The following is a 57,671-nucleotide window of genomic DNA, read 5'->3' on the forward strand; positions in this document are numbered from 1 at the left end:
GACCGGGCCTGCTCGTGGGCCTGGTCCAGCACGTCGTCCGCGAGCCCGTGCGCCACCGTCACGTGCGGGTGGTACGGGAAGGCCAGCTCCCGGGCGCTCCGCCCGGCCCGCGGCCGCATGCCGAGGGAGGATCAGCAGGAGATGCCGGAGCCCGTCGGGACGCCGAGGATCTGCGTGAACGCCTTGTACCGGTTGATCCGGCTCTCCACCTGGCGCGGGTTCTTGCCGTCGCACTCCAGCGCGCCGTTGATCGAGCGGATCGACTGCCCGAAGCCCGCGCCGCTGATCATGGCGTCGTGCCCGGTGATCGGGCCCGGGCCGTCCTGGGTGTTCCAGTACCACAGGGCCGTCATCATGGCGACGGCCGGATCGGTCTCCACCAGCCAGGGGTTGTTCAGCAGGTCGATGCCGAGGAAGTCGCCCACCCGCTTGTAGTTGTAGTTCCAGCTCAGCTGGATCGGGCCGCGCCCGTAGTACGCCGACTGGCCGGCCGGGCAGCCGTAGGGCTGGTCGGCGTCGCAGTAGTGCGGGTAGTTCGCCTCGTTGACCTCCTTGATGTAGTACAGCCCGGCGGTCTCGTGGCTGATGTTCGCGAGGAAGGCCGCGGCCTCCTGCTTGCGCATCGTGCTGTCACCGGTGTGCGCGAACGCCGGGAAGGCGTCCATGGCGTCCACCAGGCCCTGGTACGTGTAGGCGGGATTCCGGTTCGGGAACATCACGTCGAACTGGGCCTCGCTCACCACGAAGCTGTTGGGGTACGGATTGCCGCCGGTGCCGCAGGTGTACGGCGCCCAGTAGTACGTGCTCACCGTGGGGTTGTAGCCGGGATTGTCGCGCTGGGCGACGTAGACCTGGCCGTCGGTGTACCTGACGATGTCGCGGGCCTGGTAGTTGGCGCCCTGCGACCAGCCGGGTGCGATCGCGCAATCGTCCGCCGCGGTGGGGGTGGCGGCGGAGGCCGTCGCGGGCATGAAGGCCGCGGCGGCCAGGGAGCCTGTCGCGAGCAGGCCGGCCAGCAGCGCCTTCATACGGGTTCTGAGCACGAGTTTCCCTTTCGTGCACCACGGCACGCCGGACGGACCCGGTGGGGGCCGGGTCGGCCGACAGGCGCCGTGAGGAAGGATGTTGGCGCACACTGAACCGTTCCGCGTTCATCCGAGTCAAGATCCGGCAAAGTACGTTTTGCAGGCTGCAACGACCTTTGAATTCAATTGAGTTGACGATGGCTCATCGGTAGCCTCGCCGGCCCGGCCCCGATGCCGCCGGATCGGTCGGAGGACGCGGGCGGAGGAGGCGTCGGAGGAACCCGGGGCGAGCGGCGGCGGGATCCACTGCATCACCCCGCAGCAGCCCGCCGGGTGCGACGAGCCGTCCGCGCCGAGGCCCTTTACCCCCGCGGGGCCGCCGTACGCAACGGCCACTTCCTGACGATCACAGCCCTGGACCCCACCGGAGACGGCCAAGTACGGTGGGCGCGCCGCCGGAAGCCCTCCCCGGACGCCTTCGAGCCGACGTTCCCGGGTCGCCCGACCGTGCGCAGCAGCGACGACAGCAACCGACCAGCACTCGACACACGCCTGCGCCGGAGTACCCCACAGGGCTGATTCCGGTGTCATGGCGAGCTCAGGAAGGGGGACCGGCAGTGACGTCGGCGAGCACGTTCAGGACCGGCCAGGTGCACCACGCGATCGGGGAAAGGGCCGGACGGGCTCCGCACGACGTCGCCGTGGTGGCGGGGACGGTCCGGACCACCTACGCGGAACTCGACCGCCGGGCCGCCGCCGTGGCCCGCGAGCTGCGCCGCCGGGGGGCCGGGCGGGGTTCGCTGGTGGGCGTCTGCCTGGACCGCGACGAGTGGCTGATCCCCGCCCTGCTGGGGGTCTGGAAGGCCGGTGCGGCCTACGTGCCGCTGGATCCGGCCTACCCGGCGGACCGCCTGGAGTTCATCGCCACCGACGCCGGGATCTCCCACCTGGTCTCCTCGGCGGCCGTCCTCCGGCGCCGCGGCGACGTCCTCCGGGCCACCGGCGCCGACCCGCTGCTCGTCGACGCGGTGGGCCCGGACGCCGGCGAGGGCGCCGACCCCGGCACCGCCGGCGAGCCGACCGACGCCGCGTACGTGATGTACACCTCGGGCTCGACCGGCCGGCCCAAGGGCGTGGTGGTCGAGCACCGCAACGTGGCGGCCCTGCTGCGGTGGGAGTCCTCCGTGTACTCGGCCGCCGAACTGCGCGGGATGCTGGCCGCGACGTCGGTCTGCTTCGACCCGTCGGTGACCCAGCTGTTCCTCCCGCTGCTCTGCGGCGGGACGGTGATCCTGGCCGAGAACCTGCTCGCGCTGCCCGCCCTTCCCGCCCGCGACGAGGTCACGTTGGTCTACGGGACGCCGTCGGTGCTGGCCGCGCTGGTCCGTGAGCCGCTGCCACCGGGCGTGCGCACCGTCCGCGCGGGCGGCGAGCCGCTCACCCGGGCCCTGGCGGACCGGATCCACGCGAACGCCGGCGTCCGCCGGGTCGTCCAGAGCTACGGCCCGACCGAGTGCACCGTGAGCTGCGTGACGCACGAGGTGCCCGCCGAGGGGCGGGCGGAGCCGCCGATCGGGCTGCCGTACGCGCGGAGCGGGCTCTCGGTCCGCGACCGCGCCGGAAACCCGCTGGGCGACGGCGAGACCGGGGAACTCTGGGTGTCCGGTCCGCTGGTCGCCCGGGGCTATCTGGCCGGACCGGAGCTGACGGCCGAACGGTTCGTCACGGACGCCGCCGGAGTGCGGCACTACCGGACGGGCGACCTGGTGCGGCGGGTGGACGGGCTCCTCCACTTCGCCGGGCGGATCGACGACCAGGTGAAGGTCCGCGGCTTCCGGATCGAGCCGGGCGAGGTCGAGGCGGCGCTCGCGGGGCATCCGGCCGTCCGGCACGCCGTGGTGCTCGCGCCGGCCGACGAGGACGGCACCCGGCTCCTGGTGGGCTATGCGGAGTCGTCCGACCGGACGCTCACCGGCGCGCGGCTGCGGGCCTGGCTGCGGGACCGGCTGCCGGACCACCTGGTCCCCTCCCGGATCGCCGTCCTCGACCGCCTGCCCGTCGGACCGACCGGCAAGGCCGACCGCGCCGCGCTGGCCGGGGTGGAGTTCGGCCGCGCGGTCGACACCGAGTACGCCGCCCCGCGCACCGACACCGAGCGGCGGATCGCGCGGACCGTCGCCGGTGTCCTCGGCCTGGCCGAGGTCGGCGTCCACGACGACTTCGGGGCGCTCGGCGGGCATTCGCTGGCGGCCGCCCGCGTCTGCGCCGTCCTGGGCCGCGACTTCGGGACGGCCGTCCCGCTGACGGCCTTCCTCGCCGCGCCCACCGTCGCCGGACTCGCGTCGCTGCTGCGGGCCGGGGCGGAGAAGCGCCCGGGCGGCGCGCCGGAGCCCGCGCTGGTCCGTCATGCCGGGCGGGACAGCTACCCGCTGACGTCCGCGCAGCAGGGGATGCGGCTGCTGCGGCAGGTCGGTTCCGGCGAGCGCGCCACCACCATCGCCTTCCGGCTGCGCCTGCGCGGACGGCCGGGCACGGCGCGGCTGCGGGCCGCGTTGGACGCGGTGGCCGAGCGGCACGAGGTGCTGCGCAGCGTCGTGCGGGCCGCCGGCGTCGGGGTGGACGCCACCGGCCGGGCGGTCGACGAGGAACCGGTCGCGCTGGTCCGCCCGCCGGCCCCGGTGCCGTTCGAGGAGCACGATCTTCGCGGAGTGCCCGGGGCGGAGCGGGCGAGCCGGGCGGCCGAGCTGACCCGCGCGGCCGCGAGCCACGCCTTCGACCTGGCCACCGAGACACCGCTGCTCAGGGCCACGCTGCTCCGGCTCGACGAGGACGACGCGGAACTGGTCGTCGTGACCGACCATGTGGCGTTCGACGGCTGGTCGATCGGCGTCCTGATGGCGGAGCTGGTCGCCGGCCCGGGCGGCGGGCCGCAGCGCCCGGAGCATGCGGACCACGCCGACCGCCGGGCCGGCCACGGCCCGGACATCACGCCGCCGCCGGTCCAGGTCGGCGACCTCGCGCTGCACGAGCGCGCGCTGGCCGCCCGGCCCGACCGGGTGGCGCGGCTGAGGGCCTTCTGGGCCCGGGAGCTGGCGGACGCCGTCCCGCCGCAGGACGTCCTCGCCGCCGCGCCCGCGGGCCCCGGCCGGCTGGTCGGCGAACGGCTGTCCCGTCCCCTCGACGCCGGGACGGCCGCCCTGCTGCGCGAGCTCGCGGCCGACTGCGGATCCACTCCGTTCGCGGTGCTGCTGACCGCGCTCGGTCTGCTGGTCGCCGGCCTCACCGGCCGGTCCGACGTCGTGCTGGGCGCGGCCGTGGCGGACCGGGCGCACCCCGAGCTGGAGACGGTCGTCGGACCCCTGGTCGGCATCAGACCGATCAGGCTGGGACTGGCGCAGGGGGAGCCCTTCCGGAGCGCCGTCGGCCGCGCCGCCGCCACGACGGCCCGCGTGATGGACCATCCGGGCTTCACCGTGCAGGACGCCTTCGAGGCGGCCGGCATCGAACACCCCCGGGGCTCGCTGGGCACCCCGGTGGTGCTCTCGGTCCAGCCCGCCGGTCTCCCGGTCGCGGTGGAGCGGGACGGCGTCCGTCTGGAACTGCTCGGTGAGGTGACCAGCGGCGGGACGCAGGCGGCGCTGACCGTGTTCCTCAACGAGACGGTGCGGGGCCCCGATCTCCAGATCGAGTACGACGTGGACAGGTTCGGCCCGGCCGAGGCCGAGGCGTTCGCCGATCGGCTGCTCCGGATCCTGCGCGCCGCGGCGGCCGATCCGGACCTCCCGCTGTCGGCCTTCGCCCTGGTGAGCGGGGCGGAGAAGGCCGCGCTGCTCGCCGCCGGCACCGGGCTCCCGCTTCCGGCCGGCGGTCCGCGGACCGTGGTGGCGGCCGTTCTCGAACAGGCCGCCCGGCGGCCGAACGCGGTGGCCACCTCCGACGCGGCCGGCGAACTCGGCTACGCGGAACTGGCCGAACGCTCCCGGAGGGTGGCCGCGGCCCTGCTCGCGACGAGAGCGTCCGTGCCCGCGGCCGGACCGGCGGCGTTCACCGTCGGGGTCTGCCTGCCCCGCGACCGGTACCTGCCCGCGGCCCTGCTGGGCGTCCTGCGCGCCGGTGCGGCCTACGTTCCCCTGGAGCCGGACCAGCCCGTCGAACGGCTGCGCGGCCGGCTCGCCGACTCCGGGGCGAGCGTGGTCATCGCCGCCGGGGAGACCCTCGCGTTCGCCGGTGAGCTGGCCGGAGCGGTCGGCGCCGGGGTCCTCGACGTGGGCGGTCCGACCGACCCGGGACCCACGAGCCTGCCCGAGCCGGCGCCCGACGGGCTCGCCTACGTGCTGTACACCTCCGGTTCGACCGGCCTGCCCAAGGGCGTGGAGGTCACGCACGCGAACCTGGCGGCCTTCGTCGCCGCGATGCGGATCACGCCGGGCGTCCGGCCCGACGACGTGATGCTGGGTCTCACGTCACCGGCCTTCGACGTGTTCGGGTTCGAACTCTGGGTCAGCCTGGGCTGCGGGCTGCGGCTGGCGGTCCTGGACCGCGCGGCCGCGGTGGACGGGCATGCCGTCGCGCGGTTCGTCGAGCGGGCCGGGGTGACGCTGATGACCGCCACGCCGACCACGCTCCGGATGCTGGTCGCCGCCCGGTGGTCGGGACCGGGGGTGCGCGTCATCAGCGTCGGCGAGCCGCTGGACCCCGGGCTGGCGGGTGAACTCCTGGCGCGGACTGGCGAATTGTGGAACGCCTACGGGCCCACCGAGAGCACGGTCTACTCGACCATGGCGCGGGTGGAGGCTCCTGTCGGCGAGGCGGTGCCGATCGGCCGCCCGCTGGCCGGGGAGACGGCCTACGTGCTGGACGCCATGGGCCGGCTGGTGCCGCCGGGAGTGGCCGGGGAGCTGTGGATCGGCGGCGCGGGCGTCGCCCGGGGCTACCGGAACCGGCCCGACGCGACCGGGGCGGCGTTCACCGCGGATCCGTTCGCACCGGGCGCACGGCGCTACCGGACCGGTGATCTGGCCCGCTGGCGGCCATGGGGGTCCCTCCGGCCGGAGGCCGGGGGAGGAGGCACCCTCGACTTCCTGGGCCGCCGTGACCAGCAGGTGAAGCTGCGCGGCCACCGGATCGAGCTCGGCGAGATCGAGACCGCCCTGCGCGCGGAACCGGCGGTCCTGGACGCGGCCGTCGTGGTCCTCGGCGACGGCGCGGACGCCCACCTGGTCGGCTACCTCGCGGTGGGTCCCTCGGCGGTGACCGAGGACCTCCTCGACACGTCCGCGGTGGAGGAGCGCCTGCGCAGCCGCGTCCCCGACCACATGGTGCCCCGGCGGTGGGTCGTGCTCGACGCCCTGCCCCTGACGGCCTCGGGCAAGGTGGACCGGGGCGCCCTCCCGGCGCCCGGCCGAGAATCCGGCGGCGGCCGGATCGCCCCGCGCACCGAGGCCGAGCTGCTGGTGGCCGAGGTGTGGGAGGCCGTGCTCGGGGTCGCCGAGGTCGGCGCCCACGACGACTTCTTCGCGCTCGGCGGGCACTCGCTGGCGGCCACCCGGGTCACGGGCCGGCTGACGGCGGCACTGGAACTCGATCTGCCGGTGCGGCTGCTGTTCGAGCACCCGCGCCTGGCCGACTTCGCCGCCGGGCTGGAGGCTCTGCTGCTGGCCGAGCTCACCGAAGCCGGTGATCTCGCCGATCCCGCCGAAGCCGCCGAATCCGCCGACCAGGCCGGACTCGCCGCCCCGGCCGCCCACACCGCCGGCGGTGCCGCATGACCGAGGTGTCCGCCGGGCGACACGATCCCCGGCTCGCCGACGCGCTGCGCGCCCGGCTGGCCTCGGCCCGCCGCACCGCCGCCCGCGGCACCCCGGCGATACCCGCCCGGCCCGACGGGGACGCCCCGGCCCCGCTGTCGGCCGCGCAGGCACGGCTGTGGTTCCTCACCCAGCTGGATCCGGAGAGCACCGCCTACCACATCCCGGTCGCACTGCACCTGCACGGACCGCTGGACGCCGCGGCGCTGCTGGGTGCGGTGCGGGATCTCGCCGAGCGGCACCAGGTCCTCCGGAGCCTGGTCGCCGAGACCGACGGCGAGCCGCTGGCGGTGGCGGGCCCGGCGGAGGCGGTGCCGCTGGCCGAGGCCGATCTGACCGGTCCGGGCGGGCGGGAGTCGCTGGAGCGCCGCCTGCTGGAGGAACTGCGCAGGCCCTTCGACCTGGCCGTCGAACCGCCCCTGCGGGCGACGCTGCTGCGGCTCGGCCCCGATGAGCACGTCCTGGCGCTGACGGTCCATCACCTCGCCTTCGACGCCTGGTCGAGGGCCGTGGCGGTGCGGGAACTGGCGGCGCTCTACGCGGCGCGGCTCGGGCTGGCCGAGGCTCCCGCACCGCCACCGGTCCAGTACGCGGACTACGCGCACTGGACCGCCCGGCGGCCTGAGGAAGCGGGGCGCGCGGAGGCCGACCTGGCCTGGTGGGTCCGTACGCTGTCCGGCCTGGAGCCGGTCCTGGACCTGCCCACGGACCTGCCCCGCCCGGCGGTCGCGGACCGGACCGGCGCGGAACTGCCGGTGATCCTGCCGGCCGCCCTGACCGCCAAGGTGCGCGGGCGGGCCACCGAGGCCGGCTGCACGCCGTTCATGGTGCTGCTCGCGGTCTGGCAGGAGCTGCTGGCCCGGCTGTCGGGCGTCGACGACGTGCCGGTCGGCGTGCCCGAGGCGGGACGACGGCACCCCGACACCGAGCACACGATCGGCTTCTTCATCAACACCCTGACCATGCGCACCGACCTGTCGGGCGGGCCGAGCGGCCGCGAACTGCTGGCCCGGGTACGCGCCGTGGCGCTGGAGGCGTTCGCCCGCACCGACGTCCCGTTCGAGCGGATCGTGGACCGGCTGCGCCCGGCCCGCGACCTCTCGACCACGCCGGTCTTCCAGGTCCTCCTCAACGTGATCGACACCCCGGCGGTCGCGCCGCGCTTCCCGGGCCTGGCGGCGAGGGTCTTCGCACCGCCGGCGACGACGGCCAAGTTCGACCTGAACCTGGCGTTCACGGCCACCTCCTCGATCGGCACGTCGTCGAGCGGCACCTCCTCGATCGGCACCGGCGACACCTACGAGGGGTCGCTGATCTACCGCACCGACCTCTTCGAGCGGCACACCGCGCAGCGGATCACCGAGTGGTACGCGGCCCTGCTGGACGGCGTGCTGTCCGATCTCGACCGCCCCGTGCGCGAGGTGGCGCTGGAGCCGGTGGCCGGACCGCTGCTCGCCGGGCCGCGCCGGGAGTTCGACCTCACCCGGCCGCTGCACGCCCTGGTCGAGCGCTGGGCGGCCGAACGGCCCGGCGCGACGGCGGTCGTGGGCCCGGACGGTGAACTCACCTACGGACAGCTGGACCGGCGGGCGAACCGGCTCGCGCACCGGCTGCTCGCGGCCGGGGTCGGACCTCAGGACCCGGTCGCCGTCCTCGCCGACCGCCGGACACCCCTGGTGGTCGCCCTGCTCGCCACCCTCAAGGCCGGCGCGGTCTACCTGCCGCTCGACCCGGCGTACCCGGACGACCGGCTGGCCGACATCCTGTCGACGGCGGGCGCGCGAGTCGTCCTCACGGAGCGGGAGTTCGCGCAGCGCCTCCCGGCGTCCGGTCCGGACACCGCGGGCACCGGCCCGGAGCCGCTGGTCCTCGACGACCCGTCCGCTCCCGGTCCGGCACCGGAACAGCCCCGCGGAGCACCGGGCGTGGCCGCCGATCCGGCCGCACCGGCCTACCTGATCTTCACCTCGGGCTCGACCGGCCGCCCCAAGGGCGTCACCGTCGAACACCGGCAGATCGTCCACTACCTGCACGCGGTGACGGAGCGACTGGCCGACCGCGGTGTCGCGGGGGGCTCGTTCGCCCTGGTGTCGACCCATGCGGCGGACCTCGGCCTGACCAACCTGTTCGGGGCGCTGGCCACCGGCGGCACGGTCCACCTGGTGGACCGTGAGGTGGCGACCGACCCGGAGGCGTACGGGGAGTACCTGGAGGCGCACCCGGTCGACGCGGTCAAGATGGTGCCGAGCCACCTGGAACTGCTCGCCGCCCACGGGGATCTCCGCCGCGTGCTGCCCCGCAGGCTGCTCGTCCTCGCGGGAGAGGCGTGCTCCTGGGACCTGGTGGCCCGGATCCGGACCGCGCGGCCCGAGCTGGCCGTGCAGGTGCACTACGGCCCCACCGAGACCACGGTGTCCGTGCTCGGCTGCGCCGTGGAGGAGATCCCGCCGGCCCGGCGTGCGGGGACGGTGCCGATCGGCCGGCCACTGGCCGGCGTGGACTGCTACGTGGTCGACTCCGAGGGCCGGCCGCTGCCCGCAGGGGTGCCCGGCGAGCTGTGGATCGGCGGGCCGAGCGTGGCGCGCGGCTACTACGGCAGGCCCGACCTGACCGACGAGCGCTTCGTCCCCGATCCGGTGACCGGCACCGCGCGGTGCTACCGCTCCGGGGACCGGGTCCGGCTGACCGCGGACGGCCTGTTCGAGTTCCTCGGCCGGATCGACGACCAGGTCAAGATCCGCGGCTACCGGGTGGAGCCGGGCGAGGTGGCCGCCGCGCTGCGTGACCTGCCCGAGCTCGCCGAGGCGGTGGTGCTGCCGGTCGGCGAGGCCCACGCCCGGAGGCTCGCCGCCTGGGTGACTCCCGCGGCGCCCGCGTCCGCCGTCGACGTCGCCCGCGTGCGCACGGCCCTGCGCGGGCGGCTGCCCGACCACATGGTGCCCTCGGCGATCGTCGTGCTCCCCGCGCTGCCGCTCAACCCCAACGGCAAGGTGGACCGGTCGGCCCTGCCCGTACCCGAGCCGGCGGCGGGCCCCGGGCACGCCGCCCCGGGCACGCCGACCGAGCTGCGCGTCGCCCGGGCCTGGGCACAGGTCCTCGAACCGGGCGCGGCCGACGGCATCGGCATCGACGACGACTTCTTCGCCCTGGGCGGCGACTCCTTCCGGGCGGTGCGCGCGGTCCGGGCGATCGACCCGGCGCTCCGGGTGATCGACCTGTTCACCCGGCCGACCGTCCGCGAGCTGGCCGCGTTCCTCGACGCGGCCGGGGCGGCCGGGCCCGACGGCGAGCGCCGCCTGCTGCACCGGCTGGCGGGTCCCCCGCCCGGCCGGCTCCCGACCGTCACCGTGGTCTGCCTCCCCTACGGCGGCGGTTCCGCGGCCTCCTACGGCCCGCTCGCCACCGAACTGGCCACCGCGATCCCCGGCGCGGCCGTACTGGCCGTGGAACTGCCGGGACACGATCCGGCCCGGCCGGACGAGCCGCTGCTCCCGCTGACCGTGCTGATCGACCGGGTCGTCGCCGAACTGGCCGAGGTGGCCGCCGCGCTCCCCGGTCCGGGGGGCCGGCCAGGCCCGGTGGCGGTGTACGGCCACTGTGTCGGCTCCGCCGCCGCCACCGAACTGGCGCTGCGTCTGGAGGCCGGGGGCGTCCCGGTGACCGGCCTGCTGGTCGGCGGGAGCCTTCCCGGCGCGCGGCTGCCGGGGCGTCTGTCGACCTGGCTGCGCCGCAGGTTCCCGGCCACCCGCTGGACGTCGGACCGGGCCTACCGGGACTTCCTGCGCACCCTCGGCGGCATGGACGACGGCGAGGGCGACGGGGAAGCGGCCGAGGCGGCACGGCGGACCATGCTGCGCGCCCTGCGGCACGACGTGGACCAGGCGCAGGGCTGGTTCACCGGTGAACTGACCCGGCCGGACACCCGCCGGCTACGGGCCCCGGTGCTCTGCGTGATCGGCGAACGCGACCGGTCCACGGAGCTCTACGAGGAGCGGTTCGCGGAGTGGGGAGCCTTCGCCGACCGGGTGGAGCTGGCCACCCTCCCCAGAGCGGGCCACTACTTCCTCAAGCACCAGGCCGGCCAGCTCGCGGCGCTGGTCGGCGAGCGGCTCGGAGCCTGGGCCGGCGGCCGGCCGCCGGAGCCGCTTGCCGAGGTCACGGTGGTCGGCCGGGGGGCGCGGCGTGACCTCAGGGACTTCTACCTCCTCGCCGCGGGCCAGACGGTCTCCCTGATCGGCAGTGCGCTGACCTCCTTCGCCCTCGGCGTCTGGGCCTACCAGCGCAGCGGGCGGGTCTTCGACTACGCGCTGATCAGCATGCTCGCCATGCTCCCGGCGATCGTCGCGGGGCCGCTGGGCGGCGCCGTGGCGGACCGGATCGACCGCCGCCGGGTCATGCTCACCTGTGACGCCGTCTCCGCGGCCGCCACGGTGTCCCTGGTGGCCGCGCTGTGGAGCGGCGGCCTGGCGCTGCGGCAGGCCGGTCTGATCGTGGGCGTCATGTCGCTGGTGACCGCGTTCCGGCGACCGGCCTACCTGGCGGCCGTCGCCCAGCTGGTCCCCAAGCCCTACCTGGTGCAGGCCAACGGGCTGGCCAATCTCGGTGCCGGCCTGGGGACGCTGATCGCCCCGCTGGCCGGCGGCGCGCTGATCGGGCTGGTCGGCCTGCCCTGGGTGGTGGCGGCGGACGTCGCGTCGTTCCTCGTCGGCCTGGCCGCGCTGCTGTGGGTGCGCCTGCCCGACCGGCTCTTCCGCCGGCAGGAGGAGTCCTTCGCCCGGACCGTCGTCGGCGGCTGGCGGTTCCTGGCCCGGCGGCGCCCGCTGCTGGTCATGATCGTGTTCTTCATGGTGGAGAACTACCTGGGCACGCTCGCGGTGACGCTGACGGTCCCGGGCCTGCTCGCCTTCAGCGGCACCACGGCGGTGGGCGTGGTCACCGCGGTCGGTGGCGCGGGGGCGGTGGCGGGCAGCCTGATCGTGGCGCTCTGGGGCGGCACCGCGCGGCGGGCGACCGGCATGACCGGGTTCGTGAGCGGCGTCGGCCTGGGCGTCGTCCTGGTCGGCCTGCGTCCGTCGGTGACGCTGGCGGCCGTGGGCGCACTCGTCTGGTGGGCGTCCATGAGCATCCTCAACGCGCACTGGCTGGCCATCATCCAGCTCAAGGCCGGCCCGGACCTCCAGGGCCGGGTGCTCGCCACCAACCAGATGCTCGCCGTCGCGATGACCCCGCTGGCCTTCCTCAGCGCCCCACCCCTCGCCGAGTACTTCGCGGGCCTGCTGAACCCGGGAGGGGTGCTGGCGGGAACCGCGGGACGCGTGGTCGGCCTCGGGCCCGGCCGGGGCACCGGCCTGCTCCTCGTCACCTGCGGGGTGCTGCTGGTCGTCTGGGGCGTCCTGGGCCTGCGCTACCGCCCCCTGCGGTACATGGAGGACGAGCTGCCGGACGCCGTCGCCGGGGCCGAGATCCCCGAGGACCTCGACACCGTGCAGGCCGCGGCCGACCGCGCCCTGCCCGGCCGGGGGGTGAGGGCCGGAGCGGCCGCGACGCGGTCCTGACCGGCACGGGGCCGCGGACCGCGGTCCCGCCCCGTGTCCCGATCGACGCCCTGGGGTATTTTTCTGCCATGCATCGTGTGGCGGCTCTCGTCCACGCGCCGCAGTCGACCTTCGAACTCGCCTGCGCGGCTGAGGTGTTCGGGATCGAGCGGCGCGGTCTTCCGGTCCGGTACGAGTTCGGCGTGTGCGCCGAGCACCCGGGCCCGGTCGCCACCCGCGCCGGATACGCGATGCTCGTCACCGCGGGCCTGGAGGCTCTCGAACGGGCGGACACCGTGGTCGTCCCGGGGTGGCTGCCCGTCGGCGAGGCCCCTTCGCCCGCCGTCGCGGGCGCGCTGCGCCGTGCGCACCGGCGCGGAGCGCGCGTGATCAGCATCTGCTCCGGAGCCTTCGCCCTGGCCCACGCGGGCCTGCTGGACGGCCGCTCGGCGACCACGCACTGGGCGCTCGCGGGCGACTTCGCCGCGCGGTTCCCGGCCGTGCGCCTCGATCCGGACGTGCTGTACGTGGACCACGGCGACGTGGCCACCAGCGCGGGCGCCGGGGCCGGGATCGACCTGTGCCTGCACCTGGTGCGCGCCGACCAGGGGGCCGGGTACGCCGCGCACGTGGCCCGGAACATGGTCATGCCGCCGCACCGCGAGGGCGGGCAGCTCCAGTACTCCGCGCCGCCCCGCCCCGCGCAGATCGAGGGCTCGCTCGCACCGCTCCTGGAGTGGGCGGGCGGGCGGCTCGACGAACCCCTGGCCGTCGAGGACCTCGCCGCCCGCGCCGGCTGCTCCACCCGTACCCTGGCCCGCCGTTTCGCCGAACAGGTCGGCACCAGCCCGGGACGGTGGCTGCTCGCCCGGCGGATCACCGCCGCCCGGGAGCTGCTGGAGTCCTCGGACCTCCCGGTGGACGCCGTCGCCCGCCGGGTCGGCCTGTCCTCGGCCACCAATCTCCGCCGGCGCTTCCTGGACACCGTGGGCACCACACCGGGCGCCTACCGCCGGGCCTTCCGCTCCGAGCCGCGCTGACACCCCGCCGCCCGGCACCTCCTCTCGGTCATCGCGGTGGGGTGGTCGTCCGTCCCGCCGGGTGGGGGCCGGACCCGGCGGGACGGGCCGCGCGGTCAGCAGCAGCCGTGCCACTGGTAGTCGGTGGGCACTTCGAGCCCGGCGGAGCCGGGGTCGTCGGCGTTCGCACCGGTGGCGGAGTGGATGGTGGTTCCCTTCTTGATGGTCTCGGCGACCTTGATGTCCTTGATCTCCTCCGGCGGGACCGTCAGCGGGTTCGCGGAGAGGATCACCAGATCGGCGAGCTTGCCGACCTCGATGCTGCCCTTGCGGTCCTGCTCGAAGTACTGGTGGGCGGCGTGGATGGTGATGGACTTGACCGCGTCGAGGGCCGACACGCGCTGCTCGGGGCCGAGCACGACCCGGTCGGTGCGGGTGCGGCGGGTGACCTGGCTGGAGAGGATGGCGATCGAGTTGGGCAGGGCCACCGGGGCGTCGTGGTGGGAGGTGTAGATCATCTGCCGGTCGACGGCCCAGCGGGCGGGGGAGATGGTGGCGGCCCGCTCCTCGCCGAGGACGGTCTTGCGGTACCAGTCCCCCCAGTAGAAGGTGTGCATGGAGAAGAACGACGGGATGACGCCCAGGCGGGCGAAGGCGTCGATCTGGTCCTCGCGGGCGGTCTGGGCGTGGATCGCCACCGTCCGCCGGTCGACGGGGCCGGCCTCCTCATCCTCGGCGGCGGCGGCCTGGACCGCCTCGGTGAACTGGTCGATCGCGGCGTCCCCGTTGACGTGGGCGAGCACCTGCCAGCCCCTGGCGTACGCGGTGCGCACCTGGTCGAGCACGACCTTGGGGTCCTCGATGGCGGGGTAGCCGCGGTAGCCCTCGGGCGTGCCCTCCGGCCGCTCCTCGTAGGGCTTGGTGAGCCAGGCGGTCCGGCCCTGGGGGGAGCCGTCCAGGTACATCTTCACCCCGGCCGCCCGCACGCCCCGCTTGTACTCCCGGCTCGCGCCGACCGGGTCCGGCTCCGGTGAGGCGGTCGCCTCGTCGGCCCGGGCGTAGGCCACGACGTCGATCTTGAACGGCACGAGCGCGGCGGCGTCCCGCAGGGCCTTCAGGTTCTTCAGCGTGGCGCCGCCCTCCTGGACGGTCGTGAAGCCGAAGCTCGCGGCCGAGGCGACGCCCTTGCTGAAGAGGGCGGCCAGCGCGGTCAACGGCAGGCCCGCGGTGGCCTTCTCGGAGGCCGGACCGAAGGCCGTCTCCTCCAGCACGCCGTTCGGCTCGCCGAACGGCCGGGCCACGGGGCCGGGCTGGCGGCGGATGACACCGCCGTCCGGGTCCGCGATGGCCCTGGTGTAGCCCAGCTCCTTCAGGCCGCGGCTGTTCACCGCCCCGAGGTGGAAGGACTGGTGGATGGCCAGCACCGGGCGGGTGGTGGACACTTTGTCCAGGTCCTCGCGGGTGGGGTGGCGGCCCTCGGCGAGCATCGCGTCGTCGTAGCCGAAGCCGATGATCCACTGGGAGAACGCGCCGACCGGGCTCCTCGCCCACGCGCGCAGCTTCTCCTGGAGCGAGGCGATGTCGGTGACGTCGCCGTCGGGATCGGCCAGCAGATTGGCGAGGGTGGCCTGCAGCCCGATCCCGCCCAGGTGGCCGTGGGCGTCGATGAACCCGGGCAGCAGCGCGCGGCCGGCGAGGTCGCGCACCTGTGTCCGCGGCCCCTGCCAGCGCTCGACGGCCTCCCGGTGGTCACCGACGTGGACGATGACACCGTCCTTGACGGCCACCGCCTCGGGGCGCGGGTCGGACTCCTGGGAGTCGGCGGCCGCCGTCACGATCTCCCCGCCGTGGAAGATGACATCGGCCTCCTCGTACGGGGGCGCGGACTGCGCGCCGCCGTCGTCCGCCGTCCCTGCCGACCGACCGCTCATACCTGTTCCTCCTGCCACCGCCGACTACGCATGGTGCTCACCCGCCTACCCGCGGAAACCGGATCGTGAACCCGGATTCCGGACCGGATGCCCGGCCCCGGCCGTCCCGACAGCCTCATCACCCGGAACGGCCCGGCCCGCGGCTCCCGGCTCCGCCGCCCCGTGCGCCGCCCCAGCGCCGGGCCCGGAATGCCTGAACCGGCGACGCGGGCCGGGAGTTGGCTGATTTGATGGGAACAGACGGTCGGCGGTTCCTGGGGGGCGCGATGGTGCGGGCGGGTGTCGGGGAGAACGGGCAGGTTCGGCTACGGCCGTCGCGGCAGTACCGCCGCCGGCGGGCGGCGGCCGCGGTGTTCGCCGCCGCCGCGCTGGTCGGGTGCGTGCCGGCGCTGTTCGGCGAGTCGGCGACGCGACCGCTGACGGCGGTGGTCGACGGCGTGGCGGCCGTGGTGTGGGCGGTGGTCCTGGTTCGGCAGGCGGCTCTGGCCTGGGCACCCGCCACGGTGGTGGTCGATCCCGCCTACCTCGAACTCCGGGCCGGCCGGCGGAAGGTCCGGCTGCCGTGGGACGCGGTCGCCGGCCTGTGCGTGCTGCCGGCGCGGGGATCCGCCGCCTACGCGGCTCCGTACTACCGGGGTTCGCTGCTGGTGCGCACGTCGGAGGACGGCCCGTCGGCGTTGCCGAAGCACGGCTCGCCGCGCTGGTCGGCGCCGTGGCAGGGCGTCCTCGTCGACCTGGCCCCGCTGGCGGTGCCCCTGGAACGCCTCGACGAGGCGTTCGCACCACGGGCGGCGGAGCGGTGGGGCGGCACGTCCCGGCTGCCGGGCGGCCCCGGCGGGGCCCCGGTGTTCGCGTCCGGCGCGCTGCTGTCCTGGCCCGCCCGCGTGCTGGTGCGACTGCAGGGCGTCCTGCTGCTGGTGGCCGTGGTCGCCGCCTTCCTGGCCCTGCGCTCCTCCGGAGCGCCCGTCCTGGGGCAGCCGGCCCTGGCGGCCGTCGCGCTGGTCGTGCTCGGGTCGGTGGGTACCAGATGGCTGGTGCTCGGCCTGTCCCGGTCCTGCCAGCTGCGGGTGGAGACCCGGGGCGTCGTGGTGGGTGTCGGCGGCCGGGAGCGGACCGTGCCGTGGTCCGGGATCGCCGCCCTGGAGACGGCGGAGCGGAGCGTCTCCCACGCCGGTCAGACGGTTCGGGTGACCTCGGTACGCGCCCGGCTCAACGCGGGGACGGACCGCCCGGCGCCGCTGCCGCACTGGCCGCTGCGCGCCGACGGGCTGTCCGTCGACCTGCTGCCGCTGCACTCGCCCGTGCTCGGGTACCTGCACGGACTCACGGTGTTCCCCGCGCAGTTGGCGGACGCGCTGGCCCCGTACGAGGCCAACCCGCTGGCCGACCACACCGGGCGGGGCGGCGCCGTCACCGGCGAGGCCGTCACGGTCCGCGTCGGACCGGGCCGCGGGGCGGCCCACCGGACCCTGGCCTCGGCGCTGCGCTCCGCGCCGGGGGACCGGCCGCTGCGCCTGCTGATCGAACCGGGCCGCTACCGGGAGGCGGGCCCGCTGGTGCTGTCCGGCACCGTCGAACTGGCCGGGGTGCCGGGCCAGGAGCCGGTGGTCGTCGAGACGCCCGAGCAGTCCGCCCTGCAGTGCGAGGGTCACGTCACGCTCGACTCCCTCACCGTCCAGGGCCGCGGCGCGACCACCATCGCCACCACCGGCCGTCTCGAACTGCGCGGCTGCCGGATCGACGGGCCGGGCGAGTACGCGCTGCTCGCCTCCCAGGGCTCCGAACTGATCGTGCGGGACTGCGAGATCAACGCGGGCCGGACCGAACTCGTCGGCGCCACCGGCACCTTGGAGCGCACCCGGTTCAACTCGGCCCGGGACCACGCGCTGGTGCTGAAGGACCGCGCCAAGGCCGAGATCACCGACTGCACGGTGACCGACAGCCGGGGCCGCGGCATCGAGGTGACCGGTTCCACGGCGGAGATCCGCGGCTGCGAGTTCCGCGGCACCGGCGACACCGCCGTCGCCGCCGGTGACCACTCCGCCGTACAGGTCCTGGGTTCCCGGATCGACGAGGTCCACGCCTGCGGCATCACCTACGACCGCCAGGCGCACGGCACCGTCCAGGACACCACGGTCAGCGGTGCCACGACCGGCCTGTACGTCGCGCGGGGCGCCGACCCCAAGGTCCGGGACTGCCTGTTCGCCCACTGCCGGGCCGACGGGGTGCTGGTCGAGGACCAGGGGCGGGGAAGGCTGGAGAAGTGCCGGATCGAGAACGCCGGCCAGCACGGCATCCGGGTCGCGTCCGGCGGCGTCCCGGTCGTCGACGACTGCGCCGTGGCCTTCGGCGGCACCGGGGTCGCGGTGCACAAGGCGCGCGGCGACTTCACCCGGCTGCGGGTCCACGACCAGTCCGAGAGCGCGGTCGACGTCCAGGAGGGCTCGGTGGTGGAGCTGGCCGAACTGCGCCTGGAGCGCTGCCAGTACGGGGTGCGCGGGCGCGGCACCGGCGTGACGGTCCGGCTGGTCGGCGCCGTCATCGCCGACGTCACGTCCTCCGGGCTGGTGCTGCAGGACGCCGCACGCCTCACCGCCGAGCACGTCACGGTGGAGCGGGCCGGCCTGTACGGCCTGAACTGCCGGGACGACAGCCGGCTGACGGCCCTGGACTGCACGCTGTCGAAGCCGGGCGAGACCGGGCTGCTGGCCATCTCCAACACCAGCGTGGAGATCGACCGGCTGGAGGTCTCCGGCAGCCGGAGCAACGGCGTCTGGGCGCGCAACGCCAGCCGGGTGATCCTCACCGGGGTGCGGGTGCACGGCGCCGGCGGCGACGGCCTGCGCCTGGACGACGACGTGTACGGCAGCGTGACGGACTGCGAGGTCACCGGCTGCGCGGGCGAGGCGGTGGCGGTCAACACCCGGGTGCTGGTGGAGAACGTCCGCACCGGGGCCACCGCGGCGGACATCCTGGAGCCCGAGGCGGGACCGATCACCGAACTGCAGCGCATGATCGGGCTGGCGGAGGCCAAACGCCAGGTCACCGTCCAGGTCGACCTGCTCCGACTGGCCCGCTGGCGCTCCGACGCCGACCTCCCCCCGCCGCCCAGGGCCCACCACCTGGTCTTCTCCGGCCCGCCGGGCACGGGGAAGACCACGGTGGCCCGCCTGTACGGCCAGATCCTCGCCGCGCTCGGGGCCTTGAAGAAGGGCCACCTGGTGGAGGTCGCGCGCGGCGATCTCGTCGGCGAGTACCTCGGGCACACCGCGCAGAAGACCCGCCGGGCGTTCGAACGGGCGGACGGCGGCGTGCTGTTCATCGACGAGGCGTACAGCCTGGCGCGGCGGTTCGGCGCGAACAGTGACTTCGGCCAGGAGGCCATCGACGTCCTCACCAAGCTGATGGAGGACCACCGGGACGACGTCGTGGTCATCGCGGCGGGCTACACCGAGGAGATGCGGGCCTTCCTGGACTCCAATCCCGGTCTGCGCTCGCGCTTCTCCCGCATCCTGGAGTTCGATCCCTACGACCCCGCCGAGCTCACCGAGATCGTGGCCCGCGAGGCCGAGCGCCACGCCTATCGCCTCGCCCCGGGCGTCACGGACCGGCTCACCGAGCGCTTCACCCTCCGGGAGCTGCGGGGCGACCCCGCGAACGCCCGGGACGCGCGGACGCTGCTGGAGAAGATGGTCGAACGGCAGGCCACCCGCCTCGCCGGGCAGGGGACGCCGAGCCGGGAGGACCTGGTGGTGCTGCTGGCGGAGGACATCCCCGACGAGGGCGGCCGGCTGTGAACCCGGACGAGGCCTGCGACCTGCTCTCCGCCCGGCTCGGTTCGGCGACGGCCGACCCGGCGGCGGGGGCGTGGTTCGCGACGACTGAGGCACGCGCGGCGACGGCCGTGCTGCGGGCCGCCTGGGTGCCACCCACCGAGGACACCCCGATCGAGCACGTCTTCGTGCTCGGCTACAGCGACCTGTTCGCCTTCGAGGCCGGCGGCCGGGGCGACCCGGCGGTGCTGGGCGAGGGCCTGTGGTGCCTGCTCCTGGTCCGACGCCACCTGCCGGACCCGGACCTGATCCCGCCCGCGCTCGCGCCCCTGCTGGCCCTGGCCGACGGGGAGACCGAGGACGCCCGCGAGGTGGGTGTCGAGCACGCGCACGCCGCGGCGGCGGCCATGGTGACGGCGTTCCAGCGCTGGCGGCACCCCGGCGCGCCCGCCCAGGCGGCCGTGCTGCTCCGCCACGCGGCGGCCGCGTGCCCGCCGGACGGCCCGCTGCTCGGCTCGGTCCTGTCGGGCCTCGGCATCGCCCTGCTGCACGACCACTTCGACCGTGCCGACGCCGCGTCGCTCGCCGAAGCCGTGGACGCCAGCCGCGCCGCGGTCGCGGCGGCGCCGGGCACGGCCGGCGAACAGGCCCGCCGACACTCCAACCTGGGCACGGTGCTGCGGTTCTGGTCCCGCGTCACGACGGCCGACGGGGTGATCGGGGAAGCCGTGTCCGAGGTGCGCGCCGGGCTGGCCCTGTGCCCGCCGGACGACCCCAACCTGGCGGCGTTCCGCGTCGAGCTGGGGGTGTCGCTGGCCGATGCCGCGGTGCTGGCCGGCGAGCATGCCGTCCTGCCGGAGGCGGCGGCGCTGCTGCGCGAGGCCGTGCTCGCCGCGGACCGCCCCTCCTCCGCGGAGTTCACCGACCGCGCCGGGCACGCGGAGCGGCTCTCCTGCCTGGGCATGGTGCTGATCGCCCAGGGCGCGGTGGAGGAGCGGCCCGGGTTGCGGGCCGAAGGCGTCGCCCTGAGCCGGCAGGCCGTCCGGGCCGCGCCCGACGCGGCCCTGCGGCTCCAGTACCTCTGCAACCTGAGCCTCGTCCTGTCCAGGTTCCCCGACGCGGACGACGCCGCCGGATCCGCCGCCCTGGCAGTCGCCGCGGCCCGGGAGGCGGCCGAACTGGCCCCGGCCGGGACACCACGGTTCGCCGACACCCGGATGCTGCTCTCCGGCGCCCTGACCGGGCGCTACCTGGCCGGCCAGCGCCCGGAGGACCTGGCGGAGGCCGTCACCCGGGCCACCGAGGGTTTCGAGGCCACCCCCTCGGACCCGCCGTCGCTCCGCCAGGAACGGGGCACCGTCCTCGTGGAACTGCTGGGCCTGAGAGCCGGGGCCGAGAACGCCGCGGACCCGTCGGCCGAGCCGATCGCGCTGCTGCGCCGGCTCCTGCGGGAGCTGCCGCAGCCCTCGGCCGACCGCGCGCAGGCGCTGCGCCGGCTGGGCGACCGCCTCCTCGACTCCGCGGAGACGGACGGACGGAGCGACCGCGCGGCCGAGGCGCTGGACCACTACCGGGCGTGCCTCGGCCTGCCGTCCCCCGGGCGCGCGTTCGAGGCGCACGTGCGCTTCGCCGCGGGAAGAGCGCTCGTCGTCCGGGCCGGCCCGGACGACGAGGCGGCCCGGCAGCAGGGCGTCGGGTTCATGAACCACGCGCTCACGCTGCTGCCCCCGGAAGACCCCCAGCGGCTCGATCTCATGCTCCGGCTCGGCCTCCACTGGGTCGGGCGCGCGACCGACACCGGTGACCCGGCCGGCTACCGGGAGGGTGTGAAGGTGCTGAGCGCGGTCACCGCGGCCGACGGGGGCCTCGCCGCCGCCGACCGCGCGGACCACCGGTTCCAGCTCGGCGCCGCCCTGATGGGTCTCTTCGGCCTCGGCGGCGAGGAGGACGCGCTCGACCAGGCGGTGGACCGGCTCGGCCAGGCACTGGCCACGGCTCCCGCGGACCACCCCCGGCGACTGGCCATGGTCAGCAGTCTTGCGGACGCGCTCGACACGTCCGCCTGGCTGCGTTCGGACACCGCCGCACTCGACCGGGCCCAGGGCCTGCTGCGCGAGGCCCTGGCCGGATCCGGAGGGAGCCGGTCGGACCGGGCCGAGTGCCTGGTCAGCCTCGGCCACAACCTGCGCCTGCGCTTCCACCTCGTCGGGGACCCGGAACACCTGGAGCGCGCCGTCGACCGTCATCGCGAGGCCATCGCCCTGGTGGCCCCCGAACCCCACCCGCACGCCCTCATCGGGCTCTCCACCTGCCTCGGCAACCTGTACGGCTTCCGGCCGGACGGGCAGCTGCGCACCGAGGCGATCGACACCTGCCGTGCCGCGCTGGAGCACCTGCCCGAGCACCACCCGGAACGCGCCTCCGTCCAAGCCGGTCTGGGCTACCTCGAATGGACCCTGGCCGCGGATTCCGGCTCGGACGAGCAGATGGACGCCGCACTCGACACCCTCAAGACCGCGCTCGCCACCGCTCCGGCGGGATACGGGGACCGGGGCCTGGTCCTCACCAACCTCGGGGCCGCCCTCCTCGACCGGGCGGGGCGAACGGGCGATCGCAGCTGGGAGGTCCAGGCCGCGGCCGTGTTCCGCGCCGCCCTGGAGCACACCGGCCCGGCCTCGGCGCAGCGCCCGCTGGCGCTGAACAACCTCGGCATGGCGCTGTTCACCCTGTCGACGACCACCGGGGAGACCGCGCTGCGCGACCAGGCGCTCGCCCTGCTGAGCGAGGCCGCCGACCAGCGCCTGGGCATGTCGGCGGCCCGGGAACGCGCCGCGCTCAACCTGGCCATGATGCAGTTCCAGCAGGCCCGGGTGGCCTCGGACGCAGTGGCCTCGGCCGCGGCCTGCCGCCGGTTGGAGGAACTGGTCGGGGAACTCGCCTCCCCCCACCCGCTGCGGACCCTGGCGCTGGCACGCCTGGCCTACGCCGGCCTCGGCACCTCGGAACTGCTCCCCGAGAGCGACGCGCGGACGATGCTGCGCCGGGCCGCCGCAGCCGCCCGCGAGGCCCTCGCCGGCGACCAGCAGGACGCCGACCCGACCCGTGCCCTGGCCCGCCGCGTGCTCGCGACGGCGCAGCTGCGGCGCGCCGCGCTCGGGGAGCGGGTCGACCTGGCCGAAGCGGTCCGGCTGATCCGGCTCACCGCCGAGGACCCGGCCTTCCCGCCGCACACCCGCCTCCAGGCGGCACGTCTGTGGGGCGACATCGCCGCGCGCACCGGCCGGGAGGCGCAGGCCCTGGAGGGCTTCGCCTACGCGGTCGGCCTGCTGCCCCGCGTGGCCCCGCGCCACCTGGACCGGCTCGACCAGGAGGACCGGCTGAGTTCCGGCCGGGGGCTGGCCAGCTCCGCCGCGGCCCTCGCGATCCGGGCCGGCGATCCCGAACGGGCCCTCGCCCTGCTCGAACAGGGCCGGGGCGTGCTGCTCGCCCAGGGGCTGGAGAACCAGGGCGACCTGTCCCGCCTGCGGGCGCTCGACCCGGCCCGCGCCGAGGAGTTCGAGCGGATCCGGGACCGGCTGAGCCGGGACCACGCGGCCGAACTGCATCTCACGGGCACCGAGGCGCCCGACGCCTTCTTCGTCCAGGGGGCCGCCGGCGCGGCCGGAACCGCGGCCGCGCTGCGCGACATCGAGGAGCGCCACGCCCTGTCCCGTCGCTGGGACCACCTCCTGGAGGAGATCCGCGCCCTGCCCGATCTCGACGACTTCCTGCGTCCGCCGACCACCCGTCAGCTGCTCGCGGTGGCGGAGCGGGGCCCGGTGGTGGTGGTCAACGTCAGCGAGTACGGCTCGCACGCCCTCCTCCTGGCCGCGCCGGCCGGCGGCGGGCCGCGCATCGACGTCCTGCCGCTGCCGGACCTCACCCCGGCCGAAGTGGCGGCCGCCGCGCAGGCGTTCACCGAGCGGTGGATCGACGTCTCCTACGGGGACGAGGGCGTGGCGCGGGCCAAGGAGATGATGAACCTGCACAGCACCGTCCTGGAATGGCTGTGGGACAGCGTGGCCGGGCCCGTCCTGGAACGGCTCCGGCTGCGCGGGACCCCGCTCGACGGGGAGACCTGGCCGAGGCTGTGGTGGTGCCCGACGGGCCGGCTGGCGTTCCTGCCGCTGCACGCCGCCGGGAAGGGCCGGAGAATCCCCGGCACCTGGGTCATGGACCGCGTCGTGTCCTCCTACACGCCGACGGTGCGGTCCCTGCTGCGGGCCGGCCGCCGGGCCGCCGGCCCGCCCCGGCACCGCCCGGCCCCGCTGGTGGTCTCACTCGCGCGGACGCCCGGCGGCCCCCCGCTTCCCGGCGCCGAACCCGAGGCCGCCCTGGTGGCCGAGCTGTTCCCCGGCGGCCTGCGGCTGGACGGCGAGCACGCCTCGGTGGAGGCGGTGCACCGCGAGCTGTACCGCCACTCCTGGGTGCACTTCACCTGCCACGGCGTCAGCGCCCCGGACAGCCCGTCGAACAGCGGCCTGATCCTGCACGACGGCAGGCTCAGCGCCCTCGACATCTCCGCACGGCGCCCGGTCGACGCCGAACTCGCCTTCCTCTCGGCCTGCTCGACCTCCCAGGGCGGGCTCGCCCTGCCGGACGAGGCGGTGCACCTGGCGCCGTCCTTCCAGCTGGCCGGCTTCACCCACGTCATCGGCACGCTGTGGACCGTCTCCGACAAGATCGCACGTCAGCTCACCGGGGACTTCTACGCCGCGCTGCGCGAGGACACCGCGAGCGAGGGGCCGTTCGATCCGGCGGCCGCCCTGCACCACGCCATCCGGTCGCTGCGCGAACGCCTGCTGCCCGCACCGCACCTCTGGGCGGCGCACGTCCACGTCGGGCCCTGAGACCGTCCGAGCCGTGCGGGGCGTGCGGGGCGGGCCGGCGGTGCGCTCCGTCAGGACGCCTCCGGACCACCGGCCTCGGGCGCCGCGGACGGCTCGGCCTCGCTCTGCGCCGTGCCCGAGGCGCCCTCGGGGCCCTGCTCGGGCTCGGCCGAGCCCTTGCCGATCCGCAGGATCCGCCGGTCGCGGTACTCCTCGATCAGGCTCTCCACCGACTGGTCGTCACCGCCGCGCTCGCGCGGACCGCTCCGGCCGTCCCGTGCCGCTGCCATCACCCTGCTCCCTCCGCGTCACCGGTACCGGTGCCCGCTCCGTGTCGGGCGGTGCCAGCAGTTCCAGCACCTCCACCTCACTGCCCTTGACGTAGACCCCGGCGGTACCTGCCACCCGGCCGAGGAAGGTCCCGTCGCTGCCGAGCCGCCACTGCGATTCCAGGTAGATGTCCTGCTGCTGCGGGAAGGCGGACACCGCCGACCGTGAACCCAGCCAGCCGCCCACCCACAGACCGCCCTTGAGCCGGATCCGCACGAAGCAGGGATCGCGGTCGACGAACAGGAAGTCCCAGGCCGTCGGAGTCGGCTCGTAGTGCGCCCGTTCGCGCCGGCGGCGCACCGCCGCCGCGCCCCAGGCCAGGCCGGACGGCACCACGACGACCAGCAGCAGCACCACGAACCCGGCCTGCCGCGGATGCCGCAGCACCCCGGCGAGCGGCCCACCGTCGCCCCTGCTCAGCAGCCGGGCCAGCCAGGGCCCCGCGACCACCGCGTAGACGGCGTCGAGGAGCCCGCTGATGGCGATCGCCCGCAGGGCCCGGTTCTGCGGCTCCTGCTCGGAGGCCTGCGGCCCGCGCAGCCGGTCGGCGACGGCCTGGTAGAAGATCCCGGGCAGTACCAGAGCCAGAAGGATGGCCAACTGCTGAACCGTGTTCGGAAGCACCCCGCCCCCTTCCCCGTCCGTGACGGCCGCGTCCACCACAGCACCGAAGCGCAGCCACACCCTAACCGAGCCACTCACCGATCCGGGCCGGATTCACCGGAGTTGACGGCCCGCCACGGGCGGCACGGTGATCCACATCCGTTCCGCCCGGCCCGCCGCCTCCGCGGGATCGCGAAGAGCGGGTACGGGTGGTCCTTCCGTGGGTTCCGTCGGGTGGTTCCCGGCCGCGTCCCGCCCGGTACGCGCGCCGCCGCCCCGCCCTGTGGCGCACCGCTGCTTCCGTGACCGCGCCGGCACGGGCGCGGCGCGACCGGGAGGACGAACATGACACGCACCCGCGGACCGCGACCGGCCTCGGCAGCCTCCTGGTCTGCCTCGACTGGCCGCGCCGACCGGTCCCGCCGACGCCGCCGGACCACCTCAAGCTGCCCGACGTGCCGGTCCTGCTGCTCGGCGGCGACCGCGACCTCGCCACACCGTACGAACTGATGGACGAGTACAACGAGTTCGCGCACCACCCGCGGACCGTGATCGTCCCCGGGGCCGCCCACTCGGTGCAGAACCGGGCCGAGAACCCGGCCGGACGCCAGGCGGTCTTCGACTTCCTGCTGCGGTAGAGCAGGCCGGCGCTCTCGATGCCATGGCGCCGAGGGCCTGGTGCCCGTCGGAAGCAGCCCCGCGCCGGCCTGCTCGTGACGATCACCGGCCTGCTCGAAGCCGCCGCCACCCTCGTCCGGACCCCTCGGCACCACGAAACCGCCGGCCGTCCCGCATGACACGGCTTGCCACCGGCGGCCGGAACCGGAGCCGGTCCAGGCTCCCGTAGGACGTCCGGTCGATTGGTATAGACATATCCGATTGATCGGCCCATGATGGAGGCCACCTCCCGAGGACGCGGACACCCCCGTCGCAGTCCTCACCCGATGCCACCGCGTGACATCCGGCCGTGGTCGATCCCGCCCCCGGACGAATTCGCGGCCACGGCGCGCAGCCGCCGACGGCACCGCCCGGAGTCTGTGCCACCCCCCGCGCGCTCGGCAAGGAGCGACGATGACCATCAGCCACGACCACCCCGTCCGGACCCGGAGCGCCGCGGTCTACCTGCGCTGTTACCCGTACGACCACTGGAACATGGACGCGCACCGATGGGCTCTGGAGGACTACGCCCACCGCCTCGCCCTCGGAGTCCCCGAGCTCTACCTGGACAACGGCGCCTCCTCCAACGAGCTGCGTCCCCGGCTGCGCCTCCTGCTCGCCCGGGCCTCCAAGGGGCAGGTCGGCACCGTCCTGGTACCCGGTCCCTGGGTCTTCTCCCTGGACCGCACCACCGCCGGCGCCGTCGTGCAGTTCCTCCACGCGGCAGGCACCCGGGTCGTGGAGCTCCCCGGGCGCGGCCCCCGCGCCGGCGCCCTCCGCTGACAGCGGGCCCGCGCGGGGCGCGCCTTCCCGCCCGGCGCGGGCGGCGTCGAGCCGTCCGGGACCGGACGGTGCTCGCGGGGGTGGTCAGCATCCGCCGCCGGCGGGGGAGCACGAGGAACCGGGCGCGGTGGTGCCCAGGGCGATCAGCTGCGGCCCGGCCGGCGCCGTCGAGCAGCAGCCTCCGCCGCCCTGGGCGGCGTCCGGCTCGTCGAAGAGGCCGGCGCCGCCGCACACCCCGGTCTCGGGGAGGGTGAGTTCGACCCGGGCGGCGGCCTCGTGGTCCCCGGCGAGGGCGGCGGCGACGGAGCGGACCTGCTCGTAGCCGGTCATGGCGAGGAACGTCGGGGCGCGGCCGTAGCTCTTCATGCCGACGAGGTAGACGTCCTTCTCCGGGTGGGCGAGCTCGTTCGCGCCGTGCGGGTAGACGGTGCCGCAGGAGTGCTGGTTGGGGTCGATCAGCGGGGCGAGGGCGGTCGGGGCCTGGAGGCGCTCGTCGAGGCCGAGGCGGACCTCGGAGAGGAAGGAGAGGTCGGGGCGCAGGCCGGTGAGGACGACGACCCGGTCGACGGGCTCGCTGCGGCGTCCGTCCTCGGCGACCAGCACCAGCTGCTCGCCCCGCGCCTCGACGGCGGCGGTGCGGAAGCCGGTGAGCGCGGTGGCGTGGCCGTTCTCGACGGCGGCCCTGGCGCGCAGGCCGAGCGCGCCGCGGGCGGGGAGCTCGTCGGCCTCGCCGCCGCCGTACGTGCTGCCGGTGATGCCGCGCCGGAGCACCCACACGGCGTGCGTGCCGTCCGCCTCCTCGGCCAGGTCCGCCAGCTGGGCGAGGGCGGTGAAGGCGGAGGCGCCGGTGCCGACGACCGCGGTGCGCCCGCCCGCGAACCGGGCGCGGACGGCCGGGTCCCGGAGGTCCGGGATGCGGTAGGAGATCCGGTCGCCGGCCGCGCGCTCGCCGAGGGCGGGCAGGCCGTTCGCGCCCAGCGGGTTCGGGGTGGACCAGGTGCCCGAGGCGTCCACCACCGCGCGGGCCAGGACACGCTCCTCCCGGCCGTCCGTGAACTCGACGTGGACGGTGAAGGGCTGCTCCTCGCGACCGGAGTCGACGATCCGGTCCCGTCCGGCACGCGCGATCCCGGTCACCGCCGCTCCGTACCGGACGCGCTCACCGAGGGTGTCGGCGAGCGGCTGGAGGTAGCGCTCCACCCAGTCGCCGCCGGACGGGTAGGCGGCGCCCTCGGGGCGGATCCAGCCGGTCGGGGCGAGCAGCTTCTCGGCGGCCGGGTCGACGACCTCCGCCCACGGCGAGAAGAGCCGCACGTGCGCCCACCCGCGCACCGCCGTGCCGGCCGACGGGCCCGCCTCCAGGACCAGCGGCTCGATGCCGCGCTCCAGCAGGCGGGCGGCGGCGGCCAGACCGATCGGCCCGGCGCCGACCACGACGACGGGGAGGGGCTGCCCGGTGGCGGAGGCGTTCACGGGGATCTCCTTTGCTTCGATATGGGTCGATGAGGTGCTGCGGCTCCAGCATCGCAGCTGCTTCGATGAATATCAACATAGACATTCATCGAATCAATGGCCGTGGGGATCGGCGCTTGATTTGACGTATGTCAACATAGATGCATGTCGAACACGAAGGCGCTGCCCGTCCTTGAGCCCGAGGCCGTCGTGCCGTGCTGCCCGCCACTGACCGACGCGTCGCTGTCCGAGGAGGACGCGGTGCGGATGGCGGCGATGTTCAAGGCGCTCGGCGACCCGGTGCGGCTGCGGCTGTTCTCCCGGGTCGCCTCGCACGAGGGCGGGGAGGCGTGCGTGTGCGACATCCAGGACGTCGGTGTCTCCCAGCCCACGGTCTCCCACCACCTCAAGAAGCTGCGCGAGGCCGGCCTGCTCACCTCCGAGCGGCGCGGCACCTGGGTCTACTACCGCGTCGAGCCCTCCGTGCTGGCCGCCATGGCCGGCATGCTGAGCGGCGTCGCCCGCTGACCCGGCCACCCCCCGATCCCCAGGAGCAGTCGCACATGTCCACTCCCGCCGTCACCGTCGCGCCGATGGCCGCAGTCCACGCGGAGCAGGTCCTCGGGATCTACCAGGCCGGCATCGACGGCGGGAACGCCACGTTCGAGACCAGGGCACCCAGCTGGGAGCACTTCGACGGGGCCAGGCTGACGGATCACCGCTTCGTCGCCCTCGACGGGGCCGGCCGGGTGCTCGGCTGGGTGGCGGTCGGTGCGGTCTCCGACCGCTGCGCGTACGCCGGGGTGGTCGAGCACTCCGTCTACGTCCACCCCGACGCCCGGGGGCGCGGTGTCGCCCGCATGCTCCTGGAGGCGCTGATCGCTTCGACGGAGGCGGCCGGGATATGGACGATCCAGTCCGGTGTCTTCCCCGAGAACGCGGCCAGCCTCGCCGTCCACGCCAGGGCGGGCTTCCGGGTGATCGGTACCCGCGAGCGCATCGCCCGCCACCACGGCACCTGGCGCGACACCGTCCTGATCGAGCGCCGCAGCCCGGCCGTCGTCTGACGGCACGGGGGTCGCGGGGCGGTTCCCTCGACCGCGTCCTTCCGGCGCCCGCCGCCCCGGCGTCCGGTCAGTTCAGGAGGCCGGTGATCTCCGCGACGGCCTGGCGGGCGGTGCGTCCGACGCCGATGAGGGTGGCGGACGCGGGGCCGGTCCAGTCGCCGTAGCCGAGGAGGTGGATGCGCGGGTCGGAGACGGCCCGGGTGCCGGTGGTGGCGATCCGGCCGCGTGCCCCGGTGCGCAGGGCCAGTGGGGCGAGGTGGACGAGGGCGGGGCGGAAGCCGGTGCACCAGACGATGGCGTCGGCCGGCCACGGTTCGCCGTCCGCCCAGCGCGGGCCGGCGGGGGTGAGGGCGGTGAACATGCGGTGGTCGGTGAGGAGTCCGGCGCGGCGGGCGGCGCGGACCGGTTCGGTGGCGACGATGTCGCCGAGGTCGGAGATGCGCGGGCCGCCGTCCTGGACGCGGCGGGTGGCGATCTCGAACAGGGCGCGGCCGTCGATCTCGTCGGGCAGCAGGCGGGCGGGGCGGCGGGTGACCCAGCGGACGGCGGCCGCGTGTCCGACGAGATCGGCGGCGATCTGGGCGCCGGAGTTGCCGCCGCCCACGACGACGACCCTCCGCCCGGTGAAGTCGGTGGCCCGGTGGTAGCCAGTGGTGTGGAGTTGGCGCCCGGTGAACAGTTCCCGGCCCGGGACGGCGGGGACGAAGGGGCGGGTCCACGAGCCGGTGGCGCTGACCAGCGCGCGGGCGTGCCAATCGCCCTCGTCGGTGCGGACGAGCAGGCCGCCGTCGCCGGCGTTCGTCACCGAGGCGACGCCGACCGGGCGGTGGACGGGGAGTTCGTAGCGCTTCTCGTACTCCGCCAGGTACTCGGCGACGTGCTCGGCGTCCGGCCACTCGGTGCCGGCCTGACCCGGCATCGGGCGGCCGGGGAGTGAGGAATAGGCGGCGGGGGAGAACAGCCGGAGGCTTTCCCAGTAGTGCTGCCACGCGCCACCGGGCGCCGGGGCGGCGTCCAGGATCGCGAAGTCGAGCCCGGCGCGCCGCAGGTGGTAGCCGGCGGCGAGCCCCGCCTGGCCGCCGCCGATCACGAGGACCTGGACGCGGTGTTCGGCGGCCGTCACCGGTCGGCTCCCGCCGGGAGCGGGCGGCCGGGTCGGCAGCGGGCGGGGCGGTCCATCAGGACTGCTCCGCCGGGCGGGTGCCGGGGGCGGTGAACCTCTCGCGCCGGGCGAGCGAGACGTGGACGAGGCCGATGAGGACGGGGACCTCGATGAGGGGGCCGACGACGCCGGACAGGGCCTGGCCGGAGGTGACGCCGAAGGTGGCGATGGCGACGGCGATGGCGAGCTCGAAGTTGTTGCCGGCGGCCGTGAACGCCAGGGTGGCGGTGCGGTCGTAGGCGAGGCCGATGGCCCTGCCGAGGGCGAAGGTGCCGAACCACATGATCGCGAAGTAGGCGAGCAGCGGAAGGGCGATGCGGGCGACGTCGCCGGGCCGGTCGGTGATGGTCCTGCCCTGGAGGGCGAAGAGGATCACGATCGTGAACAGCAGCCCGTACAGCGCCCAGGGGCCGATCCCCGGCAGGAACCTCTGCTCGTAGGTCTCGCGGCCGAGCCTCTTCTCGCCGAGGCGGCGGGTGAGGAAGCCGGCGACGAGCGGGATGCCGAGGAAGATCAGCACGTTGACGACGATCTTCGTGACGGAGAAGTGCAGGTCGTCCTGGGCGAGGCCGAGCCAGCCGGGCAGGATGTCGAGGTAGAACCAGCCGAGCAGGCCGAACGCGACGACCTGGAACACGGAGTTGAGGGCGACCAGGACGGCGGCGGCCTCGCGGTCGCCGCAGGCGAGGTCGTTCCAGATGATGACCATGGCGATGCAGCGGGCGAGTCCGACGATGATCAGGCCGGTGCGGTACTCGGGAAGGTCGGGCAGGAAGATCCACGCCAGTGCGAACATCACGGCGGGGCCGAGCACCCAGTTGATCACCAGGGACGAGGCCATCAGCTTCCGGTCGCCGGTGACGGTGTGCAGCCGGTCGTAGCGGACCTTCGCGAGCACCGGGTACATCATGATCAGCAGGCCGACGGCGATGGGCAGGGACACGCCCCCGACCTCGACCTCGGCGAGGGTGTCGTTCAGGCCGGGGACCAGGCGGCCGAGGCCGATGCCCAGGGCCATGGCGATCAGGATCCACACCGCGAGGAACCGGTCCAGGAAGGAGAGCCTGCCGACCGGTCCGGACTCGGGCGGTCCGGGGGGTGCGGTGGTCTCGGCCGAGGTCACGGGCAGGCCCTTTTCGTGTCGGCGCACGCGGTGGCGCGGGCGGTGGAGGCGAGGTCGCCGAGGAAACCGGCAAGGCTGTCCAGGGCGTCGGGGCGGAGCTTGTAGTAGGTGAACCGGCCGCAGGGCTCGGTGTCGACCAGTCCGGCCTCACGCAGGATCTTGAGGTGGTTGGACAGGTTGGTCTGCCGGGCGCCGGTCTCCTCGACCAGGTGGGTCGTGCACAGCGCCTCGCGGGCGAGCAGCGTGAGGATGCGCATCCTCAGCGGGTCGGCCACGGCTTTCAGCACGTCCACCGCGCTGGTCGCATCACTCTCTGCTGACATCACCATGCGGTGATACGTTAGTCGATGTCGACGGCGGTTCCAAGCCCGCCGGCCGGACGGCCGGGTCGACCGGGAGTCGGTGGCGGATCACCGGGGCCGGCGGCACCCGCGGGGCGTACCCCGTCTGGGCGGCCAGCTGGAAGGCGAGGATCTGGACCGAGCCGACGAAGAGCAGCGGCCGCATCGGGAGCAGCAGCAGTACGAGGACCCAGGCCACCACGCACATCAGCATGCACCTGCCGACGGCATCGGCCAGGTGGAGCGTGATCCGCACCTGGCGAATCACCTTCATGGCCCGGGCTGTCGACTGTGCCCGAGGGTCCGTCACTCCGGTGGTGCGACCGGATCGGATGCCCGACTGCCGCGCACGGTCGGCGCGACGTCCGGTGGCGCCGCGCACCGAACGGGGGCGGAACGGGGATGCTCCGGCGGTCGCGGCCGCGCTCCGGATTCCGCTTCCGGCGCGCCCCCAGGGCACAAGCGGACGAGCACGCTCGGCCACGGCGGCCACTTGCCCGCCCCGTCTGACCGGATTGCGGCACAAGCCGTCGCGCCTTCCGAATGGCCGCATTCCGCGCCCGATGTGACTGTGTGTATCCATTGCCGGCTCTCGGCATGGGCCCCCGACCGGCATGGGTCCCTAGTGATCCGACCACATGCGTTCGCCGGGTTGCTGGGCGGCCACGGTGTTCGCGGTGCCCTTGCGTCGGCGGTTGATGTCCCACAGGGCGTCGTCGCCGACCGGGCGGCAGCCGTGGAAGTAGGTGGCGCCATGGGTGCGGTGGTAGGTCGCCGGCAGCCGAAGGACTCAGGAGGCGGACGGCTCGATCTCCCCCGCGAAGACGATGACCTGGTCGATGAGGTTCCGCCGCAGATGGACGACGTCCGTTCCCGACAGGCGGGGGCCTCCATCCGGCGTCGTGAAGATCCACTGGTACCGGGCCCACTCGTCCGGCATGTCCACCGCCGAACAGCGCGCCATCGTGCCGGTCCCCGCGGGGTGGCGCCGGATGTCCAGCACGAACCGCTCGACCGCCTCGATCCCCTCGGTGCGGCCCAACGGCCCCCAGAAGACCACGTCCGAGGTGAGGGCCTGGGAGAGCAGCGCAGTGACATAGCTGTCGTCCGAGGCGTTGAACGCCGAGATGAACGTGTCGATCGCGGACTGCGCGGTCTCTTCCTGCATGCACCATTCATACCAGTTGCCTCGCGGACCGCGCTCGTCCCGTGAACCGTCGCCCGACCGTGGTGAACCATCCCGGTCGCAGCACCAGGGGCCGTCTTCAAGCCCCGTCGTCCGCCCGGCAGGCCGGGGTTGAAGACCTCCTAGGCGCGGCTCAGGATCCAGACGCCGTAGGCGTCGTTCGCGGGGTGCAGCTGGTAGGTGCCCGCCCGCAGGTCGACGCGCAGGCCGGCGGCGGTCAGGTCCGCCTCGAACTCCGCCGGGGTGCAGGTCCGGGCGTGCGGCGGCGGGTCCTGCAGGTGGAAGCCGACCAGGATCCGACCGTTCTCGCCGAGCACGTCGCGCATCGCGCCCAGTGCCCTGCGCTCCGTGCCCTCGGCCAGGTAGACGATCACGTTGCCCACGCAGACGACCAGGTCGAACGGGCCGTCGTCGGGGCCGAGGTCGAGGATGTCCCGTTCCTCGATCGGCAGCCCGGGGTAGGTCTGCCGGGCCTGCCGGACCAGGGCCCCGTCGGGCTCGATCGCGACCACGTCGTGCCCTCGCCGCAGGAGTGCCGCGGCGACCCGGCCCATGCCGGCGCCGGCGTCCAGCACCCGGGCGCCGCGCGGCAGGAGCGTGTCGGCGAGGCGGGCCTCGCCGTCGACGTCCTCGCCGGCGGAGATGAGTTCCGCGAACCGCTTGCCGAAGCTCCCGCTCTGCCCGGCCTCCTGCCAGCGGGTTCGCCGCGTCGTCACCGGTATGGGTTCTGCGTGCGGCAGCGTGATCCTGTCCATGTCCTGAATCCTATGGCGACGACGTCGGCGCCGGTCGTGGCCGCTGCGCCCGCCCATTGCCCGCTTTACATATCACTGTCGACTGACATCATCGTGTGGTGATACGTTTGCCGATGTCGTCGGCCGCTCCGGGCCGACCGCCGAATCCAGGTCGTGCGGCACCCCGTCTCCGAGGAAGAGCGAGATGACCACCTCCCCCGTAGCCTCCGTGCTGTTCGTCTGCGTCCACAACGCCGGCCGCTCCCAGATGGCCGCCGGCTTCCTCGGCCACCTCGCGGGCGGCCGCGTCGAGGTCCGCTCCGCCGGCTCCATGCCCGGCGACCAGGTCAACCCGTCCGCCGTCGCCGCCATGGCCGAGATCGGCATCGACATCTCGGAGCAGAAGCCGAAGATCCTCACCGCCGAGGCCGTCCAGGCGTCCGACTACGTCATCACCATGGGCTGTGGCGACGCCTGCCCGTACTTCCCCGGCACGACGTACCTCGACTGGACGCTGGAGGACCCGGCCGGCCAGGGCGTCGAGGCCGTCCGCCCGATCCGCGACGAGATCAAGACCCTCGTCGAGAACCTGATCGCCGAGATCGACGCCAAGGCCGCCGCGCGGCGGGAGAGCTGACGGCCGGGGTGGCCGATCCGAGGGCCTGGGGTCCAGGCTAGCCCTCGGGGTAGAAGACGAAGAGGGTGCAGCCCGCCGTCGTCTGCGGGATGTGGGAGGAGCCGGCGGGGGCGTGGATGAACGATCCCGCGGGGTAGTCGCGTTCGCCGTCGTTGAAGACGCCGGAGACCACGAAGACCTCCTCCGGGCCCGGATCGTGGACGTCGACGCCCTCCCAGCGCGTGTGCGGATCCATTTCCAGCACGTGCGCCTTCGCTCCGTCCGGGCCGCTCCACAGCGGTCGCAGCCGGATGCCGGGGAAGAGTTCGCGTGTGGGCGCGTCGTGTACGGCGCACCACACGTAGCCGGGCGGCTGTCCGCTCGTGCGCCCGGTCGTGTCCGCTGCCTGCGCCGTCCGTGAGTGCTCGGTCGTCATGGGGCAAGCCTCGTCGTCCGCGCGGTCCCGTCCCAGTGTCCCGATTGACGTTCCGGGGTACTTTTCTGCCAGCCATCGGGTGGCGGGGATCCCGGGCGACGGCGACGGCGGCAGGACCCCGGCCGTGCCGGGGTCCTGCCGTGTCTACCGGGCGCGGCGGCGGCGGGGTGGTGGGGGGAGGGCGGAACGGTCGGCCTTGCCGTGGGCGGTGGTGGGGATCTCGGCGAGCGGGACGACGCGGGCGGGCACCATGTGCTCGGGCAGGTGGTCGGCGAGGTGGCCGCGCAGGCCGGCCTCGTCGAGCTCGTCGGGCGCGCCGTCGGCGGGGACGGCGTAGGCGATCAGGGTCCGGCCGTCGCGCAGGACCGCGACGGCGTTGCGGACCCGGGGGTGGCGGCGCAGGGTGGCCTCGATCTCGCCGAGCTCGACGCGCTGGCCGCGGATCTTGACCTGGGTGTCGATCCGGCCGAGGTAGTCGAGGTGGCCGCCGGGCGACCAGCGGGCGAGGTCCCCGGTGCGGTAGACCCGCTCGGTGCGGCCGGCGATCGTCAGTTCGACGAAGCGCTCGGTGGTGAGGTCCGGGCGGCCCGCGTAGCCGCGGGCGAGCGAGGGACCGGCGAGCAGGAGTTCACCGGGGACGCCGACGGGGGCGAGGCCGCCGGACTCGTCGACGACGTAGGCGCGGACGTTGGAGAGCGGGCGGCCGATCGGCACCAGGTCCCCGTCCTCGTGCGGGCGGCAGTGCCAGCCGGTGACGTCGATGGTGGCCTCGGCCGGTCCGTACATGTTGTGCACGGCGGCCTTCGGCAGGGCGGCGGACAGGGTGTTCGCGAGCTGGGGCGGAAGGGCCTCGCCGCCGCACAGCACCGTGTGGAGGGTGGTGCAGCGCTCTGCCCCCGGCTCGGTGACGAACAGCGCGAGCATCGACGGCACGAAGTGGACCATGGTGACCCCGTGCCGCCGGATCAGCTCGACCAGGGCCTGCGGGTCGCGGTGGGCGTCCGGTGGCGCGACCGCCAGGCTGCCGCCCGCCAGGAAGGCGAGCAGGAGTTCCCAGATGGAGACGTCGAAGGTGTACGGGGTCTTCTGCAGGAGGACGTCGGCGGGCCCTAGCCGGTGCCGGTCGAGCATCCCGGCGAGCCGGTTGGCGAGGGCGGCGTGGGTCAGTTCGACGCCCTTGGGCTCGCCGGTGGAGCCGGAGGTGAAGATGACGCAGCACAGGCCGTCGACGACGGCGGGCTCCGCGCGGTAGTGCCGCCAGTCGAGCGGGACCGGTGCGGTGGCGGCCGGTGCGGTGGCGGCCGGTGCGCCGGTGAGCGGGAGGACCGGGACCGGGTGCCCGTCCGGCAGCGGCGGCGCGTCGGCGTCGGTGAGCAGCAGGGCCGCCCGGGTGGAGTCCAGCATGGCGCGGAGCCGGACCGGCGGGTGCCGCGGGTCCAGCGGGACGTACGCGGCGCCGGCGAGCAGGATGCCGAGGACGGCGGTGACCAGCGCGGGGCCGCGGCGGGCGGACAGGCCGACCACCGCGCCGGGGCCGATGCCCCGGGCGGTGAGGCGGCCGGCCAGCGCGGCGGCGTCGTCGAGGAGCCGGCGGTAGGTGAGGGTGTCGTCCCCGTACCGCAGGGCGATCGCGTCGGGTGTCCGGGCGGCCTGACGGCAGATCGTCTCGTGGACGGGGGTGCGCGGGGCGGGGGTCGGGTCGGGGTTGAAGCCGAGCAGGGTCGGCAGGTCGGCGCGCCCGCTCATCCGGCCACCGCCTGGTCGGCCACCGCCTGGTCGGCGATCGCGCGCGGGGTCGGGGACTCGGCGAGGGCGGCGATGTCGATCGGGGCGTCGAGTGCGCGCTGGACCTGGGAGATCATCCGGATGAAGAGCAGGGACTCGCCGCCGAGGGCGAAGAAGTCGGAGTCGGCGCCGATGTCGGGGACGCCCAGCAGGGTCCGCCAGATGGCGAGGACCCGTCCGAGCGGCGTGTCCGCGGCACCGTCCGCGGCGCCGTCCGCGTCCGCGACGGCGTCGGCGACCTGGACGGCGGCGGGGACGGCGGGTGCGGCGGCGTCGAGCCAGTGCCGGGTGGCGGCGAAGGGGTGGGTGGGCAGGACGGTCCGGGCGGCGGGGGCGCCGGCCCGGACGGCGGGCCAGTCCAGCTCGACGCCGTGCGCCCAGAGCTGTCCGAGGCCGCCCAGCAGGTCGGCGCGCCGGGGTTGCAGGGCGACCATGGCGGCGTGCCGGGCCGCGGGGATCTGCCGGGCGCTGCCGATCAGTCCGCTGCCGGGGCCGACCTCGACCAGGACCAGCCGGGAGCGGTCCGCGACGGCCTCCACCGCGTCCTGGTAGCGGACCGGACGGCGCAGCTGCTCGGCCCAGTAGCCGGCCGGGCGGACGCCGCCCGCGGGCAGCAGGCTGCCGTCGACGCTGCTGACCACCGGGACGGTGACGGGGCGGGCCGGGACGCCCGCGGCCGCGGCGCCGAGGGCGGAGGCGGCGTCGGCCATCATCCGGGAGTGGAAGGCGCGCCGGGCGGGCAGTGGCCGGTGCTGCACGCCCTCGGCCCGGAGCCGTTCGAGCAGCCGGTCGACCGGCGCGGCCGGGCCGGAGACCACCACGACCTCGGGGGCGTTGAGCGAGGCCACGTCCAGGTCGCCGAGGTCCGCGAGGAGACGGCGGACCTCGGGTTCGGCGGCGAGGACGACGACCATCCGGCCCTCGGGGGCGCGCTGCATCAGCGCCCCGCGTTCGACCACCAGCCGCAGCATCTCGTCGGGGGTGAGCTCCCCGGCGAGCGCGGCGGCGGCGAACTCGCCGACCGAGTGGCCGATCAGCGCGGCGGGCTTCACCCCGAGGGACAGCAGCAGCCGGCCGAGCGCGTACTCGTGCAGGACCAGTGCGGGCTGGGTGAGGTCCGTGCGGTGGACCAGCCCGTGCGGGTCGTCGCCGAGCAGCAGTTCGCGCAGGTCGACGCCGAGGAGGGCGTGGACGTGGTCGGCGCCCCGGTCGAGGTCGGCGGCGAATCCCGGGAAGCGGTGGTACGGCCAGGCGGCCATGCCGGGGGCCTCGGCGCCCTGCCCGGGGAAGAGCAGGACCACCTCGGGCCGGCGCAGCGCGGTGCGGTGGGGAGCGCGGGTCAGCGCGTGCGCGGCCGCGGCCGGGTCCCCGGCGACCACGGCGAGGCGGTGCGGGAAGTGCCGGCGGTGTTCGCGGGTGGTGGTGGCGGCGTCGCGCAGCGGCAGGCCGGGCCGCTCGGCCAGGTGGGCGGCGAGCCGTTCGGCGGCGGCTCGCAGGGCGTCCTCGGTGCGGGCGGAGACCACCAGCAGCTCGGGGCCCTCGGCCGGCGGCGCCGGTTCGGCGGGCGGCGCCTCGGTGAGGACGAGGTGGACGTTGGTGCCGCCGATGCCGAAGGAGCTGACGGCGGCGCGGCGGGGCTGCCCGGGTGGGGCGGGCCAGTCGCGGGCGACCGTGTCCACGGTGAACGGGCCTGCCGGGTCCAGCAGTTCCTCACGCGGCCGGGTCACTCCGGCGAGCGGCGGGAGCCGCCGGGCGCGCAGCGCGAGCACGGCCTTGATCAGCCCGGCCACACCGGCGGCGGCGGACAGGTGACCGATGTTCGCCTTGACCGAGCCGAGCGAGCAGTGGGCTTCGCCGGGTTTGAACACCTCGTGCAGCGCCGCGAGTTCGATCGCGTCGCCGACCTCGGTGGCGGTGCCGTGCGCCTCCAGGTAGCCGACGGTCGCCGGGTCGACGCCGGCCGCGGCGTAGGCGCGGGTCAGCACGTCGACCTGGCCGGCCACGCCCGGCGCGGTGTAGCCGACCTTGGCGGCGCCGTCGTTGTTGATCGCGGAGCCGGAGATCAGGGCGTGGATCAGGTCGCCGTCACGGCGGGCGTCCTCGGCGCGTTTGAGCGCGACCACGCCGACGCCGCTGCCGGGCACGGTCCCGTTGGCGGTGGCGTCGAAGGGCCGGCAGGTCCCGTCCGGCGACATGATGCCCTTGGGCTCGTACTGGTAGCCGGACTCCTGGGGCAGGGCGAGGTAGGCGCCGCCGGCCAGGGCCACGTCGCAGTCGCCGGTGCGCAGGCTCTGGCAGGCCAGGTGGACGGCGGTCAGCGAGGTGGAACAGGCGCTCTGGACGGTGATCGCCGGGCCGCCGAGGCCCAGCCGGTACGCGATCCTGGTCGCCAGGTGGTCCTTCTCGTTGGTGAGGACCACGGAGAGCAGCCCGTCCGCCTCCAGCACGGCCGGGTCGGCCAGCACGTGCTGCTGGAGGTAGTAGTTGAAGCCGGCGCCGGCGAACACGCCGACCCGGCCGGGCGGAGCGTCGGTGAGCAGGCCGCCGGACTCCAGGGCCTCCCAGGCGGCCTGCAGCAGCAGCCGGTGCTGCGGGTCCATCAGGTCCGCCTCGCGGGGAGGGATGCCGAAGAAGGCGGCGTCGAACAGCTCCGGGTCGGCGACGGTGCCGCGCACCGGGACGTAGCCGGGGTCGTCCAGCCGCGCGGCGGGGACGCCGGCCGCGAGCAGCTCGGCGCGGCCGAGCCGGCTGACGGTGATCCGGCCGGCCACCAGGTTCGACCAGTAGGCGTCCAGGTCGGCGGCGCCGGGGAACCGGCCGGCCATGCCGACGACGGCGATCTCCTGGCTCATCTCGGTACTCCCGTGGTCGTCGTGCGCAGGTGTGCGGCCAGGGCCTGCACGGTGGGGAAGCGGTAGAGGTCGGTCAGCGGGATCGGGCGGCCGCCCAGCTGCTCCTGGAGCCGGCGGCGGACCAGGGCGACGCCCAGGGAGTCGCCGCCGACGTCGAAGAAGCCCTCGTCGGTGTCGAAGTCGTCGGTGCCGAGGACTCCGGCCCAGATCTCCGAGATCAGCTCCTCCAGGTCGGCGGCGGGCGCGGACGGGGAGGCGGTGGCGCGGGAGGGGGCCGGGGCGGAGGGTGCGGTCAGGGCGCCGAGGGCGCGCAGGTCGACCTTGCCGTTGCGGTCCAGCGGGAAGGCGTCGAGGGCGAGCCAGCGCTGCGGGCGCTCGTACGGGGCGAGCCCGGGTTCGACGGCGGTGCGGATCCCGGCGAGCAGGTCGGAGGGTGCCTTGACGGCCGCGCACAGCCGCTCGGCCGCCACGAACACCACGGCGTCCAGGACGCCGGGCTGCTCGCGGATCCGGCGTTCCACGTCGACCGGTTCGATCCGGTGGCCGGCGATCTTCACCTGGCGGTCGGCGCGGCCGAGGAAGCGCAGCCGTCCGTCGGCGCCCCAGCGGACCAGGTCACCGGTGCGGTACTCGCGCTCGCCGGAGCCTTCGGTGAACGCCGCGGCGGTGCGCTCCGGATCGCCGAGGTAGCCGTCGGCGAGGCCGGCGCCGGTGGTGCGCAGTTCGCCGACGGCGCCGGGCGGCACGAGGCGGCCGGTCTCGTCGGTGATCCGTACGCCGGTGCCGTGCACCGGGGTGCCGATCGGGAACGGGTCGGGCACCTCGTGGGCGCCGTCGGCGTGGCAGACGGTGGTGAAGGTGGTGTTCTCGGTGGGGCCGTAGCCGTTGGTGACGCGCAGCCGGCCGCACTGGCGCAGCACCCGGCGGACGTGGTCGGGCGAGACGACGCCGCCGCCGGTGAACAGCTGGCGCAGGCCCGCGAACGCCTCCGGCCGGTGGTCGGCGACCAGGTGGAACAGGCCGGAGGTGAGCCAGGCGTGGGTGACGCGGCCGGTGGGGAGGAAGGCGGCCAGGCCGCCGGGGGTGGGCTCCTCGGGCGGGTGGACGACCACCGTGCCGCCGGCGGCGAGCGGCACCAGCAGCTCCAGGGTGGAGGCGTCGAACGCCAGCGGGGAGAGCCGCAGCATCCGCGCTCCGGCCGGGCCGGCGAACAACCGCCCGTCGTCGGCCAGCCGCAGCACCGCCCGGTGCGGGACCACGATGCCCTTGGGCTCGCCGGTGGTGCCGGAGGTGAAGGAGACGTACGCGGTCGCGCCGGGCCCGGCCGGTACCGCGGTCCGGACGGGGGAGGGCCCGGTGTCAGCCGTGAGGTCGGGCACCGGGCACCGGGGGACGGCGGCGAGGGCCGGGTCGTCCGCGGCGCCGCCGATGCGGGCGGCCGGGGCGACGGCCTCGGCGATGCGGGTGCGGCGCTCGGCGGGGACGCCGGGGTCGACGGCGACGTAGCCGGCGGGCAGGCTGAGGACACCGAGCACGGCGACGGCCTCGGCGGCCGAACGGGGCACCTCCAGCACCACCCGGTCGCCGGGGCGGACCCCGAGGGCGCGCAGCCGCTCGGCCTGGGCGAGGGCGCGGGAGTGCAGTTGGCGGTACGTCAGAACGGTTCCGGTGTACGGGTCGTCGACGGCGACGGCGTCGGGCTGCCGCTCGGCCTGCCGCTCGAACCGGCTCCACAGGTCGTCGCCGCCGGTGAACTCGTCACCCAGGCCGAGCTGTCGGAGCCTGAGCCGCTGTCCGGCCGAGAGCCCGGTGACCTCGCCGAGCGGGGCGGCGGGCCGGGCGGCGAGTTCGGCGAGAACGGTCCGGAAGGACTCGGTGAGCTCGCCGATGTCGGCCGCGTCCTGCGCCGAACTCGCGTACTCCACGGCCAGCCTGGGCCGCCGCGACCAGTCCTGGACGAACAGCAGGGCGTCGAAGACCGAGCCGTGGCAGTGGCCCTCGTGCACCCGCCATTCCCCCGTCGCGGTGCCGAAGCGGTCCGGGACCAGGTCGTGGTGGGCGGCGAAGCCGAGCTGGGCGACCGGGTTCCGGGCCGCGTCGACCTCCCCGGCGAGCGCGTCGACCACCCGGGCGAAGGGCAGGTCGGCGTCGCTGACGGCCTCGGCGAGCGCGGCCGCGGTGGCGCTCACGTAGGCGGCGGCCGTCTGCCCGTCGTCGATCCGGCAGCGGACCGGGACGATCCGGGTGCACAGGCCGACGACGTCGGCCATGCCGGCCTCGAACCGGCCCGAGGCGGCCACGCCGAGCAGCAGGTCCGAGGTGCGGGCGCGCCGGGCGGCGGCCAGGGCCCAGGCGGCGAGCAGGACGGAGGTGACGGTGGTCCGGGCCTGCCGGGCGAGCCCCTCCACGGCCTCGCCGACGGCGGGCTCCAGCTCGAACACCAGCCGTTCGCCGCGCCCGTCGGCCTCCTCCGCGCGGGGGCGGTCGGTGGGCAGGGTGGCGACCAGCGGGGCGCCGGCCAGCCGGGCGGTCACCCGGCCGGTGGCGGCGGCGAGTTCCCCGGCGGCGTCCTTGGCGGCGAGCCGGGTGGCGGTCCACTCGGGGGAGGGCGCGGCGGCGGGCAGCGCGGCGGGCCCGTCCTCGTAGAGGCGGGCGAACTCGCGCCACAGCACGCCGATGCTCCAGCCGTCGGCCAGCGCGTGGTGCACCAGCACGGTGAGCAGGGTCCGTTCGCCCGTGTCGGTGCGGACGAACACCACCGGCGGCTCCTCGAAGGGGCGCAGCAGCTCCGCGGCGCGCCGCCCGTACAGCTCGTGGACGGCCCGGACCGGGTCCGTGCCGGCGGGCAGGCGCTGGTGCAGCAGCCGCGGGGTGCTCCCGGGAGGCAGCACGGTCCGGCGGGCACCCTGGCCGTGCTCGCCGAACAGGGTGCGCAGCGACTCGTGCCGGGCGGTGAGCGCGCGCAGGGCGGCCTCGGTGCGGGCGGGATCCAGCCCGCCCGGCGGCTGCAGCGTGAACATCAGGTGGTACGACTGGTCGCGGCCGGCCAGATGGGCGGCCAGCATGGCCTTCTGACCGGGCAGCAGCTCCCGGTCGAGTGCCTCGGCGGACACCTCGCGCGGCGCGGGCTCGGTGCGGACGTAGTCCCGCGCCCCGGCCAGGGCCTCGGCCAGCGGGAGCGCGCCGAGCAGCCGGGCGACCTCGACGTCCTTGGCCAGTTCGCGCTGGCCGCCCGCGGTGAGCGCGATCGCCTGCAGCGAGGTGCCGCCCAGCGCGGTGAAGGACTCCCGCGGGGCGCGGGCCCCGACCTCCCCGGCCGCGAGGCCGAGGAGGTCGGAGACCAGCGGGGTCCACTCGGCGAGCGGGCCGGCGGGCAGGGTCATGCCCGGCCGCCCTGGGCGATCCGGTCCGGCCCGGTCTTCGCGGCGACGGCCAGCAGGTCGCCGTAGCGCGGGTTCTCCAGGACGTGGTTGAGCTCGACGGCGAGGCCGAGCTCCTGGCGGACCAGGGTGGACAGCCGAAGGGCGCTGAGCGAGTGCCCGCCGAGGTCGAAGAAGTCGTCGTCCTGGTCGACGGTGTCCACGCCCAGGACCTCCATCCAGACCTGTTCGAACTCCGCGGCCCATGCCATGTCCAGGTGCTCACTCATCACAGGTGCCTCTCCTTGGCCGTGGGGGGAATGTCGAGGTAGTGGCGGGTCGGGGCGAAGGGGTAGCCGGGGGCGGGGACCCGGCGCAGGCCCTCGTCGAGCGCGGGGTCCCAGGGGCCGCCGATGCCCATCTCCCAGAGCAGGCCGACCGAGGCGAGCAGCCGGTCGTAGCCGTTGGACAGCGGCGGTGCCTCGACGTCGACGTGCGGCAGCACCTGGGTGGAGATCTCCAGCCACGCGGCCGGGTCCGGTCCGGCGGCGGGCGGCGCGAAGCTCCGGTCGTGCTCCTCGTGCAGCCGGGCCGCCCAGTAGCCGGGGTCGGTGGCCTGCGCGGTACTGACCGGGGTGCCGTCCGGGGCGTACAGCGGGACGTCCGGCTCGGCGCAGCGCAGGCCGTCGGCGGGCCGGCCGAGGGTCAGGCCGATCGCGTCGCCGAAGCCCAGCACCCCTGCGGCGCAGGCCGCGGCGAGGGCGCCGACGCCCTGGCCGACCAGGGCGGACGGGCGTACGCCGCGCCGCCGGAGCGCGTCGATCCAGGCCTGGGCGAGGGCGAAGCGGCCGGCCAGCTCCCGGGTCTCCAGGTCCGGTTCGCCGCCCGCGGTGCGCAGTTCGGCGTAGCCCCGGTCGACGAGCTGCCGGAAGTGCGGGTCCAGGTTGTACGTGTGCGGGCTTCCGGGCAGGCGTCCGCCGCCGGTGAGGAAGTAGCCGACGCCGCGCTCGGCGTGCTGCGCGGTGGCCCGGCGGACCGGCCGCAGCGGCTTGAACTCCTCGTCGGGCGTGCGGATCAGGCAGCCGCGCCAGGGCAGCTCGGCCCGGCCGGTGCGCAGGGTGAAGCCGAGGTCGGGAAGGTCCGCGGCCGGCACGCCGGCCAGGTGCGCGTTCACCCGGGCGAGGCTCTGGGTGGCGGCCTCCTCGGTCTTGGCGGAGACCAGCAGCAGCTCGCTGCCCTCCCGGCGCTTGCGCCCGGTGTCGCGGACGGGCGGCGCCTCCTCCAGCACGACGTGGGTGTTGGTGCCGCCGATGCCGAACGAGCTGACGCCGGCCCGGCGCACCCCGTCGATGGCCGGCCACTCGTGCGCCTCGGTGGGCACGTACAGCACCGACTTGTCGAGCCCCAGCGCGGGGTTGGCCTCGGTGAACCGGGCGACCGGCGGGATGGTGCGGTTCTTCAGGGCGAGGACGGTCTTGACCACGCCGACCACCCCGGCCGCGGTGTCCAGGTGGCCCATGATCGACTTGAGGGCGCCGAGTGCGACGGGCTGCCGGTCCGGGCGGTCGGTGTCGAAGACGCCGCGCAGCGCGGAGACCTCGATGGGGTCGCCCAGGACGGTGCCGGTGCCGTGCGCCTCGACCAGGCCGATGGCGTCCGGTTCGAGTCCGGCGACGGCCAGCGCGGAGCGGATCGCGGTGGCCTGGCCCTCCGGTCCGGGGGCGGTGAAGCCCGCCTTGCGGGCGCCGTCGTTGACGGCGGCGGTGCCGGCGATCACCGCGTGGACGGTGTCGTTGTCCCGGATCGCGTCCTCCAGGCGCTTGAGCACCAGGATGGCGCCGCCGTCGGCGTCCACCGTGCCCTGGGCCTGGCTGTCGAAGGTCCGGCAGCGTCCGTCGGGGGAGAAGATCCCGCCGGGCTCGTGGAAGTGGCCGCGCCGGGTGGGCGGCGCCACCGAGGCGGCGCCGGCCAGCGCGATGTCGGCCTCGTGGGTGAGCAGGCTCTGCACCGCGAGGTGGACCGCGACCAGCGAGGTGGAGCAGGCGGTCTGCACGGTGAACGCGGTGCCCTGCAGGTTGAGCTTGTAGGCGATCCGGGTGGCGGCGAAGTCCTTGTCGCTGGAGATCAGGATCTGCAGGCCGCCGGCGGACTTCACCGCGCGGGCGTTGGGCCACAGGACGTCCAGCAGGTAGACGTTCAGGCCGGTGCCGACGTGCACGGCGATCCGGTTGCCGTCCGGGGCGATCGGCGGGTAGCCGGCGTGCTCCAGGGCGCTCCAGGCGCACTCCAGCAGCACCCGCTGCTGCGGGTCCATCAGGACGCTGTCCTGCGGCGAGTAGCCGAACAGCCGGCCGTCGAAGCAGTCGTAGTCGTCCAGCACCGAGCGGGCCGGGACGAAGTCGGGGTGGTCGATCACCTCGTCCGGGTAGCCCCAGCTGCTCAGCTGCTCGCGGTCGAAGAAGCTCATCGCCTCCACGCCGTTCTCGATGTTGTGCCAGAAGCGGTCCAGGTCCCGTCCGGCGCCGGGCAGCCGGATCCCCATCCCGATGATGGCGATCCGGTCCTCTCCCAGGTCGTCAGGCATGCTCGTCCCCTCTGCTCAGTCGCCGCCGGCGGGCGAGCTGTTGGCGGCCCTGCCGGCGTTGTGCGAGCCGTTGGTCGGCGGCCGGCGCGGTCGGCGCCGGCCGGAAGTGCGCGGCGCAGGCCGCCGCCGTGCCGAAGCGGAAGAGGTCGGTCACCGAGATCTCCAGGCCGATCTCCGCCATCCGCTGCTGCACCGTGATCAGGGCGAAGCTGTGCCCGCCCACGTCGAAGAAGTTGTCGCCCGGCTCCAGATCGGGCCGTCGCAGGACCTCGGCCCACAGCGCCCGGATCCGCTCGGTCAGCGAGTCGCCGCCGGGCCGCGCCGGGGCGGGCACGGCCGCCGGGGCGGTGCGCTCGGCGAGCAGCCGGCGGGTGTCGACCTTGCCGTTGGCGTTCAGCGGGATCCGCTCCACCGGGACGATCCGCGAGGGCACCATGTACCCGGGCAGTTCCTCGCGGACCAGGGTGCGCAGCTCGCGCTCGCCGCCGAGGCCGGGGTCGGCGACCACGAAGGCGATCAGTTCGTCGGCCTCGGCGGCGGCCACGCAGGACCGCACCCCGGGTTGGCGCAGGAACGCGGCCTCCACGTCGGCGAGTTCCACCCGGTAGCCGCGGACCTTGACCTGGTCGTCCTCCCGGCCGAGGTAGACCAGCCGGCCGTCGGGTGCCCACTTGGCGAGGTCGCCGGTGCGGTACAGGGTGCCGGGGGCGTACGGGTCGGTGCCGAAGCGCTCCGCGGTCAGCTCGGGCCTGCCGAGGTACCCGGCGGCGACCAGATCGCCGCCGACGTACAGCTCGCCGGGCACGTTGACCCCGGTCGGCCGCTTGCGGGCGTCCAGGACGTAGCAGCGGGCGGAGGGCAGCGGCACCCCGATGTCGCCCTCCCGCACCCCGCCGAGCCCGGCGGCCGGGACCTGGGCGATGGTGACGTGGATGGTGCCCTCGGTGATCCCGTACATGTTGACGAAGACCGCGGGCAGCCGCTGCGGGTCGACCAGCAGGGCCAGCCGGGACCAGCTGAGCGCCTCTCCCGCCAGTACCACGTACCGCACCGGGGAGGTGCCCCGGCCGAGCGTGTCGAAGAACGGCGGCAGCAGCCGGTACAGGGCGCCGGGAGTGAGGCTGAGCACCGTCACCCGCTCGTCGTGCACCAGCCGGGCCAGCCGCGGCGGGTCGACCAGGTCGGCCTGGTCGGCGATCACCAGGCGGGCGCCGGAGGAGAGCGCGCCCCACATCTCCCAGACCGAGACGTCGAAGGAGAAGGAGTGGGCGCCCAGCCAGCGGTCGCCGGGGCCGGTCTCCAGGCCGGCCGGGGTCGGGTCGCAGAGCGCGTTCAGGCCACGGTGACGGACCATCACGCCCTTGGGGACGCCGGTGGATCCGGAGGTGAAGATGAGGTAGGCGAGGTCGTCCGGCTCGGGCCGTGCCGCGGGCGCGGGTCCCGGGCCGTCCAGTGTGCGGGCGTCCAGCAGGGCCCGCTCCCCGGCCAGGCCGCGGGCCAGTTCGAGGGTGTCCGGTTCGACCAGCAGGGTGGCGGGCGTGGCGCCGGCCAGGATCAGTTCCAGTCGCTGCCTCGGGTACTCGGGGTCGAGCGGCACGTACACCCCGCCGGCCTTCCACACACCGAGGATCGCGGCGCCCACGGCCGGCGAGCGGCCGAGCAGCAGGCCCACCCGCTCGCCCCGGGCGAGACCGTTGGCGGCCAGCCCGGCGGCGATCCGGTCGGACCAGCCGTCCAGCTCGCCGTACGTCACCCGGGCGTCCCGGTGCACCAGCGCCACGGCGTCCGGGGTGCGGGCGGCATGGCCGCGGAACGCGTCCAGCACGGAGGGGTGCCCGGCGGGCCGCTCGGGAACCGGCGGGTTCCACCCGGCGGTGAGCCGGTGGTGCTCCTGCGGCGAGACCAGGCCGGGCTCACCGTCACCGACCACCGCCGCCAGCAGGGTGTGGTACTGCTCCAGCAGCCGCTCGGCGGTGGCCCGTTCGAACAGCTCGGTGGAGAACTCGGCGCGCAGGAACGGCGCCCCGGTCGAGACGTCCACGGTCAGCGCGAGGTCGAACTTGGCGGCCTCGATCTCCACGTCCACCTCGGTGGTCCGCAACCCGGCGAACTCCGGCACGGTGAAGGTGAAGTTCTGCACCGTCAGCATGGTCTGGAACAGCGGGGCGTGGCTGAGCTGCCGCTCCTCCCCGACGGCCTGCACGATCTGCTCGAACGGCACGTCCTGGTGGCCGAGCGCGGTCAGCGCGGTGCGCCAGGTGCGGGTGGTCAGCTCGGCGAAGTCCGGGTCGCCGGACAGGTCGACCCGGATCGGCAGGGTGTTGACCAGGCAGCCGACCAGCCGCTCCTCGGCCTCGTCCAGCCGGTTGGCCACCGGAACGCCGATCACCACCTCCTGCTGGCGGGTGTAGCCGGCCAGCAGCTTGGCGTACGCGGTGAGCGCCACACCGAACAGGGTGGTGCCGCGCTCCTTCGCCCAGGCGGTGAGCCGGGCGACCAGATCCGGGTCGAGCGGCCGGCGCAGCACCGCGCCGGCGAAGCTCAGCACGCTCGGCCGGGGGTGATCGGTGTGCAGGGTCAGCTGGGGAGCGCCGGAGAGCAGCCGGCGCCAGTTCTCCAGGCGGCGGGTGTTCTTCGACCAGAGCGCGCGCTGCGCCTCGGCGTAGTCCAGGTAGCTGGGGCCGGCCGGTGCGCCCGCGCCGGTGCCGTACTCCTCGGCCAGGTCGTCCAGCAGCAGGCCGACCGCCCAGCCGTCGCAGGCGATGTGGTGCACCAGCACCACCAGGGCGTGCTGGTCCCGGTCCCAGGAGACGAGGTGGGCGCGCAGCACCCGGCCGCCGGCCAGGTCGAACGGGCGGGCGGCCTCGGCGGCCACCAGCTCGCGCAACTGCGCGTCCTGCCCGGCGCGGTCGGCGGGGCCGCCGTCGTGCAGGGCGATCTCCGGCTCCGTGTCCTCGATCACCCGCTGGACCAGCTCGCCGTCGCGCACCGCGAATCCGGTCCGCAGGACCTCGTGCTTGGCGGCCACCCGGCGCAGCGCGCCGCTCAGCGCCGCGCGGTCGAGGCCGCCCTCCATGCGCAGCGCGAACGCCACCACGTAGGCGGGGTTGCCCGGCTGGAGTTCGTTGAGGAAGTAGAAGCGCTCCTGGGCGAAGGAGGCGCGTGCGGTGCGGGTCATACCGGTTCCTCCGTCTCCACGGGGGTGTCCCGCGCGGCGGCGAGGCCCGCCATCGCCTTGGCGCTGCGCCGGGCGGCCGGCCCGATCAGCAGTGCGGCGCCGGCCACCAGCGCGGCGATCGCCGCCCAGCCCCAGAAGCCCTGGGCGATGACCAGGCCGGAGAAGAGCACCGGGCCGGCCACGTTCTGGGTCGCCACGTGCAGGTCGAAGGCGCCCAGGTACTCGCCCTCGGCGTGTTTGGGGGCGAGGCCGAGGGCCAGGCCCCAGGCGGACGCGGACTGCATCACCTCGGCCACCGACAGGGCCAGCACGGTGGCGACGATCGCGGCCACCGCGAGCGCGGTGTGGTGCCAGACGGCGGTCAGCGACACGGCGAGGCAGCCGGCCGCGATCCACAGGCCGGCCTTGCGGCCGGTGGCGGCGGCGCCGGTCAGCGTCTCGGCGCCCTTGCTGGCCCGGACCTGGAAGAGGATCACGAACCCGGTGTTGATCACCAGCAGCAGCGGGACCAGGAAGGGCCGCACCTCGGTCCGGTTGATCGTCCACAGCGGCAGGACCACCATGAGCAGGCTGATGTGCGAGGCGAGCAGCGCGGAGAGACCGACGACGCTCAGGTAGCGCAGGTCGCGGATCGCGCCGAACGGGCGGGGGCGGCGGGCGGCGGGGCTGGGCGCGCCGGCCGGCAGCCGGGTCGCCAGGGCGGCCGCGGAGCCGAGCAGCACCGCCGAGCCGACCGGGATCAGCACCAGCAGTCGCGAGCTGAGCGCGGCGAGCGCCGCGATCCCGATGCCGACGCTGAAGCCGATGTTGAACATCGACCGCATCATGGCGTTCAGCCGGACCCGCTCCCCGTCGGGGACGAGGGTGGCGACCATGGCGCTCTCGGTGGGGCCGGTGCCGTAGTCGAGGAAGGCGATCAGGACCACCAGGACGTAGAACCCCGCCGCGTCGGAGACCACCGAGTACAGGCCGAACCCGAGCGCGACCGCCGCGAACAGCGCGCACAGCAGGGTCCGTTTGGGCATCCGGTCGGCGATCATGCCGAACAGGACCGAGGAGACCAGCCCCGCGAAGCCCGCGGCGGACAGGCCGATGCCGACCTGGCCGGCGGAGAGCCCGACGTGCAGGGTGAAGTAGACGACGCTGCCGCTGATGAAGACGCCCTTGCCGGTGGCTCCGGCGAAGCGGATGGCCAGCAGGCGGCGGCGCAGCGGGTCGGCGGGGATCAGCCGGGCGAGCCGGCCGGCGGGCACCGTGTCGTTGCCGCTCACGTCAGTACTCACCGCGCCCGAACGCGAGCAGCTCGGAGGCCCGCTCGGGGCTGGGGGAGCGGGACGCGCCGAGCGGGGCCATCGCCCGGCACCAGGCGTCCAGCCGGTCGACGTCCAGCCCCGCCTCGCGGGCGAGTTCGTCGCGCCGCCACACCATGGTGGCCCGGTCCCGGCCCTCCAGGACGTAGTCGGCGGCGTCGAAGCAGCGCTCGCCGGCGCAGGCGATCGGGCTGCGGGCGACCAGGCCCCGGGTGTCGCTGGCCAGGACGTTGCCCAGGTGCAGGTCACCGTGGAGCAGCACCCGGTCGGCCGGGTCGGCGAGCAGTTCGGCGCAGATCCGGCGGGAGGCGGTGCAGTCCAGGCCGCCGCGCTCGGTCCAGCCGTACATCAGCTCCAGCCAGTCGGTGATCCGGCGCGGCGAGGCGTCCGGGTCACCGGCCTCGTGCAGCTCGGTGAGGAAGCGGGCGTAGTCGGCCGGTGCGGGCTGTTCGGGCAGGTCCTCCACCGGAGTCCCGGGGTGCACGGCCTCCAGCAGGGCGGCGCCGCGGGCGGTGGCGAGCACCTCCGGCACCCGCCCGCTGGGCGCGAACTGATGGAGCATCGCGACCTCCTCGGCCAGCGCGTAGGAGTCGGCGGCGAGCTTCAGGCTCGCCGCGCCGCGCGGTCCGGTGCAGGCCAGCACCACGGAGGAGACCCCCGAGGTGAAGTCGGTCTCGACATCGGCGCCGATCTCCAGCTCCCACTCCCGGGCCAGGGTCGCCACCTGGCCGGGCAGGGCGCCCAGCCAGCGGTGGTTGACCCTGCCGGTGCGGGCGTAGTCGGCGATCGCCTGGAATCTCGCGGTTATCTCTTCCAGATCAAGCAACGGGGATCATCACCAATCGGCAAGCGGCGGACGATCTTTGACGCGATCAACGCCGACAGCCTGGCGGAGACCCGTTCAAGCCGGATGGAAGCCGCGTGCAAGTTCCGTTCAAAAGAGGCTCCTGATGCGTCGGTTCTTGACGGGAAGTGTTCAAGATGGCTTCAATCTCAGTCATAACCGTGCAGTTTCTGGGGAGATATGGTGGCTGGAGCGATCTGGTTCGGCCTCCTGGGGCCTCTTGAGATACGCGTCGCGGGAGCCGCGGTCATGGTGCCGTCGCGGGTCCGGATCCTGTTGGCGAGCCTGCTGTGCCGCCCCAACCAGACGGTGGGCGTGACCGAACTGGCCGACGCGGTGTGGAGCAACCAGCCACCGCGCGCCGCCACCACCACCCTGCGCAGCCACGTACTGCGGCTGCGCCGGCTGCTGGGGGAGGCGGCCGAGCGGGTCGAGACCACCGGATCCGGCTACCGGATCGGGGTGGACCCGCAGACCGAGCTGGACGCCACCATCTTCACCGCGCAGAGCGAATCCGCCCGCGGCGCCGCCCGGAGCGAGGACTGGCAGACCGTCTCCCGCTCGGCCACCGCCGCCCTGGAACTGTGGCGCGGAGCGCCGCTGTCCGACGTACCCTCGGATCCGCTGCACCGGGACGAGGTGCCGGGCTGGCTGGAGGCCCGCGTCGAGCTCACCGAACTCGCCGCCTGCGCCGACCTGCGGCTCGGCCGCACCGCCGAGGCGATCCGGGTCCTGCGGCGGCTGGCCGCCGAGGAGCCGCACCGGGAGGGCGTGCACGCGCTGCTGATCGAGGCCCTGGCGGCCGCCGGGCGGCGCGCCGAGGCACTCGAGGTCTACCGCCGGATGCGCGCGGCACTCGCCGCCGATCTCGGCATCGAACCCGGTCCACAGATCGCCGCCGTGCACCAGCGGGTGCTCGGGTCGGGCGGCGCCACGCCCCCTCCGGGCGCCCGCCGGGCGCCCGCCCCCGCCGCGTCCGCCGAACCGACCCGCCGCTCCCCGCCCGTCCCGGTCACCGTGCTCCGCCAACTCCCCGCCGACCTGGCCACCTTCACCGGGCGGAGCGCCGAACTCGCCGCGCTGCTGGACGCGGCCACCGGGCCGGCCGGGTCCCCCGCCACCGTCCAGGTCACCGCGATCGAGGGGATGGCCGGCGTCGGCAAGACCCGGCTCGCCGTCCGCGCGGCCCACGAACTCGCCCGGGCCGGCCGGTTCAGCCAGCTCCAGCTCTACGTCAACCTGCGCGGCTTCGACCCGGACCACCGCCCGCTCGACCCGTCCGACGTGCTGGACGGGCTGCTGGGCGCCCTCGGCGTGGACGGGTCCCGCGTCCCGGCCGGGCTGGACGCCCGCGCCGCGCTGTTCCGCGACCGCCTGCACGGCCGCGAGGCGCTGCTGCTGCTCGACAACGCCGCCGACGAACCGCAGGTCCGCCCGCTGGTTCCGGCCGGGCCGGGCTGCCTGGTCCTGGTCACCAGCCGCCGCCGGCTGGCCGGCCTGGACGGCGCGAACGCCCTGCCGCTCGACCCGCTCAGCCCGCCGGAGGCCGTCGCCCTGCTGGCCGCCACCGCCGGGCCCGACCGGATCGCCGCCGCCCCGGAGGCCGCGGAGCGCATCGCCGGGCTCTGCGGCCGCCTCCCGCTCGCCCTCGCCCTCGCCGCCTCCCGGCTGCGCGCCCGCCCCGCCTGGGGCCTGTCCGACCTCGCCGAACACCTCGAACACGGCGGCATCCGGGCGATCGTGGCGGGCGACCGCTCGCTCCGCACCGCCTTCGACCTCTCCTACCAGGGCCTGCCGGAAGCGGCCCGGAGGTTCTTCCGGCTGCTCGCCGTCCACCCGGGCCGCGACTACACCGCCCGTTCCGCCGCCGACCTCGCCGCCCTCGATCCGGCCTCCGCGCGCGAGGCACTGGAGGCGCTGGTCGACGAGAACCTGCTGACCCAGGACCGGCCCGAGCACTACCGGCTGCACGACCTCCTGCACGCCTTCGCCGTCGAGACCGCCGCCGGGCACCCGGGAGCGGAGGAAACTTCCGCCGGGGTGTCCCTGAGCTGACCCGAGGCGGTCACCGACCGGGCCCTCGCCGCCCTGCTCCCGGCCCTCCCGCTCGGCCCGGTGCTCGCCCCCCATGCAGCAACCGGGCATCCTCACCATGCCCCGGCCCGGCCTCGACCTCGCCCATGGCGCCCGGACCTGGACCTGGCGGGAACACGCCGGCCCCACCACCTGGACGGCCTACGCCACGACCCCTCCCCGACCCACCGACCAGGCCCTCGGCCCCGTCCCCGAAGCCCCCGCCGGCTACCTCCAGCCGGCCCCCGAACCCACCTGAGGCGGCACCGGCGCCCGCCCCGGGACGGTGGCCGGATCACGGGGATCCGGGCCGTCCGGTCCGGGGCGGGCGCCGTCCGTCAGCGGAGCTGGAGGGACCACTCCTGCTTCCAGCCGCCCTCGCAGGTCCACACGCCGAGCTGCTTGTGGTCGGAGTCGAGGGTGAGGCAGTCGTCGTCGGAGATCTGGATCCGGTACCTGCCGTTGCCGACGCCGACGAACTGCCACTTCTGGTTGGAGGTGTTGCCCCAGGCCTGCTGCTCGGCGACGTAGGTCTCGGGGTTCTCGGTGAGGTTGTAGCCGAGGTCGTTGACGATCCGGTAGCGGTCGCCGCCCAGGGGCTTGATCGTCCAGGTGGAGCCCTTGTAGCCGAGGATCCCGCCCAGCACCGGCGCGCCCCAGCTCGCGGTCTCGGTCGGGGCCGTCGCGCCGAGGCCGTTGTCGAGCTTCAGGAACAGCGGCCGCTCGGTCGGGACGGTGGTGCTGCCACCGCCGGTGCCGCCGCCCGTCGGGGGCTTCGTGGGGTCGGTCGGCTTCGTCGGGGTGCCGGGCTCGCCCGGGACGACGACGCCGCCGGAGGCGGATTCGAGCACCCACTCCTGCTGCCATCCGCGCTTGCACGTCCACACGCCGAGCTGCTTGAAGTCGGAGTCGTGGGCGAGGCAGTCGTCGTCGGAGATCCGGATCTGGTAGCGGCCGTTGCCGACCGCGTAGAGCTCCCACTTCTGCTTGGAGGAGTTGCTCCACGGCTGGAGTTCGGCCAGGTAGCCGCCGCTCTCGGTGAGCTCCAGCCCGTAGGAGCTGGTGATCCGGTAGCGGCCGCCGCCCACGGAGGTGAGCTTCCACTTGGACTCGTTGCCGCCCCGGATCCCGGGGACGACGGACGCGCCGGCCGAACCGCCGACCGGGAGGGCGCCGAGCCCGTTGTCGAGCTTGAGGGTGACGTCGGCGCCGTTGCCGGGCGTGCCCGGGTCGGTGGTCGGCGGGGTGCCGCCCCAGGCCCAGTTCTGGTTGGGCGCGTCCCGCTTGTCCTCGGAGCCGCAGGCCCAGGCGGTGACCTTGCTGCCGTTGGCGGTGCGGCCGTCGAAGTCGTCGACGCAGACGTCCCTGGAACGGTCGTCCAGGTCCGTCAGGTGCCGCAGCCCGCCGCTGGGGGACATGTGCCAGCGCTGGCCGGGGATCTCCAGGCAGTCCCAGATCTGGAGCCTGTTCCCGTTCGCGGCCCTGTTGTCCGCGAGGTCGAGGCACTTGCCGTTGGCCGCGCGGAGCTTGTAGCCGTTGTACGTCCACTTCTGGGCGTCGCCGCCGTTGCACTCCCACAGCTGCACGGGGGTGCCGTTCGCGGTGCCGTTGCCGCTGACGTCCAGGCAGGCGTGGTAGCCCGGGGCCGCGGAGTCCGGGGTCAGGCTGCCGGTCCTGCTGCCGTAGCCGGAGCGGGCGGGGAAGTGGATGGTGCGCACGTCGCCGTCGCACTTGTAGGGCCGCGCGGTGCCGGACCGGCAGGTCCACGGCTCCTTCTTGACGCTGTCGCCGTCGTTGCCGACGAACGCCCAGTTCATGTAGCCGCCGTCGCCCCGGTTGCGGAACGTCGACTCGCCCTGGAACACCCAGATCCGGAACTTGTCGTAGCCGGAGGGCTCCTTCTGCTCCTTGTCCATGAAGTGGTTGAGCTTGTAGGTGGTGTCGAGCAGCACGCCCTTCATGTCGGCCTTGTGCTCGTTCGTGAACCACTCGGTGTCGTACAGGTCGGTGCCCACCGTCTTGAACACCATGACGTTGAATCCCGGGAACTTCTCGCTCAGCTTCGACGCCGTGTTCTGGGTGAACTGCGCGTTGTCCAGCTTGTTCGCGTTGGCGGCGCTGCGCATGAGCTTGATCGTGTCGAAGGCCGAGGTGATCAGCGAGGTCATGCAGTTGCCGCCACCGGGCACGGCCGGGGTCCCACAGGTCTTGTCCACGGGCATGCCGGCGGCGGCCGGTGCGGCCTGGGCCTGCACGGCCGGTCCGGACAGCACGGCGACCGCGGCGAGCCCGCAGGCGAAGGCGCGTTTCAGGCGGGACAGCGGTTTCATCTCGGAATCGTCTTCCTTCTCGAATCGGAGACCGGTTTCGTCTCGACGGAGAAGGACGATAGATCGGGGAAATCCGCCGTCCCGTGTGCCCTGACGGCATCCATACGCCGGGGCCCGGCGTTCTGCCCTTTCGTGCACCGACCAGGCCGGACCGGCTTCTCGCGCACCGGGTGGGCACCGCGCCGGTCGTGCCGGACGGCCCTCTGACGCCGCCTCCTCCCGGCCACCCGCACCGCGGGCGGCCGGGAGGAGGGTCACCCGGCGAGGGCGGCGCGGAACTCCAGGGCGAGGGCGAGGAACTCGTCCGCGGAACGCGCGGTGTGGTGCAGGTCGAGCAGCGGCTCGGCGCCCAGCTGCCGCATCGCGTCGGCGAAGTAGTCGGCGATCTGCCCGATCGTGCCGCGCCGCGGGACCTGCTCCGCGGGTACGGGCGTGGCGGTGATCACCGGGTTGGCCCGCAGGATCAGACGCAGCGCCCGCGGGTCCCGCCCGGCGGCGCGGGCGGCGCCGTGGAGGCGATCCCGGATCCCGTGCAGCGCGGGAACCGGCAGGCCGACGCCGAGCCAGCCGTCGGCGCGCCGTCCGACCCGCTCCAGTGCGGCCGCGCTGAACCCGCCGAGCAGGACGGGCGGGCGCGGCCGCTGGACCGGGAGGGCCAGCACCGTCGACGGCGGGACGGTCCACAGCGCGCCGGTGTGCCGGACGTCCTCGCCACCCGCCCAGAGCGCCTCCAGCACGTCCAGGGTCTCCTCCAGCCGGGCCGCCTTGCCCTCCCAGGGGACGCCGACCGCCTGGTACTCGTCCTTGGACCAGCCGAGCCCGATGCCGACGTCCAGCCGGCCGCCGCTGACCCGGTCGACGGTGGTCAGGGTGCGGGCGAGCAGCGCCGGCGGCTGCCAGAGGGCGTTGAGCGTGCTGGTGCCCAGCCGCGCCCGGCGGGTGGCGCCGGCGGCCACCGTCAGCAGGGTCAGGGGGTCGAGGAAGGTGCGGAATCCGTCCGGGACCGTGCCGTCCCCGCCGGGGTAGTGGTTCTGCGGGTCGTTGGGGACCAGGATGCGGTCGCCCGTCCAGAGGTGGTCGTAGCCGGCGGCTTCGGCCTCGGCGGCGACCCGGGCGGTCAGGGCGGGGTCGGCGAAGGCGCCGTACTGGGGGAGGGCGAGTCCGATGGGCATGGGCGTGCACACCTTTCGTCGGGTTTTCCCGGGATTCCGGTGCTCGGGAAGCCGGCGGGCGGCGTCCCGGGCGCGTTCCCCGGGTGACGGCCACCACTATGGCGCGGTGCGGTCGACGAACGGTCCGCGGACGGTCGACGCGGGCGCGACGGCACCGGGCCGCCACGAACGACGTCGCCGAGGTGCTCGGGCGATCCCCGGTGGGGGTCGACCGTGTGCCCGGGAACATTCCCGGTCCGAAGTCGTGGGTCCGATGGGCTCGCGGTCGGCCGGAAAGCCTTTCGGCTTCGATGTCCGGTCGAATGTTCGGGGGTAGGGGAATTCGGGATTCCGGTCGGCTCGGGATTGCCTCGCCGAGTGACGGGAGTGACTGCGGTGAATTGGCACCGAACGACAGTTCGTTACCGGGATGTTTCCTTCACATCGGAATCGGACGCATGAGTCCGATGTTCGGGGCGGCGGGATCCGGACCGGTGCACTCATCAGGTGATCGCATTTCTGCAGTTCCAGGCCTTGGTGTGGGAGAGCATCGGGTGGCCGGGAGTGACGTCAGTCTCCTTCCACGGCGTCCGGCTGGCCGAAACCAGACGCTTGCGGATCGTCGATGGCCCGATTCAGAGTTCTGCCTGCCCGCGCTCGCCCGCAAATCGACTCTGGACGTGATGGAACGGTATGGCCGATTCGGATGCTGTCGCGATCGTCGGTTTCGCCTGCCGCGTGGCGGGAGCAAGCACCCCGGACCGGTTCTGGGAACTCCTGCGCACCGGCGTCGATTCCGTCCGTGAATTCCCCGACGGCCGGCGCGCCGCGACACCGCCGGAACGCCCCGGTGTCACGGTTGCCGCCGACCGCGCGGAGCGGCCCCGGCGCGGTGGCTACCTGGACGAGGTCAGCGGCTTCGACCCGGAGTTCTTCGGCATCGGTCCGGGCGAGGCGGCGCTCATGGACCCGCAGCAGCGGCTCATGCTCGAACTGTGCTGGGAGGCCCTGGAACACGCGGGCGTCCCGCCGCACGGGCTGAGCGGCGGCCCGGTCGGCGTGTTCGCCGGGGCGATCTGGGACGACTACGCGGTGCTGCTGCGCCGCGCGGGCATCGCGGCCGGTGCGCGCCAGGTGACCGGCCTGCACCGCAGCATGATCGCCAACCGGGTCTCCTACGCGCTCGGCCTGCGCGGCCCCAGCATGACGGTCGACGCGGCCCAGGCGTCCTCGCTGGTCGCGGTGCACACGGCCTGCGAGAGCCTGCGGCGCGGGGAGTCCGAACTCGCCCTGGCCGGCGGCGTCAACCTCGACCTCGTCCCCGACGGCCCGGGCGAGGCGGGCAAACTGGGCGGACTCTCCCCGGACGGCCGGTGCTTCACCTTCGACGCGCGCGCCAACGGCTACGTGCGCGGCGAGGGCGGCGCGGTCGTCGTGCTCAAGCCGCTGGCCCGCGCGCTCGCCGACGGCGACACCGTGTACTGCGTGGTGGCGGGCAGCGCGATGAACCACGACGGCGGCGGCGCGGCGCTCACCTCGCCCGAGGCCGCGGCGCAGGAGCAGGTGATCCGCGCGGCCCACCGCCGGGCCGGATTCCGCCCGGCCGACGTGCAGTACGTCGAACTGCACGGCACCGGAACCCCCGTGGGCGACCCGGTGGAGGCGGCCGCCCTCGGCGCCGCGCTCGGCACCGGCCGCCCGGCCGGCGCGCCGCTGCGGGTCGGCTCGGTGAAGACCAACCTCGGGCACCTGGAGGGC

General features: G+C 74.9%; 35 protein-coding genes and 2 pseudogenes (1 of these 37 running past the window's edge). 14 read left to right on the forward strand and 23 right to left on the reverse strand.

Annotation, left to right across the window (positions count from 1 at the left end; genetic code table 11):
* Positions 1-131 precede the first annotated feature (131 nt).
* Positions 132-1,043 carry a glycoside hydrolase family 19 protein gene (locus ABT093_RS31265; protein WP_350570166.1) on the reverse strand — a complete coding sequence of 304 codons (912 nt, stop codon included), beginning with the start codon at positions 1,041-1,043 and terminating at the stop codon, positions 132-134.
* A gap of 686 nt (positions 1,044-1,729) precedes the next feature.
* Here ABT093_RS31265 and ABT093_RS41065 point away from each other — a divergent pair.
* The 4 genes and pseudogenes from ABT093_RS41065 to ABT093_RS31280 all read left to right on the forward strand — a co-directional run.
* Positions 1,730-2,866: pseudogene (locus ABT093_RS41065) on the forward strand (amino acid adenylation domain-containing protein); the annotation flags it as partial.
* Entirely contained in the window at positions 2,843-6,793 is a 3,951-nt protein-coding gene (locus tag ABT093_RS31270; protein ID WP_502884355.1) for an amino acid adenylation domain-containing protein, read from the forward strand. The pseudogene ABT093_RS41065 and the gene ABT093_RS31270, both read left to right, overlap by 24 nt.
* Positions 6,790-12,387 carry a non-ribosomal peptide synthetase/MFS transporter gene (locus ABT093_RS31275; RefSeq protein WP_350570169.1) on the forward strand — a complete coding sequence of 1,866 codons (5,598 nt, stop codon included), beginning with the start codon at positions 6,790-6,792 and terminating at the stop codon, positions 12,385-12,387. Before ABT093_RS31270 ends, ABT093_RS31275 begins: the two co-directional genes overlap by 4 nt.
* A gap of 68 nt (positions 12,388-12,455) precedes the next feature.
* A complete protein-coding gene (locus ABT093_RS31280; RefSeq protein ID WP_350570170.1) occupies positions 12,456-13,406 on the forward strand; it encodes a GlxA family transcriptional regulator in 951 nt (316 codons plus the stop codon).
* 95 nt (positions 13,407-13,501) lie between these two features.
* On the opposite strand, the gene ABT093_RS31285 is transcribed toward ABT093_RS31280, so the two are convergent.
* Positions 13,502-15,316 (reverse strand): amidohydrolase, encoded by a 1,815-nt coding sequence (locus ABT093_RS31285; RefSeq protein ID WP_350570171.1) that lies wholly within the window; start codon positions 15,314-15,316, stop codon positions 13,502-13,504.
* A 230-nt stretch (positions 15,317-15,546) separates the two neighbouring features.
* Here ABT093_RS31285 and ABT093_RS31290 point away from each other — a divergent pair, with 230 nt between their 5' ends.
* Positions 15,547-19,113: a right-handed parallel beta-helix repeat-containing protein gene (locus ABT093_RS31290; protein WP_350570173.1), complete on the forward strand. Its 3,567-nt coding sequence runs from the start codon at positions 15,547-15,549 to the stop codon at positions 19,111-19,113.
* The gene (locus ABT093_RS31295; protein WP_350570174.1) at positions 19,110-23,978 is read left to right on the forward strand and encodes a CHAT domain-containing protein; all 4,869 of its coding nucleotides are present in this window, start codon (positions 19,110-19,112) and stop codon (positions 23,976-23,978) included. The genes ABT093_RS31290 and ABT093_RS31295 overlap by 4 nt, the downstream gene beginning before the upstream one ends.
* Positions 23,979-24,028: 50 nt before the next feature.
* Here ABT093_RS31295 and ABT093_RS31300 read toward each other — a convergent pair whose 3' ends face one another.
* Both ABT093_RS31300 and ABT093_RS31305 read right to left on the reverse strand, forming a co-directional pair.
* Positions 24,029-24,247, reverse strand: a complete 219-nt coding sequence (locus ABT093_RS31300; protein WP_350570175.1) for a hypothetical protein — start codon at positions 24,245-24,247, stop codon at positions 24,029-24,031.
* Positions 24,198-24,971 carry a DUF6338 family protein gene (locus ABT093_RS31305; RefSeq protein ID WP_350570217.1) on the reverse strand — a complete coding sequence of 258 codons (774 nt, stop codon included), beginning with the start codon at positions 24,969-24,971 and terminating at the stop codon, positions 24,198-24,200. The genes ABT093_RS31300 and ABT093_RS31305 overlap by 50 nt, the downstream gene beginning before the upstream one ends.
* A gap of 221 nt (positions 24,972-25,192) precedes the next feature.
* Between ABT093_RS31305 and ABT093_RS31310 the strand changes: the two genes are divergently transcribed.
* Both ABT093_RS31310 and ABT093_RS31315 read left to right on the forward strand, forming a co-directional pair.
* The gene (locus tag ABT093_RS31310; RefSeq protein ID WP_350570176.1) at positions 25,193-25,528 is read left to right on the forward strand and encodes an alpha/beta hydrolase; all 336 of its coding nucleotides are present in this window, start codon (positions 25,193-25,195) and stop codon (positions 25,526-25,528) included.
* A 433-nt stretch (positions 25,529-25,961) separates the two neighbouring features.
* Positions 25,962-26,330 (forward strand): hypothetical protein, encoded by a 369-nt coding sequence (locus ABT093_RS31315; RefSeq protein ID WP_350570177.1) that lies wholly within the window; start codon positions 25,962-25,964, stop codon positions 26,328-26,330.
* A gap of 84 nt (positions 26,331-26,414) precedes the next feature.
* On the opposite strand, the gene ABT093_RS31320 is transcribed toward ABT093_RS31315, so the two are convergent.
* Positions 26,415-27,803 (reverse strand): NAD(P)-binding domain-containing protein, encoded by a 1,389-nt coding sequence (locus ABT093_RS31320; RefSeq protein ID WP_350570179.1) that lies wholly within the window; start codon positions 27,801-27,803, stop codon positions 26,415-26,417.
* 144 nt (positions 27,804-27,947) lie between these two features.
* On the opposite strand from ABT093_RS31320, the gene ABT093_RS31325 reads away from it, so the two are divergent.
* On the forward strand, positions 27,948-28,310 hold the full coding sequence (locus tag ABT093_RS31325) for an ArsR/SmtB family transcription factor (protein ID WP_350570181.1): 363 nt from the start codon (positions 27,948-27,950) through the stop codon (positions 28,308-28,310).
* Between the two features lie 35 nt (positions 28,311-28,345).
* Positions 28,346-28,849, forward strand: coding sequence for a GNAT family N-acetyltransferase (locus ABT093_RS31330; protein ID WP_350570182.1), 504 nt, complete (start codon positions 28,346-28,348; stop codon positions 28,847-28,849).
* A 67-nt stretch (positions 28,850-28,916) separates the two neighbouring features.
* On the opposite strand, the gene ABT093_RS31335 is transcribed toward ABT093_RS31330, so the two are convergent.
* The 7 genes and pseudogenes from ABT093_RS31335 to ABT093_RS31365 all read right to left on the reverse strand — a co-directional run bounded on the left by ABT093_RS31335 (position 28,917) and on the right by ABT093_RS31365 (position 33,416).
* Positions 28,917-29,972 carry an ArsO family NAD(P)H-dependent flavin-containing monooxygenase gene (locus ABT093_RS31335; RefSeq protein ID WP_350570183.1) on the reverse strand — a complete coding sequence of 352 codons (1,056 nt, stop codon included), beginning with the start codon at positions 29,970-29,972 and terminating at the stop codon, positions 28,917-28,919.
* A gap of 55 nt (positions 29,973-30,027) precedes the next feature.
* Positions 30,028-31,134 carry an ACR3 family arsenite efflux transporter gene (arsB, locus tag ABT093_RS31340; RefSeq protein WP_350570185.1) on the reverse strand — a complete coding sequence of 369 codons (1,107 nt, stop codon included), beginning with the start codon at positions 31,132-31,134 and terminating at the stop codon, positions 30,028-30,030.
* Positions 31,131-31,463, reverse strand: coding sequence for an ArsR/SmtB family transcription factor (locus ABT093_RS31345; protein ID WP_350570187.1), 333 nt, complete (start codon positions 31,461-31,463; stop codon positions 31,131-31,133). The genes arsB and ABT093_RS31345 overlap by 4 nt, the downstream gene beginning before the upstream one ends.
* Positions 31,441-31,749 carry a hypothetical protein gene (locus tag ABT093_RS31350; protein ID WP_350570188.1) on the reverse strand — a complete coding sequence of 103 codons (309 nt, stop codon included), beginning with the start codon at positions 31,747-31,749 and terminating at the stop codon, positions 31,441-31,443. The genes ABT093_RS31345 and ABT093_RS31350 overlap by 23 nt, the downstream gene beginning before the upstream one ends.
* Positions 31,750-32,133: 384 nt before the next feature.
* A pseudogene (locus tag ABT093_RS31355) lies at positions 32,134-32,259 on the reverse strand (IS630 family transposase); the annotation flags it as partial.
* A gap of 6 nt (positions 32,260-32,265) precedes the next feature.
* Positions 32,266-32,643, reverse strand: a complete 378-nt coding sequence (locus tag ABT093_RS31360; protein ID WP_350570189.1) for a nuclear transport factor 2 family protein — start codon at positions 32,641-32,643, stop codon at positions 32,266-32,268.
* 140 nt (positions 32,644-32,783) lie between these two features.
* Positions 32,784-33,416 (reverse strand): class I SAM-dependent methyltransferase, encoded by a 633-nt coding sequence (locus tag ABT093_RS31365; protein WP_350570191.1) that lies wholly within the window; start codon positions 33,414-33,416, stop codon positions 32,784-32,786.
* Positions 33,417-33,600: 184 nt separating this feature from the next.
* Here ABT093_RS31365 and ABT093_RS31370 point away from each other — a divergent pair, with 184 nt between their 5' ends.
* Complete coding sequence (locus ABT093_RS31370) at positions 33,601-34,032, forward strand: arsenate reductase ArsC (RefSeq protein WP_350570193.1); 432 nt, start codon at positions 33,601-33,603, stop codon at positions 34,030-34,032.
* Between the two features lie 37 nt (positions 34,033-34,069).
* Here ABT093_RS31370 and ABT093_RS31375 read toward each other — a convergent pair whose 3' ends face one another.
* From ABT093_RS31375 to ABT093_RS31415, 9 genes are all read right to left on the reverse strand, one after another.
* Positions 34,070-34,447 (reverse strand): cupin domain-containing protein, encoded by a 378-nt coding sequence (locus ABT093_RS31375; RefSeq protein ID WP_350570194.1) that lies wholly within the window; start codon positions 34,445-34,447, stop codon positions 34,070-34,072.
* Between the two features lie 144 nt (positions 34,448-34,591).
* Complete coding sequence (locus ABT093_RS31380) at positions 34,592-36,193, reverse strand: amino acid adenylation domain-containing protein (RefSeq protein ID WP_350570196.1); 1,602 nt, start codon at positions 36,191-36,193, stop codon at positions 34,592-34,594.
* On the reverse strand, positions 36,190-39,084 hold the full coding sequence (locus tag ABT093_RS31385; RefSeq protein ID WP_350570198.1) for a type I polyketide synthase: 2,895 nt from the start codon (positions 39,082-39,084) through the stop codon (positions 36,190-36,192). The genes ABT093_RS31380 and ABT093_RS31385 overlap by 4 nt, the downstream gene beginning before the upstream one ends.
* Complete coding sequence (locus ABT093_RS31390) at positions 39,081-42,467, reverse strand: non-ribosomal peptide synthetase (RefSeq protein ID WP_350570200.1); 3,387 nt, start codon at positions 42,465-42,467, stop codon at positions 39,081-39,083. Before ABT093_RS31390 ends, ABT093_RS31385 begins: the two co-directional genes overlap by 4 nt.
* Complete coding sequence (locus ABT093_RS31395) at positions 42,464-42,733, reverse strand: phosphopantetheine-binding protein (protein ID WP_350570201.1); 270 nt, start codon at positions 42,731-42,733, stop codon at positions 42,464-42,466. Before ABT093_RS31395 ends, ABT093_RS31390 begins: the two co-directional genes overlap by 4 nt.
* Complete coding sequence (locus ABT093_RS31400) at positions 42,733-45,027, reverse strand: beta-ketoacyl synthase N-terminal-like domain-containing protein (protein ID WP_350570203.1); 2,295 nt, start codon at positions 45,025-45,027, stop codon at positions 42,733-42,735. Before ABT093_RS31400 ends, ABT093_RS31395 begins: the two co-directional genes overlap by 1 nt.
* Complete coding sequence (locus ABT093_RS31405; RefSeq protein WP_350570205.1) at positions 45,020-48,205, reverse strand: non-ribosomal peptide synthetase; 3,186 nt, start codon at positions 48,203-48,205, stop codon at positions 45,020-45,022. The genes ABT093_RS31400 and ABT093_RS31405 overlap by 8 nt, the downstream gene beginning before the upstream one ends.
* A complete protein-coding gene (locus ABT093_RS31410; RefSeq protein WP_350570207.1) occupies positions 48,202-49,476 on the reverse strand; it encodes an MFS transporter in 1,275 nt (424 codons plus the stop codon). The genes ABT093_RS31405 and ABT093_RS31410 overlap by 4 nt, the downstream gene beginning before the upstream one ends.
* A 1-nt stretch (position 49,477) precedes the next feature.
* Positions 49,478-50,341 carry an aminoglycoside phosphotransferase family protein gene (locus tag ABT093_RS31415; RefSeq protein WP_350570209.1) on the reverse strand — a complete coding sequence of 288 codons (864 nt, stop codon included), beginning with the start codon at positions 50,339-50,341 and terminating at the stop codon, positions 49,478-49,480.
* Between the two features lie 267 nt (positions 50,342-50,608).
* Between ABT093_RS31415 and ABT093_RS31420 the strand changes: the two genes are divergently transcribed.
* Together ABT093_RS31420 and ABT093_RS31425 are read left to right on the forward strand one after the other, a co-directional pair.
* Entirely contained in the window at positions 50,609-52,414 is a 1,806-nt protein-coding gene (locus tag ABT093_RS31420; protein ID WP_350570211.1) for an AfsR/SARP family transcriptional regulator, read from the forward strand.
* 73 nt (positions 52,415-52,487) lie between these two features.
* The gene (locus tag ABT093_RS31425; protein ID WP_350570212.1) at positions 52,488-52,691 is read left to right on the forward strand and encodes a hypothetical protein; all 204 of its coding nucleotides are present in this window, start codon (positions 52,488-52,490) and stop codon (positions 52,689-52,691) included.
* 79 nt (positions 52,692-52,770) lie between these two features.
* Here the strand turns inward: ABT093_RS31425 and ABT093_RS31430 are convergent, their stop codons facing one another.
* The gene (locus ABT093_RS31430; RefSeq protein ID WP_350570213.1) at positions 52,771-54,762 is read right to left on the reverse strand and encodes an RICIN domain-containing protein; all 1,992 of its coding nucleotides are present in this window, start codon (positions 54,760-54,762) and stop codon (positions 52,771-52,773) included.
* A 254-nt stretch (positions 54,763-55,016) separates the two neighbouring features.
* Positions 55,017-55,934, reverse strand: a complete 918-nt coding sequence (locus ABT093_RS31435) for a TIGR03619 family F420-dependent LLM class oxidoreductase (RefSeq protein WP_350570214.1) — start codon at positions 55,932-55,934, stop codon at positions 55,017-55,019.
* A gap of 672 nt (positions 55,935-56,606) precedes the next feature.
* Here ABT093_RS31435 and ABT093_RS31440 point away from each other — a divergent pair.
* The coding region annotated (locus tag ABT093_RS31440) for a type I polyketide synthase (protein ID WP_350570216.1) crosses the window boundary (this coding region is incomplete at its 3' end): on the forward strand, positions 56,607-57,671 show 1,065 of its 9,386 nt. The annotated region continues 8,321 nt past the right edge of the window.

This window comes from Kitasatospora sp. NPDC002551 (genome assembly GCF_040296005.1).
In the GTDB taxonomy this organism is placed as follows: domain Bacteria; phylum Actinomycetota; class Actinomycetes; order Streptomycetales; family Streptomycetaceae; genus Kitasatospora.

Bases quoted from the DNA above. Each gene is read 5' to 3' on its own strand.
- ABT093_RS31275 (WP_350570169.1), top strand. From the start codon at position 6,790: ATGACCGAGGTGTCCGCCGGGCGACACGATCCCCGGCTCGCCGACGCG.
- ABT093_RS31280 (WP_350570170.1), top strand. From the start codon at position 12,456: ATGCATCGTGTGGCGGCTCTCGTCCACGCGCCGCAGTCGACCTTCGAA.
- ABT093_RS31285 (WP_350570171.1), bottom strand. From the start codon at position 15,316: ATGAGCGGTCGGTCGGCAGGGACGGCGGACGACGGCGGCGCGCAGTCC.
- ABT093_RS31290 (WP_350570173.1), top strand. From the start codon at position 15,547: ATGGGAACAGACGGTCGGCGGTTCCTGGGGGGCGCGATGGTGCGGGCG.
- ABT093_RS31300 (WP_350570175.1), bottom strand. From the start codon at position 24,247: ATGGCAGCGGCACGGGACGGCCGGAGCGGTCCGCGCGAGCGCGGCGGT.
- ABT093_RS31315 (WP_350570177.1), top strand. From the start codon at position 25,962: ATGACCATCAGCCACGACCACCCCGTCCGGACCCGGAGCGCCGCGGTC.
- ABT093_RS31325 (WP_350570181.1), top strand. From the start codon at position 27,948: ATGTCGAACACGAAGGCGCTGCCCGTCCTTGAGCCCGAGGCCGTCGTG.
- ABT093_RS31330 (WP_350570182.1), top strand. From the start codon at position 28,346: ATGTCCACTCCCGCCGTCACCGTCGCGCCGATGGCCGCAGTCCACGCG.
- ABT093_RS31345 (WP_350570187.1), bottom strand. From the start codon at position 31,463: ATGGTGATGTCAGCAGAGAGTGATGCGACCAGCGCGGTGGACGTGCTG.
- ABT093_RS31350 (WP_350570188.1), bottom strand. From the start codon at position 31,749: ATGAAGGTGATTCGCCAGGTGCGGATCACGCTCCACCTGGCCGATGCC.
- ABT093_RS31360 (WP_350570189.1), bottom strand. From the start codon at position 32,643: ATGCAGGAAGAGACCGCGCAGTCCGCGATCGACACGTTCATCTCGGCG.
- ABT093_RS31365 (WP_350570191.1), bottom strand. From the start codon at position 33,416: ATGGACAGGATCACGCTGCCGCACGCAGAACCCATACCGGTGACGACG.
- ABT093_RS31370 (WP_350570193.1), top strand. From the start codon at position 33,601: ATGACCACCTCCCCCGTAGCCTCCGTGCTGTTCGTCTGCGTCCACAAC.
- ABT093_RS31375 (WP_350570194.1), bottom strand. From the start codon at position 34,447: ATGACGACCGAGCACTCACGGACGGCGCAGGCAGCGGACACGACCGGG.
- ABT093_RS31380 (WP_350570196.1), bottom strand. From the start codon at position 36,193: ATGAGCGGGCGCGCCGACCTGCCGACCCTGCTCGGCTTCAACCCCGAC.
- ABT093_RS31385 (WP_350570198.1), bottom strand. From the start codon at position 39,084: ATGAGCCAGGAGATCGCCGTCGTCGGCATGGCCGGCCGGTTCCCCGGC.
- ABT093_RS31390 (WP_350570200.1), bottom strand. From the start codon at position 42,467: ATGACCCTGCCCGCCGGCCCGCTCGCCGAGTGGACCCCGCTGGTCTCC.
- ABT093_RS31395 (WP_350570201.1), bottom strand. From the start codon at position 42,733: ATGAGTGAGCACCTGGACATGGCATGGGCCGCGGAGTTCGAACAGGTC.
- ABT093_RS31400 (WP_350570203.1), bottom strand. From the start codon at position 45,027: ATGCCTGACGACCTGGGAGAGGACCGGATCGCCATCATCGGGATGGGG.
- ABT093_RS31405 (WP_350570205.1), bottom strand. From the start codon at position 48,205: ATGACCCGCACCGCACGCGCCTCCTTCGCCCAGGAGCGCTTCTACTTC.
- ABT093_RS31420 (WP_350570211.1), top strand. From the start codon at position 50,609: ATGGTGCCGTCGCGGGTCCGGATCCTGTTGGCGAGCCTGCTGTGCCGC.
- ABT093_RS31425 (WP_350570212.1), top strand. From the start codon at position 52,488: ATGCAGCAACCGGGCATCCTCACCATGCCCCGGCCCGGCCTCGACCTC.
- ABT093_RS31430 (WP_350570213.1), bottom strand. From the start codon at position 54,762: ATGAAACCGCTGTCCCGCCTGAAACGCGCCTTCGCCTGCGGGCTCGCC.
- ABT093_RS31435 (WP_350570214.1), bottom strand. From the start codon at position 55,934: ATGCCCATCGGACTCGCCCTCCCCCAGTACGGCGCCTTCGCCGACCCC.